Below are 55799 nucleotides of genomic sequence, written 5' to 3' on the forward strand. Positions count from 1 at the left end.
ACACTGCTACCAAATAGCCGGTCGCAACATTTGTTCGTGAAGGCGGCAATAGAGGTCGCAGCGACACTTTTTGTGGTGGACAGTTGGATGCAGAAATCGATGGTGTTCAGCCCGGTAGAGGAGAGGGGTAACCGTGTAGCAAGTGGCGCAAGCGTCATGCAGGTGTATGCACAGCTTTTCAGCCGCGCGCCGAAGATAGTGCGGCTCTAGTGCGGGCACAGGAATATCGGCGGGCTGCGCGACGGAGCGCGGCAGTTTCTATCGGACTAGATGCCCAACACCGACTTTGCGATGAAGAAGTAGATAATCAAGCCCGTCGCGTCACAAAACGTGGAAATGAACGGGTTAGAAAAGACAGCGGGATCCGCGCCAACCGTCTTTGCCACAATCGGCATGAGGCCGCCAACTGTCGCTGACATTGAGCAGATAAGAAACAGGGTGGAGCCGATCACGATACCGATATCGAGGCCGTAGATCACCGTCGCCAAGACGAGACCAGCCAGTCCCAGTACGGCGCCGAGCAGCATTCCGACGCGCAGCTCGCGCCACATTACAGAAAGGAGGTCGCGCGTTCGGACGTCGCCAAGCGCGAGCGCGCGGGTCACAGTAGTCGCTGCCTGGTTTCCAGTATTACCGCCCGTGCCGGTGAGGAGAGGGATGAACAGCGACAGTACAACCGCCTTGGCTAAGGTGTCCTCGAAGGAATCGAGAACCCGCACGGTCAGCAGAGCTGACACAGCGAGCACGAGCAGCCAGAGAATGCGGGAGCGAACGAGCTTGAGCAACGGCGTCGACAAGTAAGGCTGCTGGAGCGCTTCCGTACCACCGGAACGAGCAGAGTCCTCGCTGTCCGCTTCTTCCATGATGTCCGTGGCATCGTCCCACGTAAGAAGACCGACGAGGCGGTGTGAATCATCCACAATTGGCAGAGCTAGCATATCGAGGGGCAAGAACCACCGCACGGTCTCCTCGGCGTCGGCAGTCGCGTATGCATATACCGGCTCGTTCATGATGTCCTCAATGAGTACACCGCGCTCAGCCGTGAAGAGTTCGCGCAGGCTGACGACGCCGACCAGACGCCGGTCCTTGCGCGTCACCGGAACGGTATAGATGGTCTCCAGTTCATCGGCCGTATCCCGGAGCGTGTACAGGGCATCTTCCATGCTCATTTCCGGGTGAATGTCGGGCACCTCTGGCGACATACGACGCCCGACGGAGCCCTTCGTGTATCCAAGGATCACTCCGGTCACGTCGCGCTGAGTCTGGGTCAGTGAACGGAGGAGGCGATCCGCAATCTCCGCGGGCAGCTCATCCAAGAGCGCCACTCGGTCTTCGGGGTCCAACTCGTCGAAGAACTCGTAGACATCGGCGTTGCCCAGCTCATCAATGATGTCCGCTTGGTGCTTTGCATCGAGTGCGTCGAAGACTGCGATGGACTTTTCCCGCGGCAGCAGGCGGAGGGCTAGCGCAGCGCGGAGAGCATTTTGACGCTCCACAATCGCGATGAGGTCTTGACGGGGAACGCGGGCTAAGAGCTCCTGGAGACGAGGGGCCTTTTTAGGATCGATAGCGTCTTCTTGCTTCAGCCATGCCTCTACGGTCTCGCTGGCCTGCTCAGTAGTTTCTGCCATCGCTTCGCCTTTCCACTCGACGTCAACCTCCTCAGACTACGCTATGCAGCGCTGCACGGCCTTTTCGTGAATTCCATGCCGCGGAGTGGGGACTGAGAACCAAGTTCTGTCACGGGGGTCAGCACTGGGGGAATTCAGCGCGAATTGAGAGTGCACTCGGGCCCAACGTTTAGCGCTGTTCACGCATCCGCGTGAGGACGTTGTGCGCAGAAATAAGGCACATTGGCACTCCCACGCCCGGCACGGTCGTTCCGCCCGCGTAGAACAGGTTCTTCAGTTTTCGCGAGACGTTGCGCCCACGGAAGAACGCGGACTGCTGCAGCGTATGTGCAGGTCCCACCGCTCCACCTGCCCACGCGTTATAGCGCTGCGCAAAATCAGAGGGCCCCACCGTTCGGCGCATGACGATGCGCTCGGCAAAGTCCGGAATGCCAAGCCATGTGCCTAGCTGGTGGATAGCGGCGTCAGCAATCGCGGCGACGCGGGCAGATTCTGTGTCGTTGTAGGCACTTCCGTGGCCAAACGCTTCTTCCGCCGGCACAGGGACGAGCACAAAGAGGTTCTCGCAGCCCTCCGGCGCCACGTCAGGATCCGTCGCGGATGTCTTCGACACGTAGATCGACTCCGAAGCACCGAGCGGGCGCGAGGCCTCCGGGCCGTGGTAGACGGCGCGGAAATCGGGCTCCCAGTCCTTGCTAAACAACAGAGTGTGGTGCTCAAGCTGCGGCAGCTCGCCGCGGACGCCGAGGAACACCAGAACCGTACCCAAACCCGGATCGCGCCGTGCGAAGTAGCTTTCCGGGTAGGTCCGCGCTGACTCTGGCAGTAACGCGGTTTCGGTGTGGCGCAGGTCCGCCGCCGACACCACGGCCTCTGCAGAAATGAAGCGGCCGTCATCCAGCCGCACGCCAGTTGTGCGCCCGTCCGTGCACTCAATTGCCGTCACCGCGGTACCCATGAGGAAGGTTGCACCCTCCGCTTGGCGCGCAATCGCCGCGACCACCGCGGCGAAGCCACCCTGCGGGTAGCGCACACCTTCGACCAGGTCGGTGTGGCTCATCAAGGAATACAGGGCCGGCGCGGCCTGAGGCTCGGTCGACAAAAACACCGCCGGATAGGTCAGGACCTGACGCAGGCGATAGTCCTGAAACTGCGCCGCTACCAGCCTGTCCAGCGAACGCGTCAGCAGCATCGCGAGCGTGCCCAGCCGCGTGAGCACCTCCCGTGTCAGCAGCTCAGTAGGGCGCGAAAACGTGGTGTACAAAAAGCTGCTCAGCGCCACCGCGTAGACGTCGGAGGAGCGCGCCAAATACGCCCGTACGCGCTCACCCGCGCCCGGCTCAATAGACTCGAATAGGTGCGCGACCTCCTCCACGCCGCTCTCCACATCTAGGAACGCGCCGTCCTCGTTGTACACGCGATACGCAGGCGAGAGGGGGACGAGGTCCAGCTCACGCTCGGTGCTCGTCCCACAGGCCCGGAAAAATTCATCAAAAGCCTCCGGCATGAGATACCACGAAGGCCCCGTATCGAAACGGAAGCCGTCGACTTCTAGGACTCCCGCCCGCCCGCCGACGCTACGCTGCTTCTCGACGACGACCACGTCCCAGCCCTCCCGCAGCATCAACGCCGCGGTGGCAAGCCCCGCGATGCCAGCGCCGATGACGACAACCCGCTTGCCCATGTTTATTTCACCGCCGATGCAGCTGCCCGGCTCACGAGGAAGGCCTTACGCGCTGGTGATACCGACACCCTTGTCGTGAGGATCTCGACGGCGGGGGTTGCCTCGAGCTGGTCGGTGAGCTCAGTAAAGAGGGCGGTAGCCGCCGCCACGCCCATGCGGGAGCCGCGCGGCAGCAACTCGATGGCACCCTGCGCTACAGACAGGTCCTCGCGAATATCAGCGATGATGGCAGCCTTTTTCCCTTCGTCCAAGCCGGTGGGATCGGGCAGCGCTGGAAAATATGAGCGGCCGAGGTCTGCGGAGTCCTCGCGCAGATCGCGCAAGAAGTTGATCTTCTGAAACGCCGCGCCCAAGCGCCGCGCGCCTTCCTCGATGCCGGCCGGTCGCGCCTGACCGGCGTAGAAAGCATCCAAACACAAGAGCCCAATGACTTCCGCGGAGCCGGACACGTAGTTCTCGAAGGAGTCGTGTGTGTGCGTGCTCTGGGTCAGATCGCAGCGCATGGAAGCAAAGAACTCTGCGATGTGCTCGTCCTGGAACCCGCAGCGCCGCGCGGAGAGCGCATACGCGTGCACCACGGGGTCGGCGTGAAAACGCTGGGAGGGGGCGGCGCGGACGGTGGCCTCGTAGGCGTCGAGAAGCACGGCGGCGTCCTGGGGAGCAAGCCCCGCGTCGACGATCTCATCGGCCGTGCGCACCATGGCGTATAAGTTACGGATATCCACGCGCACCCTGGGTGAGAGAAGCCGCGTGGCCAGGGAAAAACTGGTGGAGTAGTGGCGCATGACCTGAGCCGCGGCTGCTTCGGCACAACGGTCGTAATGCTCTAGAGCGGAAAGGGATGCGCGCATGGAGCATATTTTAGACCACACGCGTCACATAACTTACCCAGGGCAAGATAGGGTAGTGACGTTACTTTCCCCATCTATAAGGAGAACACGTCCATGACCACCCCAACGACGACTGCCGCGGCACGCGCCGTTGACCTGTTCAAACAATACGGTCAGGGAGATACCGCAGTCACCGCGTTGGACCACGTCGACGTTGAGTTCGCGCGCAATACCTTTACCGCCATCATGGGCCCGTCGGGCTCCGGCAAATCCACCCTCATGCACACTATGGCGGGCCTCGATTCGGCGACGTCCGGCTCGGCTTTCATCGGTGACACCGATATGTCGCAGCTCAGCGATAAAGACATTACCGCCCTGCGCCGCGACCGCCTGGGTTTCATCTTCCAGTCCTTCAACCTGGTGCCCACGTTGACCGCGGCAGAGAACATCACGCTGCCTTCCGATATCGCTGGCAACAAGGTCGATAAGGCGTGGTTTGATGAGGTCACCACGCGCCTTGGCCTGTCCCACCGCTTGAACCACCGCCCGGCCGAGCTCTCCGGCGGCCAGCAGCAGCGCGTGGCGTGTGCGCGCGCCCTGGTTTCCCGTCCTGAGATCATCTTCGGTGATGAGCCCACCGGCAACCTGGATTCGAACTCCTCCGCCGAGGTGCTCGACATTTTGCGTACCGCCGTGGACAAGGATGGGCAGACCGTGGTTATCGTTACGCACGACGCCAAGGCCGCTTCGTACGCTGACCGCGTGGTCTTCCTCGCCGATGGCCGCCTGGTTAATGAGCTCATGAATCCGACCATGGAGTCCATCCACGCCGTGATGGCAGAAATCGAGGGCTAGAGCATGGCCACAAAGAACACCATGCGCACGGTCTCCGTGCGCAATATTCTCGCGCATAAGCTGCGCCTTGCCCTGACCCTGCTGGCGGTGGTGCTGGGTACCGCGTTCATCTCGGGCTCCTTCATGTTCACCAACTCGCTGTCGAATACGTTCGACTCCGCTGTCTCGACAGCATTTACCGGCGTGGATGCGGCCGTGAGCCAGAAGGAAAACGGCCCGAAGCTGGATCAGAAGATGCGCGATGACATCGCCGCCGACCCCGACGTTCGCGCGGTAAACATGCAAAGCAGCCAGACGGTCGTGGTGGCCAACGAAGACGCCGAGGCGTTCCAGACCGGCGGGGGCACGTCCAGCGTGCAGCCCTACTACCCGGAGGATCAATCCGTCGGTGAGCCCGCCACGCTTGTCGACGGCTCCGAGCCCCACGGGACCGGCGAAGTCCTCATCAACGATTCCGCAGCCGAGAAGTTCGGCATTCACGTCGGCGATACCCTCCTCGTCGTGCACCCGGACCAGCGCGATGAGGTGAAGGTCGTGGGCGTCGTCAAGCCTGTGGTGGACCAGGGCCCCAGTCTGACTTTGCTCATGGAGCACGAGGCCTTCGTTGAGCGCTATGGAGACTCTTCCCAGCTGAAGGTCGCTGCGGCCGACGGCGTCGATGCCGATGCGCTCGTGGAGCACCTCAACAACACCTTCGAGGTCGAGGCGGAATCCGGCCAGAAGCTGGCCGATGAGCTGTCGGATCAGATTTCCTCTGCTCTGAAATTCGTCAACTACTTCCTCATCGCCTTTGGCCTCATCGCGCTGCTGGTGGGCACGTTTATCATCGCGAATACCTTCTCCATGATCGTGGCCCAGCGCACCAAGGAGTTCGCGCTGCTGCGCGCGCTCGGCGCATCCCGCGGCCAGATTACGCGCTCGGTGGTGACGGAGGCCTTCATCGTGGGGCTCGTCGGCTCAGCCGTCGGCGTGGTGGCAGGTATGGGTCTCGTCGCGATCATCAAGGCAGTCTTTGAAGCTAAGGACATGCCCATGGGCGGCGGTCTGGGCCTGAGCGTCAGCGCAGTAGTCGTGCCGCTGCTCTTGGGCGCGGTGGTCACCATCGTGTCCGCGTGGGCGCCGGCGCGCCGCGCGGGTGCGGTAAAGCCGGTGGAAGCCATGCGCACAACCGAGTCTGCAGCTGGTTCTTCGCTCCTCGTGCGCAGCGTGCTGGGTGGACTGTTGCTCGTCGCGGGCATTATCTTCGCGGTCCTCGGCGTGCTTATCGACGCCTCCACGGGCATCCGTGCCTCCCTCGTGGGTCTTGGCGCGCTCAACCTGATCCTTGGCTTCTTCCTGGCTGGACCGGCCATCTCCCTGCCCATCGTTCCGGCGATTGGCCGCGTGATTGGTGCGCCCTTTGGTGCGGTGGGCAAGCTAGCCTCGACGAACTCGGCGCGCAACCCGCGCCGTACCGCGGCGACCGCATTCGCTCTCATGCTGGGCGTGGCGCTGGTGACCTCGATCGGAATGCTTGGCGCGACGATGAAAACCTCGGTCGCGGATGCCGTGGAGCAGGACGCCCGCGCGGACTTTCTGCTGTCGGGTCCGACATCGGGCAACTTCCCAACGCCGAATGAGACGGCGCAGCGCGCCCGCGATACCGAGGGCGCCGGGCAGGTCGTGGCGATGAGTACCGCGCCGTTGCAGGTCGATGGTCAGGCCTCCATGAACTACAGCCCGGAGATGGCGATCAGCCAGGTGGTTGACGGCAACGCCGATGACGTCCTTAACCTCACCCTGGTGGAAGGATCGCTGAAGACGGGCGAGGAGCCGGGCTTCATCGCCGAAGCCGATCTAGCTGCAGAGCAGGGCTGGGAGGTCGGCCAGAGTTATGAGCTGGCGGGCCCGGATCCGTCTCGTACCACGCAGGTGAAGCTCCTCGGCACGTATGAGCCCTTCCAGATGCTCCCGCGCTTAGCTGTCTCCGCCTCCGCGGCAACAGAGGTCGTCGACCCGGCTAGCCTCAACGTCATGTTGGTCTACGTGAACGCGGAGGAAGGCTATGACAAGGAAAAGCTGCGCGCCAACCTGGAGGAGTCCGTCAAGGACCTCGTCGTGGTGCAGGTGCGCACCGGCGAGGAATTCGCAGGCGAGGCCGCCGGCATGATTGACCAGATGCTCACAATCCTCTACGCGCTGCTGGCGTTGGCTGTGGTCATCGCGATCCTGGGCATTGTCAATACCCTCACCTTGGGCGTGATTGAACGACGCCAGGAGATTGGTATGCTGCGCGCGGTGGGCACCCAGCGCCGCCAGATTCGCACGATGATCACCGTGGAGTCGGTACAGATTGCGCTCTTCGGCGCTCTCATGGGCATCCTCATGGGGCTGGGGATGGGGTGGTCATTCATTTCCGTGCTTGCGGACGAAGGCCTCGACTCCACGACGGTGCCGTGGATGATGCTCGTCGTCATGCTCGTCGGCTCCGGCATCGTCGGTGTGCTGGCCGCCCTGTGGCCGGCCCACCGCGCGGCAAAGACCCCGCCGTTGGACGCCATCGCCGACTAACACTTCGCGCGCTTAGACGCGGAGTGCGGTGAGAAGGCTAGGCCAAAAGCGAGCCGACCCACGCCCCGCGCCACGCCAGGACGATGCCCAGGCCCACCGTCCAGAAGAGATACCGCGCCAAGCGCCACCAGCGCTTGGCCTTAATCATGTCACCGAGCTCTTTGGCCAACGTGGACCATGTCGATAGCCCGCCCGCCACGCCGGCCGCGAGCAAGGGGAGGAAGAACTCGGCGGTGTGCGCGTGCGTGGCGTAGCCATAGGCCACGCCGGCCACCGCAGAGCCGATGAGGTTCGCGGCGAAGGTACACGTGGGGGAGGGCAGGATGCGGGTTAACAGGTAGCGCCCGCAACCGCCCACAAAACCGCCGGCGAGCACAGCCAAGATGGAGAGCATCATGCGCGCCTCCGAGCCTGGAGACGGTCACCGACCAGGTACGCCACGGTGCAGCCCAGGACCGTTGCCAGGACATATGCCCCCGCCTGCGCCGGCCCGAAACCTGAAGTGAGATACGCAAACGCGGCAAAGCTGGTAAAGCCGCCTAAGAAACCCGTGCCCCAAAACGCGGGCGGTTTGGCATAGCCCATCACAGCGCTGCCAACAACGTTGATGAGCAACAGCGGCAGCGCGCCGCCCCCGAGAAGCGAAGAAAGGCCAAAGCGGGCCAGCGCCCCGAGCGCGGTCCCGCAGCCCACAAGAAGGATCTGTGGCATAGGCACCATCCTAGTTGGGATGCGAAAACGTCGTGAAGCAGGCAAGCTTAAGGTACATCCACATCCCCAAGGAGGAAACCACCATGGCACACGAGCGCGCCGGCCAACTAGCCCAGCCTTCGGATCTCATCGATATCGCGGAGTTGGTCACCGCGTATTACTCCCGCACCCCCGACGCCGATAACCCTGACCAGCAGGTTTCCTTCGGCACCTCTGGACACCGCGGCTCAGCCTTGGACACCGCCTTCAATGAGGCCCACATCCTGGCCATCACCCAGGCCATCGTGGACTACCGCGCCGAGCAGGGCACCACGGGCGCCATCTTCATCGGCCGTGATACCCACGCCCTGTCCGAACCCGCCATGGTCTCCGCCCTCGAGGTCCTCCTTGCCAATGAACTGGAGGTTCGGGTGGATGACCGCGGCCGCTACACCCCGACCCCGGCCGTCTCCCACGCCATCCTGACCAACCCGGGCACCGACGGCATCGTGATTACCCCCTCCCACAACCCGCCGCGCGATGGTGGATTCAAGTACAACCCGCCAACGGGCGGTCCGGCGGATACCGATGCCACCGACTGGATTGCAGCAAAAGCCAACGACTACCTGCGCGCCGGGCTCGACGGGGTGAAGCGCGTACCGGTTGACGGCGTGCTCGATGCGCGCTGCGTCAAGCACAATTACCTCGACTCTTATGTGTCCGATTTGGCCAACGTCGTGGACATGGCGGCTATCAAGGACGCCGGCGTGCGCATCGGCGCGGACCCGATGGGCGGCGCCTCGGTGGACTACTGGGCGGCCATCGCTGAGCACTACGAGCTGAACATGACCGTGGTGAACCCCGACGTCGACGGCACCTTCCGCTTCATGACGCTGGATACCGACGGCAAGATCCGCATGGACTGCTCCTCCCCGGACGCCATGGCTTCGTTGGTGGATAACCGTTCCAAGTACGACCTGGCCACGGGCAACGACGCCGACGCGGACCGCCACGGCATTGTTACGCCGGACGCTGGGCTGATGAACCCGAACCACTACCTGGCTGTGGCCATCGAGTACCTGTTTAGCCACCGCCCCCAGTGGGGAAATGCGGGCGTGGGTAAGACCTTGGTGTCCTCTTCCATGATCGACCGCGTCGTGGCCAGCCTGGGCCGGGAGCTCGTGGAGGTGCCGGTGGGCTTCAAGTGGTTTGTGCCGGGGCTTGTCGACGGCTCCCTCGGCTTCGGCGGCGAAGAATCCGCCGGTGCTTCCTTCCTGCGCTTCGACGGTACGGTGTGGTCCACCGACAAGGACGGCATCATCTTGGACTTGCTGGCCGCGGAGATCCTGGCGGTGACGGGCAAGACCCCGTCGCAGCGCTACGCGGAGCTGGCGGAGGAATATGGTGCGCCGGCCTATGCGCGCACCGACGCCCCAGCTACCCGTGAACAGAAGGCCATCCTGAAGAAGCTCTCCCCGGAGCAGGTGACGGCTACGGAGCTGGCGGGCGAGGAGATCGTCGCCAAGCTCACCGAGGCACCGGGCAACGGCGCGGCGATCGGCGGCCTCAAGGTGACGACGGAGAACGCGTGGTTTGCCGCGCGCCCGTCCGGCACGGAGGATAAGTACAAGATTTACGCTGAGAGCTTCCGTGGCGAAGAACACCTCAAGCAGGTGCAGGAAGAAGCACAGGCGCTGGTGTCACAGGTTCTCGGAGGTCTAGGCTAATGGTTTATGACAGCCTTACGATCCCTATCGGTGCCTGACCTCATCAGCGCGCTCGCACGCTATGGAATGGCTGCCGTGTGGATTATCGCCGGCATACAGAAACTGGATGCCCGGATGGAGATGACCCAGGCCATCGAGGCCTATGGCATCTTTACCCCGGAGTGGTCCGGATACTTGGCCTACCTCATCGGGCCCCTAGAACTCATGGGTGGGGTGCTGCTGTTGTTGGGGCTGTTCTTGCGGGAGGCGTCGTCAGTCGCTGCGATGGTTGTGGTGCTGTTCATGGTGGGCATCACGCAGGCGTGGGCGCGGGGGCTCGTCATTGATTGCGGGTGTTTTGGCTACGACCCCGCCGACATAAGCCAGGGCATGAACTACGCACTGACGCTGCTTCGCGACGCTTTCTTCCTCGCCCTCACTGTCTGGACCATCCGGCGCCCCTACCGCCGCTATGCCCTTCACCCGTAGATTGTTAGGCTAACTCCGTGACCAAAACCAAGATCAGTGCACCTCTCGTGCTCGACATCATTAGTGCATTCGCGCGATTCTATATGGCCTATGTGTGGATCAAGGCGGGGGCGTCGAAGCTGACGGATCAGCTCGCGGTGTCGCAAAGCATCAAGGCATATGAAATCTTTACCCCTGAGTGGTCGCACTACTTGTCCTACCTGATTGGCCCGCTGGAGATCTGTGGCGGCCTGCTGCTATTGCTGGGGCTGTTTTTGCGACCATCGGCGTGGGTTGGGCAAATAGTTCTGGTGCTGTTCATGATCGGCATCGCGCAGGCGTGGGCGCGGGGACTCGGAATTGATTGCGGTTGCTTCTCCGTGAGCCCTGATGAAGACGCGCAAGTGATGAATTACATGATGACACTTCTGCGAGATGTCTTCTATTCTGTCTTAATGGTGTGGACGATCAAGCGTCCTTTCACCAAGTTTGCATTGCACCCTTAACAGTGGTGTGTAGGCTTTCATCTGTTCGAACTTAAGTCATAAAGGCAAGGTTGTTTAATGAGTACAGTCAAAGACCCCAACTCCAAAGGCAATAGTGGATTCGTCTGGGGCCTCGCTGTTCTGCTGGTTATTATTGCCGTGGTCATCGGATACATCGTCTATCAAGGGCGAGGTGCACAGACCGATGCGCTGGGGGACTACGCCGCCGAGGACGTCTCCATGGAGATTTCCTACGCGGACAATGCGGTAACCCTCAAGTCCGCGGATGCAGCAAAGGACGCAACCGAAGTAGACCTGTACGAGGACTACTCCTGCCCGCACTGTGGTGACCTGGCGAAGGAAACCGACGAGCAGATGAAGGATGCGATTGATGCGGGCGAGCTCGTCGTGCACGTGCGCACCCTCAACTTCCTTGACGGCAGCCCGAACGGCTTGGAGAGCATCAAGTCCAACACGGGCCACTCCTCCAAGGCGGCAGCTGCGATGGAGCAGGTAGCAAAGACCGGTGATGCCAAGCTCTACTGGAACCTGCGTAAGTACCTCATGGAGAATCAGTCCAAGGTGTACAACAAGTGGGAGATGGAAGACTTCGCTGCTGCCGCGAAGGAACTGGGCGCAGATGATGCCACGGTAAAGGCCATTGAAGAAGCCCCGGTTGGTGAAGGAAACCCACTGGTGACCTCGAACTACGAAAAGCTGGAGAGCGAAACCGGAAGCGTGTCCTCGCCGCGCATCATCAAGGACGGCAAGGACATTCCAGAAGACGAGAACACGTCCATCATGGAGTGGGTTGGCCTCGTCCTAGACAAGTAGCCATTGAGAAAATAACGCGCCCCAACTCGCGATTTGGTGAGTGAATGGGGAGCGGATATATTGATACGAGTTGCAATCGTGAAGGTTGTACCTCGTATGAGGGGCTATGGCGCAGTTGGTAGCGCACCACACTGGCAGTGTGGGGGTCACGGGTTCGAATCCCGTTAGCTCCACTTCATAATTCAATACAGCTTTGGGGCTATGGCGCAGTTGGTAGCGCACCACACTGGCAGTGTGGGGGTCACGGGTTCGAATCCCGTTAGCTCCACTTTATACCCTCTTTCCACTGGTCAGAAGGTTTTATTTTTGTCTGGGGAATTCTTTGTTGACGTCTAGTTATGACTGTGTTTAAAGCCAGGTGAAATCCAAGGTTGAGTGCCGGGGACGTGGTCGACGAAATGGTAAAACCGGACTGATTCATTGGGGAGGGCAATCAGGTCCTCATGAGTGAACAAATGATCGGCACATCACGTGCGGATGAATCCATGCAAGGCCACTGGCTTTTGGCCAAATTGGGAAAGTGAGTCCTTTGCCTCGGTGGGCGCAGACTAACAGATGAATTGCTCGAACTATCCGGAATTCCGAACGTTGATGTAGTTGAACCAGCGCCTAGTCTTGGGCGCACGCCGGGTAGGATTCTTGAGCTCACGCCTTCGAGTTATACAGGTGCGGATAGTGATCCGGATGCTGTGGCTGCAGTGCGCCGCGTCTTTGGCCTGCGTGCAAAGCTAATTGAGGCCGACGCCGCTGAAACTGGACTGGCCGATGAGTCGGCTGACCTTGTGATTGGGAAGCGATGCTCACCATGCAGGGTGAGAAGGCTAAGAATGCAATCGTTGCAGAGGCTGCGCGCATCCTACGTCCGGGTGGGCGGTACGCCATTCACGAACTGGGGCTAGTTCCTGAAGAACTAGCAGATGGGGTGAAGGATGAAATCCGTCAAAGCCTTGCGCGCGCAATTAGGGTGAACGCGTGTCCGCTGACCTTGGGCGAATGGACGGCAGTGTTTGAGGCTAATGGCTTTTTAAAGCCGCCAAGGTTGAGACCGCGCCGATGGCTTTGCTGCAGCCGCGTCGAATTCTTTCCGATGAAGGATTCTTAGGCACGCTGTGCTTTGTGAAGAACCTTCGGAATAACTCCGATGCCCGCAAGCGGGTGCTGCAGATGCGAAAAACCTTCAACACGCACAGCGAGCACCTCAACGCCGTGGCAATCGTGGCAACGAAGCCAGAGCGTTAGGAAGCTGGAACGCTATCTAGGCGCGATTGCGCACTACGGTCGGCAGGATTGCTGAGTCTTCCAAGGAGAGCAGTCCATGACGCTACTGAGGCACCACAGCATGCTCATCGGCGCTCAACTCTAGTGAATCGTCGTCTGCGGTAAGCCGAACTTTTCCGCTCAATACGTGCAAGAGTGCCTCGCCAGGGTTCTCGTGCTTAGACAATTCCTTGCCGTCTTTCAGGACAAGCAAGACCTGTAAAAGGGAACCACCAGGCACTGCGCGGAACACGTGGGTTGCACGCCCGCTTTCTGTCCCAGCCGCCTTATTTAGCAGTTCTTCAGCCAGCGCTTTTAGATTAACGCTGACGCTTGGTGTCTCAGCCATTTTCGAAATCTCTTCCAAATGTTAAAGGGGATTGAACTGCGCTAAGCGATGCCAGGTGTAAATGGTTGACCGTCTAATGCCGAGTCTATATCTTTGGTATATCAATCCTTACAATGAATAGTCCTACCTATTGAAAGTTAGGCAACCCTACTCAAGTGGTGTATATTTGCCATGGTTAATTGATCCCTATTCCCAGCAAAGGAAATAACAAGTGAAAAAGACGGCATTGATGGCTTTAAGTGCTGCTGCAGCCCTCGTTCTTGCGGCGTGCTCCACCTCGGGGGAAGAAGCCTCGGGGGAAGATGCAGCGGCTGGCGACGGTGAGCAGCTGACTCTGTCCCACCCCAGTATTGAGGGGTTAAACATCGACTTCGAAAACCAGCCAGAAACCATCGTTATGGACTGCTACGCCTATAGCTCTCTGCACGAGTACGGCATTGAGCCGGATGCGTTGTTTGGTTTTGAGTGTGACAACCCAGCGTTGATGGGTGATGCTGACATCGAAGGTATTGAGACCATCGGCCAAGATGCTGAGATCGATCTGGAAAAGCTGGCTGAACTGCGCCCGGATGCCATCATCGGCAACGGTAACGCGAAGGGTTGGTCTTGGTTCGATGAAGACGTCAACGCTCAGTTGCAGCGCGTTGCGCCTTTCGTGCCGCTGCCATCGGAAGGCTCTATTGATCAAAGGATTGCGGATACCCGCGAGATTGCAGAGTTCTTCGGTGCAGACGTAGAAGCTGACAACATCGTGGCGGCAGATGGAGACTTCGCAGCGGCCAAGGAAGCGTTCACCGCAGCAGTAGACGGCAAGGATTACAACTTCCTGCTGACCAGCCCAACCAAGGAAATGCTCTATACCGGCGTGGGCTTCGCGCAGGCGGACATGCTGGAAGAACTTGGCGCAAACATCGCAGGCCCAGACGCACCAGCGGAAGGAAACCAGTGGGGTCGAGTGGCGTGGGAAGATGCTTCGACCTACCCTGCTGATGTCATCTTGGTAGAAAACTATGACCCAGAGGCGCCATTTACTGCGGAGCTGTGGGACAACCTTCCAGCTGTCCAGGCAGACCAGGTATCCACGTGGTCTTCCAAGGGTGCGTTGACCAGCCGTAACTATGCCGATTGGCTGCAGGATCTTGCAGACAAGGTAGAGACCTACGACAAGGTGAGCTAGTCTTTTATGCCAGCAAGTTCCACCACCTCCACAGCCCCGAAGGCTGTGGAAAGGCCAGTTGCTCCGGCCAACCGGCTCATTGGTTTCATTATCATTGCGGTCTTATGTGCCGGTGCGCTGGTGTTGAGCATGATGGTGGGCTCACGCAGCATTCCACCGTCGGATGTTTTTCATTATCTGATTAACCCGGATCCGGCGGATCCGGTATCGCAGGTGGTCTGGCAGTCTCGCGTTCCACGTACTTTCCTGGTGTTGGTTGCCGGTAGTGCGTTGGGGGTCGCGGGTGGTTTGATGCAGGCTGTGACCAGAAACCCAATGACGGACCCGGGGATTTTGGGCGTTAATGCGGGTGCTTCTCTCATGGTGGTTGTTGGCCTGGCATTTTTTGGGGTTACAGATATCTCCCAGTACATGTGGTGGTCTTTTGCTGGTGCGATTGTGACCTCGGCGGTGGTCTTCGCCATTGGCAACAGTGGTCCATTGCGTGGCAGTCCGGTGCGCATGACCTTGTCCGGTGTGGCATTGGGGGCGGTGCTGGGCGGTTTTGCATCCGCGGTGTTGCTGACCAATTCAGAAGTTTTGGAACGCATGCGTGGCTGGTCAGCGGGCACCACAGCATCGCAGCCTCTCGATGCCACCTTGTCCATCACCCCATTTATCTTGGTAGGCTTGCTTATTGCGCTGGCCAGCACTCGCGCATTGGATGTGCTTTCACTGGGTGAAGCGGCATCGGTTGCTATGGGCGCGCACCCGCAAAGAACCAGGCTGGTGGTATTGGTAGCAATTGCACTGCTAGCCGGTGGCGCTACTGCGGCGGCGGGGCCCATCGGATTTATTGGGCTGTTGGCACCACATCTATCCCGCATGATCGTGGGCCCACATCAAGGGTGGATTATGGCCTATTCAATCGTCTTGGCCCCAGCGGTTTTGGGCGTGAGTGATGTTATAGGTCGCGTGATTACTGCTGGGGAAGTGCCCGTGGGAGTAGTAACTGCATTCGTTGGCGCACCGCTGTTGATTTACATGGTGCGTAAGTACCGCATTCCGGAGGTTTAAGCGCGATGGTTCACACAACGAATCCGGATACGAAGCAAGAGCTTGAATTCGGGCGAAAGATTTTCCGCATCGGTCCCAAAGAACGCCCGGTGATGCTTATCGGGGTGCGCACAGCTGTCGTCACAGGTGGACTCTTATTGGCGACTGCGCTGATTGCGGTGTACTCCTTGGTTGATGGTTCTGCATCCATCACCGTTGGTGAAGCGTTCCAGGCGTTGACCGGCAACGGTGATTCCTACACCAACATGATTGTGGTGGAATGGCGCGCACCGCGCACGCTTCTGGCAATCCTGCTGGGCGCAACACTGGCCATGAGTGGAGCTATCTTTCAAAACCTCACCGCGAATCCATTGGGCTCACCGGATGTGATTGGTTTTCAGACCGGTTCCTACACTGGCGCGCTCATCGTCATGTTGATTCTCGGCGGTGGCACCACCGCTACGTTGTTGGGGGCTCTCACTGGAGGTATCGCTACCGCGATGGTGGTGTTCTTCCTTGCCTCCAAGCGCGGATTCGCTGGTGGCGTGCGTCTTATCATCGTTGGCATTGCTGTCAGCGCCATGCTGGCCTCGGTCAACGTGTGGATTTTGCTCACTGCCACGGTGGAAGATGCCATCATGGCGAGTTTGTGGGGCGCGGGAAATCTCTCCGGCACCTCCTGGAATTCGCTGCTGCTGGCATTTTGTGGTTCTGCCGTGTTCATCCTGATGGCAGCACTGCTGGCGCGCCCGATGCGTTTGATGCAGATTGGTATTCCTTTCGCGGTTGCGCTGGGGCAAAACGTCCGCAGGGTGCAACTATTGGCAGTTGTTGCCGGCATCGGATTAACGGCGCTGGCAACTGCCACCGCCGGGCCGATTTCCTTCATCGCGCTGGCCTCGCCCCAGATTGCCCGTCGCCTGGTACACGTTGATGGCCTGGCGCTGGCCCCCACCGCAGCCGTGGGGTCTTTCCTGTTAATACTCGCCGATACGGTTGCCCAAAGAATTGACCCTGAATCCCCGCTCCCAGTAGGTATTGTCACCGTATCCATCGGTGGCGTGTACTTCCTGTGGTTGCTCATGAGAGAAGGCCGACGCAAATGACACGACTTCTAGTAGAAAACGCCCAGCTTGGATACGGCGACAAAGTTATCTGCCCAGGCGTGGATCTTCAGATTCCAGATGGCCAGTTCACGGTCATCGTTGGCCCCAATGCCTGCGGCAAGTCCACTTTGCTCAAGAGCTTGACCCGTTTGATTGCGCCGCAAGAGGGGAAGATTCTTTTAGACGGGCAGTCTTTGCACAAAAAGCCCACCAAAGAAGTAGCGCGTGAAGTGGGTCTTCTGCCGCAAGGCCCGGTTGCCCCGGACGGCATTCGCGTCATCGATCTGGTCTCACGAGGACGCTACCCGCACCAGAGTTTGTTCAAGCCTTGGTCGCCCGAGGATGAGCAGGCGGTGAAAGAGGCCATGGAGGCAACCGGAATTAGGGAGCTTTCAGGCAGGCTTGTCGATGAACTCTCGGGCGGTCAACGCCAACGCGTCTGGATGGCGGTGGCGTTGGCGCAGCAGACGCCAATCTTGCTTCTCGATGAACCTACCACATTCTTAGACGTCAGCTACCAGATTGAGTTGCTGGAACTTTGCCGCATGCTCAACCGGAAACGGGACTACACACTGGTCGCCGTATTGCATGACTTGAACCAGGCAGCGCGCTACGCCGATCACATCATCGCCATGAAAGACGGCGAAGTTGTAGCCACCGGCGATCCTGCAACCGTTATTACTGAAGAGCTCGTGCGCACCGTATTTGGTGTGGATTCTAAGATCATCGCTGACCCAGAGTCTGGAGCACCGTTGATGATCCCAACGTGGAGCCACCAAGTATCAAATTCAAACAGATAATTCTGACGTTAATTTTACCTGTTCCATGTGCACCTCAGTTTTCGCGTTGTGGACGCAATCGATGCGGGTGAGATGGTCGATCTGAAATTGACGATAAGCGGTGAGATCGGCCGCCACTATTCGCAGCATGACATCGCATTCACCAGCCATGAGGTGGCATTCCACGGCTTCTGGAAGTGGCTGACTCTCTTGAATGAATCGCTCAACAGTCTCAAGGTCCTGGCTGGTGAGCCAAACTCTGGCATAGGCGGTAAATCCTTTGCCGACCTTTGTGGGAATAAACAGGGCAACGTAACCCCGAATAATTCCAGCGTTCTCCAGTGCATGGACTCGTCGGATACAAGTGGAAGGGGACAGGTGCACGGCATCCGCGAGTTCATTGACGATTCAATCCAAGCGGAAGTCCACGCTTGAAGACCTGGTGAAACGCCTATTTGATCAAGGGCAGCTTAATCGAGTGTGTGAAGCGTCCTGGGTTTAGTTCCTCAGCTAAGGAAGGATTGAACTATGCCTAGAAGGTATTCCGTTGAGTTCAAGGAGAAGGCTGTCATCCGGCGGCGATGGAATTGCCTAGTGCTCTCTTTTGTAATGCTGTCGCTCTCGTTTAGCCAAAGGTCTATTAGCTGTTCCACGGTTGTGCTGTTTGTCAGCTCTAGCTTCTCTTTTTCAGCGGGGGAGATCCATTTAATCCCCGATGCCTCTGCCTTATCGATGTCTGCCTTATTGCGGTTCAACCAACTTTCGGCGTCCTTCTTTTCTTTTAAGGTGATCGGTGCTCTGTGCAAAATGCCTTGGTGTTTGAAACTGGCACGCCACCTATTTTTTCCGCGTTGCTCAATTCGCCCCCACGAACGATGGGGCTTATACTTCGGGCCTTTTTCTTTTCGTTTTCGTTCTGCATATTGGGGAACCTTCGGGGAACTCTAGCGCCGTTTTGTGTCATATAATGATGTTAGAAATTACCTAAAATAAATGCAGGTTAAATAGGCATAATGCCAGCTAGGCAAGGGGTAATATTTAGAAACCGATGGAATCCCGTTAGCTCCACCAGTGGCCGTCTCTGTTATGGAGCCGGCCTTTTCCTATGCTGGGAACATGGATGTTTTCACCAAGACCGTGTCCCGTCCTGATCAAGCTGGTGCCGAGGCTGCTGGGTTGAGATGGCTGGCGCAGGCGCATGGCGACGTCGTCGTGGACGTCGCCGAAGTAACCCCCACATCTATTAGCACTCGGCGGGTTGAGCAGTCGCGACCGAGTGCCCTCGCTGCCCGCGCTTTTGGTGCTGCGCTCCGTACGGTCCATGAAGCAGGAGCGCCCGCTTTCGGCGCGCCGCCGGCGGGCTGGGAGGGCGCGAATTTCATTGGACGCGTGGAACAACGCTGCGAACCATGCGAATCCTGGGGCGAGTTCTACGCCGAGCAGCGGGTGTCGCCTTTTATAGGAGGACTGCCTCAAGAGCTACAGGGGATAGTTCGACAAGCATGCGAGGCTATAAAAGCCGTTGAGTGGGACGTGAAACCGGCGCGAATTCATGGCGACCTGTGGGCAGGAAACGTATTGTTTACTGCCTCGTCGGCCGTGATGATCGACCCAGCCGCACACGGCGGACACCCGTGGACGGATTTGGCCATGCTGGAGCTATTTGGCACGCCGTACTATGGCGAGATACTGCGTGGTTATGGGGTGGGGGAGGAGTATCACCAGTGGGTGCCGGTGCATCAACTACACCCGCTGGCGGTTCATTCGATGACGCATGGTCCCGCGTATTATGTACCGCTCGAGCGGGCCGCACGTGCCACGCTCGAAGCGTTGGGCGGATAGTCTTCCTTGTGAGGCGTTAGGCACTAGTGGGTCCTGGCGGCATGGCGCGCTTATGGGCGCCGCGGCGCCAGAGGGTTTCGATGCGCTCGCGGGCGTCGTCAGGCACGTTCTTGCCCTCGAGGTAGTCATCGATGTGGGTGTAGGTGACGCCGAGCGCTTCTTCATCAGAGAGCAATGGGCGGTCATCCTCCAAGTCAGCGGTTGGTACCTTCTTCCACGTGGAATCCGGTGCGCCGAGATGTTTCAGGAGTTGAGCGCCCTGGCGCTTGTTGAGCCCGGCGAGAGGCAGGATGTCGGCAGCGCCATCGCCCCACTTGGTAAAGAAAGCTGTGACGTTTTCGGCGGCATGGTCGCTTCCGATAACGAGTGCGCCGACCTCACCAGCCACCGCATATTGGGCGGACATGCGCAGGCGCGCCTTGAGATTCCCACGGTTGAAATCGTTCAAGTGCTCCGTGTCGAGTGCGGAAGCCACGGCGCCGGCGAGAGCCGCTGTGGCGTCGGCGATGTTGATGGTGAGCCGGTAATCGGGCTGGATGAAATCGAGCGCTACTTGCGCATCGTCCTCGTCCGCTTGCGTGCCGTGGGGAAGACGTACGGCCCAAAAGTGTGCGCCATCGACACGCTCGACGGCCAGCTGGGCCAAGCGGCCGGCAAGGGTAGAATCCTGGCCACCGGAAATACCGAGAACAAAGCCCTGAGCGCCGGTGTTGCGCAGATACGTGGCGAGGAAGTCGACACGGCGTTCAATCTCCTCTGCCGGATCAATGAAAGGTTTCGTCCCTAGCGCAGCGATGATCTCTTGTTGAAGCTCCCTGGATGCTTGTGTCATAGCGACCATGGTAGCCATCACGCGCAGCGGTGGTCCGAGGGTCTGCCAGGTTGGCTCGGGGAAAAATTGGCGTGGCTAGTTCTCGGTGACGTGAGTGTTTTGGTAATGAGGCACTCGTGGGGTAATATTTTTCCTCGTGTCATTGCTGGGTGTCTGCCCAGCTGTGCTTTGAACTAATCAATCGCATCAAGATTGCGCATAACGAAAGGAGCGCCCGATGAAGGTTCGCAAGTCGCTTCGGTCGCTGAAGAAGAAGCCGGGCGCCCAGGTTATTCGCCGCCACGGTAAGGTCTTCGTGATCAACAAGAAGGATCCGCGCTTCAAGGCTCGCCAGGGCTAAGAAACAAGTGTCCTTGGTCCGCCGTCCCCGCGTTGTGGGGGCGGCGGATTTTTTTATGCCTCCCTTCGTCGGCTGGGGTCGGGGGAGGCGTCGCAGAGTGGCCTGCTCCCTTTTGTGGACTTTGTCACAAACTGAGTGAACGTTTGGTAAACGTGCAGGGAATATCACCCGTGTAGTTACCGCCGTGACGGCGGGGGTTGTGGCGGGGTGTCAACATGTGGGGTCGGGCCGAGTTACATCCTGGGAATACCAGCCATGTAACTACTACATATTGTGTTAGTTGCGGGGTGCGGGCACAAAGTATAGTGTCGTTGATGTTGCTCGGGCGGCGGCCCTACATCACCGCTCAGAGCTCGCATGCAGAGCCGCTAAACGCTCTGCTCGTATCGAATTCAACAGTCACTCCGCGTGTAGTGCCGAAGGAAGCTAAAGGAACGTCACATGAGCATCACCCTCTACACCAAGCCAGCTTGTGTCCAGTGCAACGCCACCAAGAAGGCCCTCGACCGTGCTGGCCTCAAATACGAGACGGTGGATATCTCCCTGGATGATGATGCCCGCGACTACGTGATGGCTCTGGGTTACGTCCAAGCACCGGTCGTTGAGGCGCACGGTGAGCACTGGTCCGGCTTCCGTCCTGACCGCATCAAGGCACTCTCTGCGATGGCGGCAAGCGCCTAGGGCAAACCATGTTGGTCGTGTATTTCTCTTCCGCTACGGAAAACACCCACCGCTTCGTCGAGAAGCTCGGCCTTCCCAGCGTCCGCATCCCGCTGCGTCTCAGCGATGAGCCCATCACTGTGAATGAACCCTACGTCTTGATTTGTCCGACGTATGGGGGAGGGGCATCGATGAGCGGGCGGAACACGCGGCCTGTCCCCAAGCAAGTCATTCGTTTCCTGAATGACGAACACAACCGCAGTTTCATTCGTGCCGTCGTGGCCGGAGGTAACAGCAACTTCGGCAGTGACTTTGGCAAGGCCGGCGACGTCATCGCCGCCAAGTGTAAGGTTCCTTATGTGTACCGCTTCGAACTTCTCGGAACCGAGGAAGATGTCACAATTTGCCGTGAAGGCCTCTTGGCCAACGCGGCCGCTTTAGGTTTAGCCGCCTAAGGCCTTAATTCCTACCAACCCATCTCTCCATTTCGCCATAGCAAAGAAAGGCCCGTGAAAGTCGTGACCACGCAACTGGGTAAGACCGTCGCTGAACCTGTGAAGCCGGAAGAGCAGCTGGACTACCATGCGCTCAACGCCCTGCTGAACCTGTATGACGAAAACGGCAAGATTCAGTTCGACAAGGACCGCGAGGCCGCGAACCAGTTCTTCCTCCAGCACGTCAACCAGAACACAGTCTACTTCCATGACTTGGAAGAAAAGATGCGCTACCTGGTAGAAAACAAGTACTACGAGCCGGGACTGATCGAGCAGTATGACTTTGAGTTCATCAAGTCCCTGTTTAAGCGCGCCTACGCCTTTAAGTTCCGCTTTAAGACCTTCCTGGGTGCCTACAAGTACTACACCTCCTACACGTTGAAGACCTTCGACGGTCGCCGCTACCTCGAGCGCTTCGAGGACCGTGTATCTATGACTGCCTTGTTCCTGGCTGACGGAGACACGAAGCTGGCAGAGCGCCTTGTCGATGAGATCATGACCGGTCGCTTCCAGCCGGCCACCCCGACGTTCCTCAACGCCGGCAAGGCACAGCGCGGCGAGCTGGTGTCTTGTTTCCTGTTGCGCATCGAGGACAATATGGAGTCGATCGGCCGCTCCATTAACTCTGCTCTGCAGTTGTCCAAGCGCGGTGGCGGCGTCGCTCTGCTGCTGTCCAATATCCGCGAGTCTGGTGCACCCATCAAGCACATCGAGAACCAGTCTTCCGGCGTCATCCCCGTAATGAAGCTGCTCGAGGATTCCTTTTCCTACGCCAACCAGCTGGGCGCTCGCCAGGGAGCTGGTGCGGTCTACCTCAACGCGCATCACCCAGACATCATGAACTTCCTCGACACCAAGCGTGAGAACGCGGATGAGAAGATCCGTATCAAGACTCTCTCGCTCGGCATCGTGATCCCGGATATTACATTCGAGTTGGCAAAGAACAACGACGACATGTACCTGTTCAGCCCGTACGATGTTGAGCGCGTCTACGGTAAGGCCTTCGGCGATATTTCCGTCACTGAGCACTACGAAGAGATGGTCGAGGATCCGCGTATTCGCAAGAAGAAGATCAACGCTCGCCACTTCTTCCAGACCGTCGCGGAGCTACAGTTCGAGTCCGGATACCCGTACATCATGTTCGAGGACACCGTGAACCGTGCCAACCCGGTCAAGACTGGGCGCATCAACATGTCGAACCTCTGCTCGGAGATTCTGCAGGTGAACTCCCCGTCGGAGCTCAACGAGGACCTCACCTACAAGACCTTGGGCAGCGACATTTCCTGCAACCTTGGATCCCTCAACATCGCCGCGACCATGGATTCTCCGGACTTCGCCCTCACGGTGGAAACGGCCATCCGCGGATTGACCGCTGTGGCAGACAAGACTTCCATCAACTCCGTGCCCTCCGTGCGCAAGGGCAACGATGATTCCCACGCCATTGGCCTGGGGCAGATGAACCTTCACGGCTACCTCGGTCGCGAGCACATCGAGTACGGATCGGAAGAGGGCCTCGATTTCACCAATTCCTACTTTGCGGCGATCATGTACGCTGCGCTGCGCGCATCTAACAAGCTGGCGCGTGAACGAGGCGAGTACTTCACGGAGTTCCCGGAGTCTGAATACGCGAGCGGCGAATTCTTCGACCGCTACGACCCGGCCGACTTTGCTCCCCGCACGGAGAAGGTCAAGGAGCTCTTCGCTAAGTCGTCGATCCACACCCCGTCGGTAGAGGAGTGGGCGGAGCTGAAGGCGGACGTCGCCAAGCATGGCATTTACAACCGCAACCTGCAGGCGGTGCCGCCGACGGGCTCGATTTCCTATATCAATAACTCGACCTCCTCGATCCACCCGATCGCGTCCAAGATTGAGATTCGTAAGGAAGGCAAGATCGGCCGCGTCTACTATCCGGCGCCGCACATGGACAACGACAACCTGGAGTACTTCAAGGACTCCTACGAGATCGGCTACGAGAAGATCATCGACACCTACGCCGAGGCCACGAAGTACGTTGATCAAGGTCTGTCGCTGACGCTGTTCTTCAAGGACACCGCCACTACCCGCGATATCAACCGCGCCCAGATTTACGCGTGGCGCAAGGGTATTAAGACCCTCTACTACATCCGCCTGCGCCAGATGGCTCTGGAGGGAACCGAGGTTGAGGGCTGCGTTTCCTGCATGCTCTAATCCTTATTCGCACGCGCCTCAAGCAAGATGGCGCGTGCGATTTTTTCTGCCCCAGGTGAGTCGCCTCGGACGATGGCTTCCGCCAAATCGAGGTGGAGCTGGGCGGTACCGGCCGTCGGGTTTCGCTTGCGGGAACCATAGAGTGAACGCCCGCGCACCATGGACAGCAGATAGGGGCTCAGCGCTGAGAACATCTCATTGCCTGAGGCGTGGAGGACCATGGCGTGGAATCGTAGATCTGTGGCGAGGTGCTCGCCGACGCGCCGCGTGGGTGTGACCTGGAGACGCTGGGCCAGCTCCAGAATCTCTTCCTTATCTTCAGGGGAGGCATGCTGTGCGGCTAAGCCCGCGGCGACAGGCTCGATGGCGAGGCGCAGATCATTAAGGGAGGTGCGCTGGCTATCGCGCGCTTTCTCTGAGCCCAGGCGCCACGAAATGATAGCGGGATCGTAGACCGCCCATTCGCTGATGGGGAGCACTGTAATGCCGACGCGGCGCGCGGAAGAGACCATTCCTAGTTGCTCCAGTGCGCGCATGGCTTCGCGCGCCACGGTTCGGGAAATACCGAAGCGCTCGCAGAGGTCGTTGAGCGTAAAACGTTCACCGGCGGGGAGGGCGCCACTGACGATGTCAGTGCCCAGCGCGTCCAAAACAGTGCTGAGTAGGGGAGCGGAGGGTTCAGTCATTCCATCGAAATCGGGGTCGTGGGAGTATGGCTTAAGTATAAAACATGCAGGAATTTTGGCCCCTAGTTTTACCGGGTACGATGGCACCAGACATATAAAAACTAGTAAGACGAGGTGACGTGCGTGTCTCACGAGTACGACGATTACATCGCCAGCCACGAGGCTCCGGTGAAGGCAATCAACTGGAACACCATTCCAGATGAGAAGGATCTTGAGGTGTGGGATCGTCTAACCGGCAACTTCTGGCTCCCAGAGAAGGTCCCGGTGTCCAACGACATCCAGAGCTGGAAGACGCTCACGGAGAAGGAGCAGGAGACCACCATGCGCGTCTTCGCTGGCCTGACGTTGCTTGACACTATCCAGGGCACCGTGGGTGCGGTATCGCTGCTTCCCGACGCCGTCACGCCCCACGAAGAGGCCGTCTACACCAACATCGCCTTCATGGAGTCGGTGCACGCGAAGTCCTACTCCAATATCTTCATGACACTGGCGTCGACCCCGATGATCAACGATGCTTTCCGCTGGTCTGAGGAAAATGAGAACCTGCAGCGCAAGGCCAAGATTGTTATGTCCTACTACCAGGGTGACAATCCGCTGAAGAAGAAGGTCGCCTCCACGCTGTTGGAGTCCTTCCTCTTCTACTCTGGTTTCTTCCTGCCAATGCACTTCTCTTCGCGCGCGAAGCTGACGAACACCGCTGATATCATTCGCCTGATCATCCGTGATGAGGCCGTCCACGGCTATTACATCGGCTACAAGTTCCAGCAGGGGTACAAGAAGCTGTCGGGGCCGGAGCAGGAAGAGATGAAGGGCTACGCCTTCGACCTGCTCTACGACCTCTATGAGAACGAGATCGACTACACAGAGGATCTGTATGACGAGCTGGGCTGGACCGAGGATGTGAAGCGCTTCCTGCGCTACAACGCCAACAAGGCACTGAATAACCTCGGCTTCGAGGGGCTGTTCCCGGCTGATGAGACCCGCGTGTCTCCGGCCATCCTGTCCTCGCTGTCCCCGAACGCGGACGAGAACCACGACTTCTTCTCCGGCTCCGGCTCCTCCTATGTCATTGGTAAGGCGGAGGAAACGACCGATGATGACTGGGACTTCTAGCTAGTTCCTCGCATTTACCTGTCGCCGTACCGCACCTTCTGGCAGGGATCATCCGAAAGGTTGATTCTTTCAGGGGGTGCGTTTTCGGGTTTTGGGGGACGACACCCCCGCGTTGCTGTGTTCTAGATCACCGTATGCTAGGGCGTAGTGTGGGCAGTTGGCCACGTACATGGCGTTATCTGCTCCAAACGGGGTTAGCAAGGTTGGCGGAAAATAACAGAGCGCTGGAAATTCGGCCCTGAGGTGGCCTAATATAATGCGAGTAAACCTAGGTGTTTGACCACTGAGCGTGTGGCGCGAGAAAACGCGTGATGCCGATGTGGTTAAGCACTTGTTCTTCAGGAGGATTTTATGACCGCTGTGGCGCCACGGCTCGACGATTACGTCGCGCCTACACGTCCAGAGCCGACTGGTAACGCAAAGACCGGTTCCAAGGCTTGGATGATGCTAACCACCACCGACCACAAGCAGCTGGGCATCATGTACATGATCATGTCCTTCAGCTTCTTCTTCCTCGGTGGATTCATGGCTCTGCTGCTTCGCGCTGAGCTTTTCACCCCAGGACTGCAGTTCCTGTCCAACGAGCAGTTCAACCAGCTGTTCACCATGCACGGCACTGTCATGCTGCTGCTGTTTGCTACACCAGTGGTGTGGGCATTCGGTAACTACGTTATGCCCCTGCAGATTGGCGCACCGGATGTGGCCTTCCCGCGTCTGAACGCCTTCGGCTTCTGGATTACCCTGACCGGCGGCATTGTTATGCTCGCGGGCTTCTTGACCCCGGGCGGCGCTGCTGACTTCGGCTGGACCATGTACATGCCGCTGGCTGATTCCGTCCACACCCCGGGCATCGGCGCGGACATGTGGATCGTTGGTGTGGGTGCTACCGGTGTCGGTACCATTGCTTCCGCCATCAACATGATCACCACGATTCTCACCCTGCGTGCGCCGGGCATGACCATGTTCCGTCTGCCGGTTTTCACCTGGGCTATCTTTACCGCTTCCATCATCGTGCTGATGATCTTCCCGCTGCTGACTGCTGCGGCTCTGGGTGTTCTGTATGACCGCAAGCTGGGCGGCCACATCTATGACTCTGCCAACGGCGGCGCCATCCTGTGGCAGCACCTCTTCTGGTTCTTCGGCCACCCAGAGGTCTACGTCCTCGCACTGCCGTTCTTCGGCATTATCTCTGAGATTGTCCCGGTCTTCTCCCGTAAGCCGGTCTTCGGCTACATCGGCCTCGTCTTCGCCCTGCTGGCCATTGGTGCTCTGTCCATGGCTGTGTGGGCACACCACATGTTCGTGACTGGCGCCATCCTGCTGCCGTTCTTCTCCTTTATGACCTTCCTGATTGCGGTTCCGACCGGCGTGAAGTTCTTCAACTGGGTCGGCACCATGTGGAAGGGCCACATCACCTGGGATACCCCGATGATCTTCGCCATGGGCTTCCTGACCACCTTCCTCTTCGGTGGTATGACCGGTATTATGCTGGCCTCCCCGGCGTTGGACTTCCACCTCGCAGAGTCCTACTTCCTTATCGCTCACTTCCACTACACCCTGTTCGGTACCGTGGTCTTCTCCGCCTTCGGTGGTCTGTACTTCTGGTTCCCGAAGATGACCGGCCGCATGTTGGATGAGCGTCTGGGCAAGATCCACTTCTGGCTGACCTTCATCGGCTTCCACGGCACCTTCCTGGTTCAGCACTGGGTGGGCAACATGGGTATGCCGCGTCGTTACGCCGACTACCTGGAGTCTGATGGCTTCACGGTCTTCAACCAGATTTCCACCATCTTCTCCTTCGTTCTCGGCGCCTCGGTTATTCCGCTGGTATGGAACGTCTTCAAGTCCTGGCGCTACGGCGAGATCGTCACTGTGGACGATCCGTGGGGCTACGGCAACTCCCTCGAGTGGGCTACCTCCTGCCCGCCGCCGCGCCACAACTTCGTGTCCCTGCCGCGCATCCGTTCTGAGCGCCCGGCCTTCGAGCTGCACTACCCGCACATGGTTAAGCGCATGCGCGAGGAAGCACACGTCGGGCACTAAGCACTCACTAGCTGAGTACTCCTGAAAACGCCGCCACCCCATCACAGCGATGGGGTGGCGGCGTTTGCCGTTGGTGGAGATTCCAGGATCGCGGTGTGCGATAATGAGGCCCGTGGATAATCAAAGTGAACAAGTTTTCGCCGTTGTCACCGCCTCAGGTCCCGACAAACCAGGCGTGTCTGCCGCCTTCTTCCGCGTTCTTAGCTCCCATAACGTCGAGCTTGTCGACGCCGAACAGGCCATCTTCTCCGGCCGCATCTCCCTCTCCGCGTACATCCGTGTCAGCGCCTCGCGTCTGGAGGCCATGGAGCAGGGGCTGCGCAACACGTTGAGCATCTATGCGCAGTCCATCACCGTGGAGCCCCGGGAGGAGGAAGCCACCTCCCGCCCGCGCTCGACACACGTCGTCGTGGTGCTGGGCCGTCAAGTCAACGCAAGCCACATGTCGGCCATCGCCAAAGAGCTGGCCAATCTCGATGTCAACATCGACCGCATCCGCGGCCTGTCCACCTATCCGCTCAACGGCCTGGAGCTCTACATCACGATCGATGGCTCTTCTGACCCTGTTCGCGCCATGTTGGCCCGCTTGGCCACGGAGCAGGGCGTGGACATCGCCATCGAACGCTCCGGCCTGCAACGCCGCTCGAAGCGCCTCATTTGCTTTGACTGCGACTCCACTCTCATTACCGGCGAGGTCATCGAGATGCTGGCCGCTCACGCTGGCAAGGAGGCAGAGGTTGCCGCCGTCACGGAGCGCGCAATGCGCGGTGAGCTGGACTTCGAAGAGTCTCTTCGCGAGCGCGTCGCCACCCTGGCCGGGTTGCCGGAATCGGTCATTAAGGAAACCGCCAACGATATTCGTCTGACCCCAGGCGTGCGCACCACCATCCGCACGCTCAAGCGCATGGGTTACCGGGTTGCGGTGGTGTCTGGCGGCTTCATTCAGGTCCTCGAGGATCTAGCTAAAGAGCTCGACCTCGACTACGTGCGTGCCAACACCCTGGAGATCGAGGACGGTAAGCTCACCGGCCGGGTCATCGGGGACGTGGTGGACCGCAAGGCCAAGGAGATGTTCTTGCGTGAGTTCGCTGCGGATTCGGGCCTGAGCATGCGGCAGACCGTTGCGGTCGGCGATGGTGCCAACGATATCGACATGATTTCCGCTGCCGGCCTGGGCATTGCCTTCAACGCCAAGCCCGCCCTGCGCGAGGTGGCAGATACCTCCGTTAACCACCCCTACATGGACGAAATCCTGCAGATTCTCGGCATCCCCATGGAGGAAGTCGCTAGTGAATAACCTCCGCGAGGCCCATCGGCGCCTCGTGGATGCGTGCAGTGAGCGCAACTGGCGCGATGATCCCGAGGATCCCGACAAGCCCGAGACCATCCAGGCGATGCAGATAGCGCTCAACCTGCCCAAGCAGGACCCGCCGGCGCGCACGGAGGTGCTGGAAGCGGCGGCGAGGGGCGTCGTCAAGCTGTGCCTCGACGATCGGGCCGGGCAGGATGGGGCCTTCGCCGAGGCCTTGGGGCAGTGGTACGGGCACCGCATCCGCAAGGTGGCGCGCCGCGCCCGCAACAAGGCCTGGCGCGATGTCCAGGCTCTGCCTGGGGTCACGGTTGCTGACCGCGCGCGAGTGTTCGTTCCTTCGGCGGTGCAGGACGTGCATCCGCTCGTCGCCAAGCTGCAGATCGGCCATACCGATCTCCCCCAGGATGCCCCGGGCCCCGCGCTTGCCGACGCCCCCGTGATCTACATCGACGCCTCCCTCACCATGAGCGCCGGAAAGGCCGCCGCGCAGGTGGGGCACGGCTCGATGTTGCTGGCCGCGGCGATGAGCGTTGAGGAAGTAGAAGGTTGGGCGGCGCAGGATTTCGCGCTGTCCGTGCGCGAGATTGCCCCAGCGGATTTTGCCGCGGCGTGCACGCGCCCCGATGCGGTGGTGGTGCATGACGCAGGTTTCACCGAGGTCGCCCCGGACTCAGCCACGGTCTGCGCGCTGCCTCGCCCCTAGCGGGCTTCGACTAGGCGCTTGAGTGCCCCGCGCACGACCTCTGGGTCGCTCGTCGGCCACATCTGCGGCATGGAGGCTCGCAGGTAGGAGCCGTAACGCTTGGTCTCTAGACGGTTATCGAGCACGGCGACGACTCCGCGGTCCGCAGTGGAGCGCAGCAGGCGGCCCGCGCCTTGGGCCATGAGTAGCGCCGCGTGAGTCGCAGAAACCTCCATGAACCCGTTGCGCCCTGCCGCCTTTGCGGCCTCGGTCCGCGCTTGCATGAGTGGGTTATCCGGGCGGGGGAAGGGGATGCGATCGATGAGGACCAGGGAACAGGAGGGCCCCGGCACGTCGACGCCCTGCCAGAGTGTGAGCGTGCCGAAGAGACAGGAGTTTTCGTTCTTCGTGAACTTGTCCACGAGCGCACCGATGGAGTCCTCGCCCTGGAGGTAGATGTCGAAGGGGATGGTGGGCTTGAGTTCTTCGGCTGCCTGTTGCGCGGCCCGCCGCGAGGAGAAGAGTCCGAGCGTGCGCCCGCCGGCGGCCATGATGAGCTCGCGGATCTCTTGGAGGGTCTGGGGGCTCAGCCCATCGCGGCCCGGCTGCGGCAGGTGCGCCGCGGTATACAAGATGCCGCTGCGCGCGGGGTCAAAGGGATAGCCCACATCGAGGCTGTCCCACGTGCCTTTCGGCAGGCCCCACTGCGCGGCCATGGCGTCGAAGCGCCCGCCTAGGGCCAGCGTGGCGGAGGTGAGCACCACGGTCTGCTCGCCGAAGAGCTTTTCGTGCAGCATGCCTGCGATGGACAGAGGGGCCACGGCAAGGGTGTCGTTCAACGTGCGCTCATCGCGCTCCAGCCACACCACGTCGGCATGCGCGGCGGGGTCACCGGTGGCGAAGACATCGAGGATGCGGGCGATGGCTTCGACGAGGCTAGCGAGGTGGTTGGCCAGGTTTTGGCGCTCCGCAGATTTTTCCGGGTCTTGGGCCTGTTCACCCTCGGGGGTGCGGGCGATGGTTTCGCGGCAATCGGCCAGGGTATCCGCGAGGCCCATGAGCTGCTGCTTGGCTTCCTCTGGCAAGTCGGTCCAGCGGCCCGGTGCGAACCCTGCGAGCAGTTGGCTCAGTTCGTTGGCCTGCTCAGTGAGGCGTTGGTCCTTGCCGTTGGCGCCGAGGGACTTGGCGCGGTTGGCCGCCATCTTCAGCGCGCGCCCGGTGATTTCGGCGGTAGAAACCGAGGTGATGCGGCCGTCCAGCTCGTGGGCCTCGTCGATGATAACGACGTCGTGTTCGGGCAGGATATTGATATCCGCCACCGCGTCGATGGCGAGCAGGGCGTGGTTGGTGACGACGATATCGACGTCGGCCGCGCGGCGCCGTGCGAGCTCCGCGAAGCAGTCTTCGCCGTGCGGGCAGCGCGTGGCACCGAGGCACTCGTTCGAGGTGACCGATACCTGCCGCCACGCTAAGTCTGGCACGCCCGGTTCCAAGTCCTCGCGGTCACCAGTCTCGGTGTCGTCCGCCCACTCGTAGACGCGCTGGACGTGGCGGCCGAGGTGGGAAACAGCGTCTTCGTCGAGCAAGGCGTCCTCGTCCTCAAGCTCAGCGGCGCGGGAGACTTTGTTGAGGCAGACGTAGTTGGAGCGGCCCTTCATGATGGCGAAGGTCGGCTTCTTTTCTAGGTGCGGCTCGAGGGCCTCGGCCAGACGTGGAAGGTCCCGCTCCACCAGTTGGCGTTGGAGCGCCAGCGTGGCGGTGGAGACGATGACGGTGTGACCGGTTTCCTGTGCGTGGCGGAAGGCAGGCACAAGGTAGGCCAAGGACTTACCTGTGCCTGTTCCTGCCTGCACGGCGAGGTGGCGCTCTTTCTCCAACGCAGTGGTCACGGCCGTCGCCATGCGCACCTGGCCGGGGCGCCGCGAGCCGCCGAGGGCGGAGACTGCGGCGTCAAGGAGGTCAACCGTTGTGTCCTGCATTGGTGCCAGTGTAGTCGGTCGCCTCCCACGTACTTCTTAAGCGTCGAAGCCGATGAACCGAGTCGGAACCGCGGGTTCATCGCGGGTGAGTGCGAGGCCCTCCCACGGCAGGGTGGTGATGGCCTGGGCCAGGTACTCGCGGGATTCCTCGAGGGTAGGCAGATTGTCGAGGATCTCGCCGTCGCGCATCAGCGGCACCGTCATCTCGCGGGTGCGCAGCGTCCCGGTCTCTGGGTTCTCGGAGGAGAAGGGGAGCACGAGCTCCTCGACGGCCACCCCGGAGGAGCGGTAGGTGCGCAGGGCGCGCTTTGACCCGCCCTGCGACTTCTTCGAGGAGGAACGCTTGGCCACTGGATGGCCATCGACCTCGACGACCTTGTAGACCATCCCAGCAGTCGGGGCACCCGAGCCGGTGACCACCGAGGTGCCCACGCCATAGACGTCGACGGGATCGCCGCGCAGACCGGCGATGGCGAACTCATCCAGGTCGGAGGAGACCACGATCTTGGTGTTGTGGTTGCCCAAATCATCGAGCTGCTTGCGCACACGGCGGGTGACCGCGGCCAAATCGCCGGAGTCGATGCGCACACCGCCCAGCTCGGGTCCGGCCACCTTGACGGCGGTTTCCACGCCCTTGGTGATGTCATAAGTATCCACCAACAGGGTTGTATCCACGCCGAGAGTTTCGATCTGCCCGCGGAAGGCGGCCTCCTCGTTCGGGGTGCCGTCCTCATTGACGTGTGCCAGCGTCCACGCATGCGCCGCAGTACCGGAGACCGGGATGTCATAGCGGTAGCCGGCCTCCAAGTTGGAGGTGGCCTGGAAGCCTGCCAGATAGGCGGCGCGGGCAGCAGTCACTGCAGCGTATTCGTGCGTGCGGCGCGAGCCCATCTCAATGATGGGGCGGCCGTCCGCGGCAACCACCATGCGGGAAGCCGCAGAAGCCACCGCGGAATCGGAATTCATGATGGAAAGGATCACGGTTTCCAGGATGAGGCACTCGCCGAAGGTGCCGCGCACGGTCAGCAGCGGCGAGTTCGGGAAGTACAGCTCGCCTTCCCGGTAGCCATCGATCTGCCCGGAGAAGCGGTAATTGGCCAGGTACTCCTTGGTCTGAGCATCAAGAAAGTCCATCTCCGCCAACTGCTGAGCAGTGAAACGGAAGTCCCGGACGGCGCGAAGAACGCGCTCGGTGCCGGCAACAACGCCGTAGCGCCGCTCGTTGGGGAGGCGGCGGGCAAAAACTTCGCAGGCTACCTGGCGGTGCGCGGAGCCATCGCGCAGCGCCGCTTGCAGCATGGTCAGCTCGTACTTATCGGTAAGAAGGGCCGTGGAGCGATCCGCAGGGACGTTTCCGGCATCCAGGACGTTATCTGAGGTAGTAGTCACATCGAAGATGCTACTCAGGGCGTCCTAAAAAATCAGCTGTTCTATTCCTCAAGCTGAATGACGACGTACACCTCGCCGTCGTTATAAGCCACGCCAACGGCCGCGGTGGTCATCCGGCGATCCCGCAGGGCGGCCACGTGGTCGGGGGAGGCCCGGAAGGCCTCGACGAATTCATATGCGCTGGCCTTGTCCACGGGCAGGTGGTGCTGAACCATCTGCACATTTTCTTCCGATGGCTCTTGCGTCTTGGTCACCGCGTTGCACTCTGCCTTTTCGCGGGCTGCGGTTTGGCGGTCGATCCACGGCACCAATGGGGCCTGGCCGTCTTCCTTACGCCAGGTGTTGAGCGCACCTATCAGCTCCTCTTGGATGGTGTTGAGCTGGCGTTGGACGGAAACGTCGGGAAGCTCGTAGTCGCACGCCTCCGACGTCGGGGGTTCCGCATCCGTCGAGCTGCCGTCGTCGGAGGGGTTGGTCAAGCTCAGCACAGCAGCCACGAGCGTGCCGCCGAGAACGAGCACGGTGAGCACGCGCTGCAGGAGGAGCACGACATCCTCCTTCGCCGGTTGGCGTCCCGCGAGAATGTCAACAACGGCTGGGGGGAGGGAGAAAGAATTCATTGATGCCACCTGGAAACGATAATCAGGTTAAGGGTCGCTGACAGTATAACTGCTCGCGACGCGGAGAATTTTAGCTAGTGTAGAGGGCATGAAAGCGCACAACGAAACGTCCGCGGGCGTGGTGATGAGTTCACCCATGGCCACCCCGGAGCTGGATGAGGCGATTGACGTCGACGTCGCCACGAGCGAAAACCTGCCGTGGATGTGCATTGTCTGGGATGATCCAGTCAACCTGATGAGCTACGTCTCCTACGTGTTCCAGACCGTTTTAGGCTATGACAAGAAGCGAGCCAACGAGCTGATGATGCAGGTCCATACCGAAGGTAAGGCAGCCGTGTCCTCGGGTGAACGCGACAAAGTCGAAGCCGACGTGAAGAAGCTGCAGGTCGCGGGCCTCTGGGCCACGATGCAGCAGGCAGGGTAGGTTATGCAGGCTTGGAAGAAGAAAAAGTCCTTCATGCGCGGCGCCAAGTACACGGCTGTTTTCGAGCCGATGGAGCGCGAAGTCTTGGGTGACCTCACCGCGACGGTCTCTGAGGCCATCATCGCTCGCGCGCAGTCGGCGCCGAAGGATGAGCTGGCGGACATGCTCGACATGCCCACCGGCCACACCGAAGCCCCCGAAGACCCGTCGCTGGCCCGCCTCTTTCCGGACTTCAAGAAGCCGGGGGATGAGGAATTCGACGGAGACAATTCCCTCATGCGCTCGCTCCACGAGAACGACATCGCGCGCGCCAAGCTGGAGAACCTGCAGGTTATTAACACCGCGCTGGGGCCGACTGGCGGGGTAGAGGTAGCCATTAGTGAGGAAGAGGCGCATGCCTTCCTCGCGGGGCTTAATGATCTGCGCCTCTATATCGCCGCCGGGGACGTGCCGGAGGATACCCCTGGGGCGGACCGCGATACGCTCGTGGAATGGCTGGCGTTCTGCCAGGATTCGCTGCTCGACGTTCTCATGGATTAGCGCCGTGCGCACACTTCCCGACATGGGCTTTTCCGTCGGCCACGTCACACGTGAGGATACCGGCGTCACCGTCATCTACTGCGGCGAGCAGGGGGCCGTGGCCGGCGTCGACGTGCGGGGCGGCGGTCCAGGCACGCGCGAGACGGATCTTTTAGAGCCACACAACACGGTTGAGCGCGTTCATGCGTTTCTTCTGGCAGGCGGCTCGGCCTTTGGGCTGGCCGCTGCGGATGGCGTCATGCGCGGGCTGGAGGAGGCAGGGATTGGCTTCCCCGTCTTTGGGGAGGAGATCCCCGGCCCGCGCGTTCCTATCGTCCCGGGCGCGGTCATCTTCGACCTGCTCGCCGGACCGCAGCGTCCCTCGGCGGCAGACGGCGAGGCGGCTCTACGCGCCGCGTTGGCAGGACACGACGCCACGAGTGGCAGCGTGGGTGCGGGCACCGGAGCCTGTGCCGGCAAGGTGCGGGGTGGGGTGGGCACCGCGCTTGTCGACGTCTCCCCCTTCTCCGTCGCCGCCGTCGTCGTGGCCAACCCGGTAGGCCAGGTGATTGATGCTGAGACCGGGCGCTTGTTTGGCGCACCGGGTGCACCAGCCGTCGACGTTGAGCGGTTTGCCGCGGCCCGCAGCTTGGCCGAGTCATTCGCGGAATCCTCGCGGCTTAATACCACCATTGGTGCGGTGTTGACCGATGCTCCTTTAAGCAAGGCCCAGACCAAGCGCCTGGCCCTCGCGGGCCACGATGGCATCGCTCGCGCTGTGCGCCCAGCGCATTCCCCGCTGGATGGGGATACGCTGTTTGCTGCCGCCTCGGGAGTCCGCTCAGCGGAGAAGGGCATCGGCCCGGCGGAGTTGGCGTCGTTAAGCGCAGCTGCTGCCGATGCCGTGGAGGCAGCCATCGTTGACGCCGTGGTGAGTGCAAGCCCAGGGCTGGGTTTGGAGGCGTATTCCTCGCTGCGGGCTTGCTAGAGTTGGAGGCATTATGACGACGAGTGGACCTTTTGGCCAGCAGCATTCGCATGAGCCTAACCCCTTCCAACCCCGCCCCGCTGCCGCGGGACAGGGACAGCAGCCCCTCCTTAATACAGGCGATTCGAAGAACTACACGCGGGCCGGCCGCCTCAAAACAGCCGCGTTTCTCACGGTGGGATTCCTCGCCGTCGAGTGGATCATCCACATCATCAACTTCCTGTTCTTTGGAAGCGAGCTGGGGCAGTACGGCATTCATCCGCTGGACTTCAACGGCATCTGGGGGATTTTCACCGCGCCGCTGCTCCATGCGAACTTCGAGCACCTCATCGGAAACTCGTTGCCTGGTGCGATCTTTTGTTTCCTGATTGGCTTGTCGGGCCGCAAGGCATGGTGGGAGGTCACCATCATCGTGGTGCTCATTGCCGGCGTGGGCACGTGGCTGCTGGGCGGGCCGGGGACCTCGCATATCGGTGCCTCGGGCATGGTGTACGGCTGGTTGGCTTACCTTATCGTCCGGGGAATCTTCAACCGTTCCCTGGGCCAATTTCTCGTCGGCGTGGGGCTGGGCTTTGCCTATTCCGGTCTTATCTGGGGCGTGTTGCCTATCTATGAAGGAGTCAGCTGGCAGGGCCACCTCTTCGGCGCCATCGGTGGCATCGTCGCGGGCATGGTGATCACCTCCGATGACCCGATTAAGAAGGTCAAGCCCGCGCCTCGGGGAGCGATGCGTTAATGCCTGACGCGACCTCTCCGATCGGGATTTTTGATTCGGGTGTGGGCGGCCTGACCGTCGCTCGCACGATCATCGAGCAACTTGCCGACGAATCCATCATCTACATCGGCGATACCGCCCATACCCCCTATGGCCCGCGGCCCATCGCCGAGGTGAGGGAGCTGTCCACCGCCATCGCCGACGAGTTGGTGGAGCGCGGCTGCAAGATGCTGGTGATCGCCTGCAACACCGCCACGGCCGCTTTCCTACACGATGCCCGCGAGCGCTATGCCATTCCGGTCGTGGAGGTTATCCGCCCGGCCGTGCGCCGCGCCATCGCCACCACCCGCAACGGCAAGATTGGCGTGATTGGTACGGAGGGAACCATTAACTCCGGGGCCTACCAGGATTTGTTCGCCGTCAACCCGAATGTTGAGTGCACGGCCGTGGCCTGCCCGGACTTCGTGAACTTTGTCGAGCGCGGCATTACCGCCGGGCGTCAGATTCTTGGTGTGGCCGAGGGCTACCTCGCGCCGCTGCAGTCGGCGGGCGTCGACACGCTCGTTCTTGGCTGCACACACTACCCGCTGCTCACGGGCGTCATCCAGCTTGCTATTGGGGATAACGTCACCTTGGTGTCCTCGGCGGAGGAGACTGCGAAGGATGTCCTGCGCATCCTCACCAACACGGACATGCTGGCCCCGGCGGGGCAGGTACCCACACGTAGTTTCGAGTGCACTGGCGACCACGCCGCCTTCGAGCGTTTAGCCGCGCGCTTCCTGGGGCCCAAGATTTAGAGCGGGTGAGGATGTACAATCGACCCAAATCCCGCATCCCCCATTGTTTCGTGGAACTATTGAACGCATGAAGCTGACCATCCTAGGCTGTTCCGGCTCGGTGCCCACTGTGGGTAATCCGGCCTCTGGCTATCTCCTGTCTTTCCCCTCGGCTCCGTCCATCATCATGGATTTGGGCCCGGGTACGCTTGCACGCCTGCAGGAACTCCAGGATCCGTGTGATGCACACGTGGCATTATCTCATCTCCATGCCGATCACTGCCTGGACTTTCCGTCTTTGATGGTGTGGCGCCGCTTCCACCCCACAGAGCCCGCAGCCTCCCGCAATTTCTGCCTCGGGCCGTCGACGACTGAGACCCACCTGGGCCGGCTGTCCTCGGATACTCCGGACGGGGTGGATGACATGAGCGATACGTTTGCGTTCAGCCCGTGGGTGGATCGGGAACGCCAGCTTGTCGACGATGTCTATATCACCCCCTTCCGCACAGTTCACCCGGTAGAGACGTATGCCTTGCGGGTTGAGCACACCAAGACCAGCGCCACCCTGTGCTATTCCGCGGATTCGGCCTATACGCCCGCGCTCGTTGAGGCTGCCCAGGGCGTGGATGTTTTCCTCTGTGAGGCCGCATGGGGCGAGACCTCGGAAGACAAGGCCCCGGACATGCACATGTCGGGGGCAGAAGCCGGGCGTCTGGCGCGCGAAGCAGGGGTAAAGAAGCTGGTGCTCATTCACCTACAGCCGTGGGGCGATGTCGCCGCAACATATGCCGCCGCTGCCCGCGAGTTCGACGGTGAGATCGTCGTTGGTGCCGCCGGGATGGAGCTTGACTTTTAGCACGCGCGGTAGGGTAGTGGGCATGACTGATTTCACTCGTGCTGATGGTCGCGCGCTCGACCAACTCCGTAGCGTTCGCATTACCCGCAATTTCACCACCAACCCGGCTGGGTCGGTGCTGGTGGAGTTCGGCAACACCCGAGTCATGTGCACGGCTTCCGTGGAATTCGGGGTGCCGCGCTTCAAGAAGGACTCCGGCGAGGGCTGGTTGACCGCCGAGTACGCCATGTTGCCTGCGGCCACCCACGACCGCATGCCGCGCGAGTCGATGAAGGGCAAGGTCAAGGGACGTACCCACGAGATCTCCCGCCTGGTGGGCCGCAGCCTGCGCGCCGCCGTGGACCTGTCCGAGCTGGGGGAGAATACCATCCAGCTGGATTGCGACGTGCTGCAGGCCGACGGCGGTACCCGCACGGCGTCGATTACCGGCGCGTATGTGGCGCTGGCTGATGCGATTGCCTATCTCAAGGAGGAGGGCGTCGTCCCGGGCGAGCCGCTGCTGGATCCGATCGCCGCTGTCTCCGTTGGCATCATCGATGGTCACGTGTGCCTCGACCTGCCCTATGAGGAGGACTCTCGCGCGGAGGTTGATCTCAACGTGGTGATGCAGGAGGGCGGAGACTTCGTCGAGATTCAGGGTACCGGTGAGCACGGCCTGTTCGGCCGCGCGGAGCTCAATGACATGTTGGACGTGGCCCAAGCCGGCTGCACCCAGCTTATCGACGCTCAAAAGGCGGCCCTCGGATGGTAAAGCTCCTCGTCGCTTCGAATAATGCCAAGAAGCTCAAGGAGCTGGAGAAGATTCTCGCTGATGCCGGCATTGAGGGCATCGAGCTGCTCCCGCTGTCTGCGGTGGAGACCTACCCGGAGCCTGTGGAGGATGGCCGCACCTTTGCCGATAACGCGCTGATCAAGGCGCGCGCCGGGGTGCAGCACACCGGTTTGGCAACGATTGCGGATGATTCCGGCCTCGCGGTGGAAGAACTCAACGGCATGCCGGGCGTGCTCTCTGCCCGGTGGTCGGGCGGCCACGGCGACGATGAAGCCAATAACCGCCTGCTGCTGGGGCAGATGTCACACGTGCCCGCCGAGCGCCGCGCGGCCGCCTTCGTGTCGGTCTGCGCGCTGGTGACCCCGGATGGGCAGGAACATGTGGTGGAAGGCCGTTGGCCAGGCTCCTTGCTTAGCACCCCACAGGGAGAAAATGGTTTTGGCTACGATCCTCTCTTCCAGCCCGAGGGCGAAACCCGTTCCGCCGCGCAGATGTCTCCAGAGGAGAAGAACGCAGTCTCGCACCGCGGGCGCGCGCTGGCGCAGCTGCGCGAACCCCTAGCAGCCCTCGCCGGCCAAGCCTAAGTATCCGCCAAACCATTACCGCAAGCCCGGCATCCGCAAGCCCGGCATCCGCGAGCTGGGCTGGCTTGCCGGGCGCTGTGACGACAAGACCCCGCACGGAAACCGTGCGGGGTCTGAATATGTGCGCCCGGTGAGACTTGAACTCACACGTCGTAAGACACTAGAACCTAAATCTAGCGCGTCTGCCAATTCCGCCACGGGCGCGGGTTTAGTCACTGCGGAGCACTCTTTGCTCTGCGCAACGGTCACTAGCCTACAGGGCGGCAGGCCATAGACGGAAATCCACTTTTCTGGGCGTGGTGGGTAGGCTGTTGAGAGTGAGCACCAACCCAGCACCGAAAAAGCGGATGAAGGTTCGATGGTGGCACATCGTCATCATCGTGCTCTTCGTCGTGCTCTTTTTGTTCCTTGCTTATTGGCAATGGACGCGGTTCCGCTCCGGTTCGGGAACCTTCCAGAACTTGGGATACGCCTTCCAATGGCCGCTGTTCGCGGTATTTGTTGTGTACGCTTACCGCACTGCCATGCGCTACGAGAATGAGCGAATCGATGCCGAGAACGAAGCCCTCGAACGGGGAGAAGAGCCTGCTCAGTATGAGGCAGAGAGCGTGCGCGCGGCCAAGGAGCACACCGCGACTAAAATCGACGAAGATTTCCTACCGCCTCGCCCGCAGATTGATGTGGACACCTTCAACGCTATGAACAAGCAGCGCCGCCGTCGCGGCACTGAAGAGGAGTATTAATGAGCAACTCAGTCAACAACGCTGTCCATCCTGACCGTCAGGCGCGTATCCGTGGCCCGCTGAAGTTCTTTTCCATTGCCGCCACTATCACCGGTATTTTCCTTCTCATTCTCGTCGCGCGCATGATCCTGCAATACGGCGTGGGGATGGAGATGCCATCCTGGGCTACGCTCATCGCCCAAGCGCATGGCGTGGCCTACATGGTCTACCTCGTGTCCATCCTGGTCCTTGGTCCGCGTGCCATGTGGCCGGTAAGCAAGCTTTTCACCACGGCGCTTGCCGGTGTTGTTCCATTCCTGTCCTTCTGGATGGAGCACAAGCGCCGCACTGAAGTTGTTGAGCAGTTCCAGCTGTAGGTAGGTATGACGAGCCGCAAACTGAGCACCACACTTATCGCGATTGTGGTGCTTCTTTCACTCGCTTGCGCTGGCTTGGGTGTGTATGCCGTACGCCAGCCGCACGAGGTTTATACCGCGCCGGTGCAGTCAACCAACACGCAGGTCGTTAAGGCTGTCCAGCGCGAAGAGCAGGTGGTCTTGCTCAGCCTGGGTATCCAGGGGCTGGCGGAGAAATCTTCCGTGGGTCAGGTCTTAGGCGTGAAGGTTCCGTGGACTAGCCGAACACAATTTGTGCAGTATTCCTATAAAGCCAAGCTCGGTATCGAAGGCAAGGACGTTCGCGTCACTGAGACCGGCGAGCATGCCTACACTGTCCACATCCCGGACTTCATCTTCATTGGGCATTCCGATGAAGAGTTTAAGACCGCCGTGGAAAACAACGGCGTGCTCAGCTGGACCACCCAGCCGATCGACGCCGCATCTACAGTGTCGGATGTCCTCAGCGCCGATAAGAAGCGCGAGGACATCGACGACAACCGCGAGCTCCTGCAGGACCAAGCTCGCAATTTCTATGAGGGCATCATCCGTGGCGTTGACCCCGAGGCCCAGGTCACCATGGAGTTCAGCTAGTCCTCACGTCGAGTGTCCCCCGTACGTGGAATGAACTATGTTCATTCCACCTCCGTGAACTTGCGGTCCCAGTAAGCTCGCACCGGGTTAGCGTCCGCAAGGAGGATATCGAAGCGGTCATTGGCAATCTCGATGATTTCGCTCAAGACCACGCGCTGCTCCAGCTCATCCGAGTTGGACAAGCGGCGCACGCCCGCATCGATCACGCGATCGGCCGAGTCATTGGTGTCCAGGTATGCCACGAACGGCATGTCGAAGCGCTCGCGGTAGGCCTGTGAGACGTCGATAAGCTGCTGCGTCTGCACGTCATCGAGGTCATCCAAGGCCAAGGAACCGCGGTCGGCGGAGATGGTGGCGACCGTGTCGGAATCGGCAAGCAGTAGCTCATCCATCGCCGGGTAGTCGTGGATCAGGGCACGACGCTGCTCGCCCGGGGCGGTGAGGACCGTGACCTGGATTGCTTCGCGCAGCTGGCTGACATCCTGGAAGGGGCGCAGCTCCCAGGCGGCTTCGAGCGGCCAGGTTTCGTTGTTGAAGAGCGGGCGCAGCGCACTGACGAAGCCATCGCGGTTCATCTCGTTGAGCTCCTTGAGCGAGACGCCGGCGCCGTCGAGGCGGCTGACATCATCGCCAGACTGCGAGCCGACGTGGAAGAAGAGCAAGTTGAGCAGGATCGCGGTGATAGCGCCGATCGACATTCCGGAGGAGACGAAAATCTGCGCCCACTCCGGGAAGGCGGTGGCCACGTCCGGTTTGAACGTGACGAGCATGGCCAGCCCCAGCGCGGTGGTGACGATGGCCGCGTTGCGGCCATCACTAATGTCTTCCTTCGCGATGGTCTGCAGGCCAGCCCACGCAACGTTGGCAAACAATGCGAGGGAGGCGCCGCCGAGCACCGGGGAGGGGATAGCCGCAACGATCGCTGCGGCCTTGGGCAGCAGGCCCAGGATGATCATGAAACCGGCTGCCGATACAGCCACCCAGCGGGACTTCACGCCGGTGAGGCGAACCAAGCCGACGTTTTGCGCGAAGCAGGTGTAGGGGAAGGAGTTCATCACGCCGCCCAGGGTGGTGGAGAGGCCATCGGCGCGAATGGCGCGCACCACGTCATCGCGCTTGATGCGCTTCTTCACAATCTCACCGGTAGCGAAGACATCGCCGGTGGTTTCCACCATGGTGATGATCATGACGATGATGAGGGAGAGAATCGCCATGATGTCGAACTTCGGCATACCGAAGTAGAAGGGGGTAGTCATACCGATGGCATCGGCCTCACGCACGCCGTCAAAGGACGTATCGCCCAGCACGAAGGCCACGCCAGTACCGATGACCAAACCAAGCAGCACAGACAGCGTGCCCAGGAAGCCGCGGAAGAAACGCTGCACGATGATAATGATGGTGAGCGTGCCGAAGCCATAGAGCAGATCGCGTGCGGCCGGGACCCCGTCCGCGTAATTAACGAAGTCATTGGCAGAAACCGCCAGCAGCGACGTACCCATGACCAAAAGCACGGTGCCGGTGACAATCGGCGGGAAGTACTTGAGCACGCGTCCGAAGACCGGCGCGGCGAAGAAGGTAAAGATACCGGCAGCAATAATTGCGCCATAAATCGTGGGCAGCGGCTGGTCACCAGCGCTCATGCCGATGGCAATGATGGGGCTGACCGCCGTGGTGGTCACACCCTGGATGATGGGAAGGCGGACGCCGATGTGCTTGCCGACGCCCACCGCTTGGATCAACGTCGCCAGACCACAGGTCAACAGGTCAGCGTTGATGAGGTGAATCGTGGTGGCCTCATCAAGGCCCAAAGAACCGGCGATGAGCAGCGGCACGATGACCGCGCCAGCGTAGAAAGCGAGGACATGCTGCAGACCTAGCGCCGCTAACTTGGGCGCAGGCGGAACAACATCAACGGGGTGTGTTGGGGGAGTGGCAGGGCTAGCTGTAGCGGCGGTGTCAGACACGCAAAGAGCTCCTTGCTGAAGGGCGAGACGAGGATACTGCGCATAACAATAGAGGGCGGCGGGGACACGGGCCAAGAAGTGACCTGGAAGGTGTGGGAAAGGCCACGTCAGGGGGTGATTTACCCCCGCATCCAACCGTACGGTCGTTACCTATGAGAGAGCTGACCTGTGTGGTGCTAAAACCAGCCCGTTCGGTGGCGCGGGGAACGCATTTGCCGATGTGAGGTTATGCGTTTGTCCCCCTACTATGGGCTACAGAGAGGGGTTCGGTGACGATACGTGTTGACCGAATTGCCCGTGAGCCGAAGTCACCCACAGCCCTTCTGCGACTAAGTGTTACGCGTCGTGTGAACTATGAAGGGAGTCAATATAGTGACCACCGCAACGGAACAGTCTGTGCAGTTCGAGGCATGGAAGGGGTTTGAACCCGGCCCGTGGACTGAAAACATTGACGTTCGTGATTTTATCCAGCGCAACTACACCCCTTATGACGGGGACTCCTCCTTCCTCGCTGGGCCCACCGAGAAGACGCAGCGCGTGTGGGATCATTTGGAGAAGAACTATCTCTCCGTCGAGCGCCAGAAGCGCATCTTCGATGTGGATACTCACACCCCGAGTGATATCGATGCTTTCCCGGCTGGGTATATCTCCGAGGATGATGATGTCATCGTCGGCCTGCAGACGGATACTCCGCTTAAGCGCGCCATGATGCCCAACGGCGGATGGCGCATGGTCAAGCAGGCCATTAAGGAAGCCGGCAAGGAGACCGATCCGGAGATCGAGAAGATCTTCACGCGCTACCGCAAGACCCACAACGATGCAGTCTTCGATATCTACACCCCGCGCATCCGCGCAGCGCGTTCCTCCCACATCATCACCGGCCTGCCGGATGCCTATGGCCGCGGCCGCATCATCGGCGACTACCGCCGCGTGGCCCTCTACGGCGTGGACTTCCTCATTGCTGAGAAGGAAGCATCCAAGCATGCGGTGGGGGACCTCGGCTTCTCCGAGCACTGGGCACGCTACCGCGAGGAGCACGCCGAGCAGATCAAGGCCCTGAAGAAGCTCAAGGTCATGGCTGAGTCTTATGGCTTCGATATCTCGAAGCCCGCGAAGACCGCCCACGAGGCAGTGCAGTGGACCTACTTTGGCTACCTGGCCTCCATTAAGTCCCAGGACGGCGCCGCCATGTCCATCGGCCGCCTCTCCGCATTCTTCGACTGCTACTTCGAGCGCGACCTGAACGCGGGCATCATCACCGAGGAAGACGCCCAAGAAATCATCGACCAGCTGGTGCTCAAGCTGCGCATCGTCCGTTTCCTGCGCACCGAGGACTATGACCAGATCTTCTCCGGTGACCCGTACTGGGCAACCTGGTCCGATGCCGGCTTTGGCGACGATGGCCGCCACATGGTGACCAAGACTTCCTTCCGTCTGCTGCAGACACTGATCAACCTGGGCCCGTCCCCGGAGCCAAACATCACCATCTTCTGGGATCCGCAGCTGCCGGCGGGCTACAAGGAGTTCTGCGCCCACATCTCGATTGAGACCTCCTCCATCCAGTACGAGTCCGATAAGCAGATTCGTGACCAGTGGGGCGATGACGCCGCGATTGCGTGCTGCGTGTCCCCGATGGCCGTCGGCAAGCAAATGCAGTTCTTCGGTGCCCGCGTGAACGCCGCCAAGGCCCTGCTCTACGCCATCAACGGCGGCCGCGACGAGGTCAGCGGCAAGCAGGTGGTTGACGGTTACGAGCCCATCAAGGGCGATGGACCGCTCGACTTCGATGAGGTCTGGCAGAAGTACGAGGAGATGCTGGATTGGGTTGTGGGCACCTACGTTGAGGCCCTGAACATCATCCACTACTGCCACGACAAGTACGCTTACGAGTCCATTGAGATGGCGCTGCACGATTCCGATATCGTGCGCTCCATGGGCTGCGGTATCGCCGGCCTGTCCATCGTGGCTGACTCGCTTTCCGCCATTAAGTACGCCAAGGTCTACCCGGTGCGCGATGAGACCGGCCTCATCGTGGACTACAAGACGGAAGGTGACTTCCCCTTCTACGGCAACGATGATGACCGCGCCGATGACATCGCCGCTACCATCGTCCACACCGTCATGGCGAAGATTAAGGCCATCCCGATGTACCGCAACGCCATTCCGACCCAGTCGGTGCTGACCATTACTTCCAACGTGGTCTACGGCAAGGCAACTGGTTCCTTCCCGTCCGGCCACGAGGCAGGTACCCCGTTCGCCCCGGGCGCTAATCCGGAGAACGGCGCGGATAACCACGGCATGGTCGCCTCCATGCTGTCGGTGGGCAAGTTGGATTACAAGGATGCCCTCGATGGCATCTCGCTGACCAACACCATCACCCCATCCGGATTGGGCCGCACCCCGGAGGAGCGCATCACCAACCTGGTGGGCGTCCTTGATGCCGGCTTCATCATGGATTCTGAATAGACCACGTCCACACCACTTCCTAAGGAGAACACATCATGGCAACCCCAACTTTTGACGAGCGCCTCGCCACCATGAAGGCCAACCGCACCGCCAACAACATGGACTCGGGCCTCTACCACGCCAACATCAACGTCCTGGACAAGTCCACCCTGGAGGACGCCGTTGAGCACCCGGAGAAGTACCCGAACCTCACGGTTCGCGTTTCTGGCTACGCGGTGAACTTTGTGAAGCTCACCCGCGAGCAGCAGCTCGACGTCATCTCCCGTACCTTCCACCAGGGCTCCTAAATGGCAGATGGCATTACCGGCGTCGTGCGTCTTTCTCCGGAAGAAGGGGAAAAGGTGCGCGGCGCCGCCGCCGGTTTAGGAACGGACAATGACCTCGACGGCTACACCCGCTCGGAGTTGATGCAGGCTCGCCGCTCCGGCGACGTCGCACTCGTGCACTCCTGGGAGCTGGTGACGGCTGTGGATGGGCCCGGAACACGCATGACCATGTTCATGTCCGGGTGCCCGTTGCGCTGCCAGTACTGCCACAATCCAGACACCATGGAGATGAAGGTCGGCACCTTGGAGCGCATCGAAGACGTGGTTAAGCGCGTCAAGCGTTATAAGCCCGTCTTCAAGGCTTCCGGGGGTGGGCTGACCATCTCTGGTGGTGAGCCACTCTTCCAGATCGCCTTCGCGCGGCGCCTGCTCAAGGAAGTCCACGATGCAGGCATCCACACCACGATCGATACCTCGGGCTACCTCGGCGCGCGCCTGCGTGATGAAGACCTGGACAATATCGATTTGGTGCTGCTGGACGTCAAGTCCGGTGACGAGGAGACCTATAAAAAGGTCACCCGGCGTGAATTGCAGCCGACGATCGACTTTGGGGATCGCCTCAATGCCATCGGCAAACCGGTGTGGATTCGCTTCGTGGTGGTGCCGGGGCTTACCGACTCCCCAGAGAACGTCGCCAACGTTGCGCGCATTGTCTCCCGCTGGAAGAGCAACATTGAGCGCATCGAGGTGCTGCCCTTCCACAACATGGGCGCGGATAAGTGGCACGAGCTGGGCTACCCCTACACCTTGGAGGATACGAAGCCGCCGAAGCCGGAAGACGTCGAAGCTATCCGCGAGGTGTTCCGCAAGGAAGGTTTCGTGGTCTACTAGAAGCATGAAACGCTTCGGCCACACCATCAAGGAACACACCATCACCGTCCCCTGGGACTATGACAATCCCGCCGCGGGGGAGTTCGAGCTCTACGCCCGGGAAATCATCCCGCCCGGCGGTGAGAATTATCCGGCGCTGCTCTATAACCAGGGCGGGCCGGGCTTCCCGGCGCCGCGGCCGACGGGTGCTTCCGGACTCATCGGGAAGGGCTTGGAGCGCTACCGCTGGATCCTCATGGACCAGCGCGGCACCGGGCGCAGCCACCGCATTGACGAGCTCAGCCCGGCTGAGGATCGCAGCGCTGCGCGTCTGGCGCAGCTGCGGCAAGAAAATATCGTGCGCGATGCCGAGCGCCTGCGCGAGCACCTCGGCGAGGAATCCTGGGATCTCTTCGGCCAATCCTTCGGCGGCTTCATCATCACCGCCTATGTCTCGATGTTCCCTGATTCCATTGGGCGTGCCTTCCTCACTGGTGGACTGCCCACCCTGACCAAGGGCGCTGATGATCTCTACCGTACGACTTTTGCCAAGCTCAAGGTGCGCCACGAACGCTTCTATGCCCAGTTCCCGTGGGCACAAGCGCGCATCGAGGAAATCCTCCACCACCTAGACAACTCGGAGGAGCTGCTGCCGACAGGGGAGCGCCTGTCGTCGCGCCGCTTCCGCACCATCGGAATTGAGCTGGGCCGCGGCACTGGCTTCGATTCTTTGGGCTACCTGCTGGAGGAGCCTTTCCGGACGGTGAACGGCGAAAAGCGCTTGCGTTCGGACTTCCTCAACGACGTGGGGCAGCGCGTGAGCTTCCAGGCTGGCCCGCTGTATGCGGCCATCCATGAATCTATCTACGGCGGCGTCGGCGGCCAGGCCGTCACCGGCTGGGCTGCTCACCGCGTGCGCGAGGAATTCCCCGAGTTTGCCGAGGACGGTACCTATCTCACTGGTGAGCACATCTTCCCCTGGCAATTCGATGAGGATCCGGCGCTGCGCCCCTTCAAGCAGGCCGCCGAGGAGCTCGCCGCCCACGAGTGGGCAAGCTCTCCGTATGACGCCGCTGCGCTTGCCGACGCCCCCGTGACCGCCTCCGCCGCCATCTACCTCGACGATATCTTCGTGCCCTTCGAGGATTCCCTGGCTACAGGGGAGACCTACCGCGACCTGCGCCCAGTGGTGACCAACCGCTTCCAGCACAACGGGATTAGTGAGGACGGCGCGGGGATTTTGGGTGAGCTCTTCCGAGCGGCTGACGAGCATTAAAGGCTCCGAGTGAGCTCGGGGAGTGATCTCCTTCGGGATGTGGTGGTGGTCACCGTGTGGCACACTGGTTAGGAAAATCTAAATCGAGCAGAAAGGATAAGCCTATGGCCGGTCTCATCGTCATTGGCGTGATTCTCCTACTTATTATTGCCACCGCCTTCGACGGTTTCTTCATCGTCCGGACGAAGGAAGCCGCCATCATTGAGCGGATGGGTAAGTTCGTGAACGTTGCTCACGCGGGCTTGCACTTCAAGCTGCCCTACGTCGACCGCGTGCGCGCCAAGATCAGCCTGCAAATCCGTCAGCTCGATGTCATGGTGGAAACCAAGACCAAGGACAACGTCTTCGTTCAGATCCCCGTTGCCGTGCAGTATGAGGTAGTCCAGGGCAGCGAGCGCCAGGCCTTCTACACCCTGTCCAACCACGAGCAGCAGATCGTGGCCTACGTGCAGGACAATGTCCGTTCCTCCGTGGCAAACATGAATCTGGATGATTCCTTCTCTTCCAAGGACACCATCGCCCGCAACGTGGCGATGTCCCTGCGCGATAACATGGCCGCCTACGGCTGGAACTTCGTCAATACCCTGGTCACCGATATTCGCCCGGATGCCCGCGTGCGCGAGTCCATGAACTCCATTAACGCGGCGCAGCGTGAGCGCGAGGCAGCCGTAGCCCAGGCGGAGGCCGAGAAGATCCGCGTGGTCAAGGAAGCCGAGGGTGCGGCCGAGGCTAAGAAGCTGCAGGGTCGCGGTGTGGCTGACCAACGTAAGGAGATCGTCGAAGGTATTGCCCAGCAGTATGAGCTGCTGCGTGCTGCCGGCGTGCAGGAGAACCCCGAGACCCTCATGCTGGTCTCCCAGTACCTCGACGCCATGGTGGATGTGGCCGACCGCGCCCACACCAACGTGCTGTACATGCCGTCTAACCCGGGCGGCATGCAGGATCTCTTCGGCGGTATGCGCGATACTTTGCTGTCCACCAACGCTATTAACGAAGCTCCGAAGCCGAAGGTGCCGGCCGGCGAAGCAAAGCACAGCCGCGAGAACGCCGCTGCTGAGCGTCGCCGCCGTGAGGAGCAGGAGCGCCGCGAGCGCGATGAGCGTGCCCGCCGCGATGCTGAGCTGATGGAGCAGGCGCAGCGCGCCCAGCAACAGGCACAAGAGCAGGTGCAGAACGCACAGCAGGGCCAGGGCTTTGGTCAGTTCTCCGGCTTCCCGGCCCCGCCGCAGGGCAACAACCAGCCGCAGAGCGCGCGCGACTACTTTGACCAGCTGCGCAACCAGCTCAACAAGGACAACTAAACACAGTTAAAACACACAAAGAGGGCCTTCCCCCAGTTTGGGAAGGCCCTCTTGTCGTTGCCCTACACGGCGTATGGAGTGGCTAGGCACTGCGAATAATAAGACGCGGTGCCTAGCGCGCTACTTACTTGGTGTAGCCGATGTTCTCCACCTCGATGACGGCGAAGGAGTTGGCACCGAAGTTCGCGATGTCCGGGCTGGTAGCCACCATGGCCGGGCCGTTGTAAATCGGCATGATGCCGAACTGACCCAGTGCTTCCTTCTCCAGCTTGTTGGCTTCCTTGATCTGCTCGTTTGGATCGGCGATCTGGGATAGCTCGTCGATCTTCTTGTCCATCTCCGGGGTACCCGTGCCGGAGCGGTTGAGCTGGGAGCCGGAGCGGTAAATCTGGCCGAAGTAGGCCACACCGAACGGATCGCCGGAGGAGAAGCCCATGGGGAAGACATCAAAGTCATAGGAGGAGGTGATCTTGGAGAAGTCCGCGGACGGGCGCTCCTCCACCTTCAGGTCCACGCCGATGTCCTTCATCATCTTCTGGGTGGCGGTGGCCAGGGCCTTGCTGATGGAAGAATCACCCAACAGCGTGTAGCGCATGGACAGCTTCTTGCCGTCCTTCTCGCGGATGCCGTCGCCGCCTTCCTTCCAGCCGGCCTCGTCGAGCAGGGACTTAGCCTTCTCGGCATCGAACTTCACCACAGACCCGAAGTTGTCCTCGTAGCCCTCCTGGGTCTGGTACAGGTTGAAGGATCCCGGCAACTCCTCGGTGTAGCCGTTGAGGCCGTTGAAGCGGATGCCGGACAGCGTGGAGCGGTCGATACCGGTCATGATGGCCTCGCGGACCTTGGCATCGGAAAGAATCTCGTTCTTGGAGTTGAGAACGATGAGCGAGTTGGACGGGGCCATGGCGGTGCGGATCTCAATGCCCTGCATGTCCTTGACTGCAGCCAGGCGCTCCTTGTTGCCCACGCCGGTGGCGTCAATCTCGCCGGCCTTGAACGCGTTGATGGAGGCCTGATCCTCCATCTGACGGTAGGTCACCTTGTCCAGGAAAGGCTTATCGCCCCACCACTTCTCGTTCGGGACGAAGGTAGCGCTGCCGCTCTGGAAGTCAACGTTTTCAACCTTGAACGGGCCCGCGCCCCACTCTGGGTGGACCTCACCGAGGTAGGCTTCGTTGAACTTCTTGGCGGAGTCAATTTGCGGCGGGAGCAGGATGTTGAACAGACCCTGCCACCAGGGGTATGCCTGCTTGAAGGTGATGACGGCCTGCTTGTCGTTCTCACCTGGCTCGACGGACTCGATGAGCTCGTAGCCATCGGTGGAGGAGACGTTAGCCTCCTCGTCCTCACCGTTGTTGAACTTCCAGGTGTTCTCGAAGGCCTTCCAGTCAATCGGGGTGCCGTCGTTGTACTGGGCCTTCTCGTGGATGGTGTAGGTGACGACGGTCTTGCCGTCCTTCTCCTCGTCCTTGACGTCCGTGATGTAGTCATTGTTGACGTGGAACTCGCCGGATCCGTCGAAAAGACCGATCTGCGGGTTGTAGAACTTCCAGACGTCGCTGGTGTAGCGGGTACCGTCGGCCTGGAAGGGGTTCTGCTGCTGGGAGATCTCGGTGATGGCCAGGCGCAGCTCGCCGCCCTGCTTGAGCTCGGAGCGGTCCTTGGCGTTGTAGGAACCGTCCAGCTTGACGTCCAGCTTCTCGCCGGCTGCGGAGTTGCTGGAGTCCTTGGAGCCATCGGAGCTGCCGGAGCCGCCGTCGGAGGCGCAGCCGGTGAGAATGAGGGCAGAGGCGGTGACCACTGCGAGGGCGGTCCTGCGGAGCTTCATGTTCATTTTTGTGTCCTTTCGAGAGGAAACATGGAGACGGGGAGTATTTAGTTATAAGTCTTGCTAAGCCGGGGTTTCGGCGGGCTGGTAAATCTCGCGCACCCGGTCACGTTCCACGGCTGGATCCGGCACCGGGATGGCGGAGAGCAGCGCGCGGGTATAGGCGTGTTTGGGGTTGTCGAAGACCTCGTCCGTGGGGCCGTATTCCACGAAGTCGCCCTTGTACATCACGGCGACCTTGTCAGAAAGGTGGCGCACCACGGAGAGGTCGTGGGCGACGAACACCAGGGAAATACCGAGGCGGTTCTTCAGGTCGTGCAGCAGGTTGATGATGCCGGCCTGGATGGAGACGTCGAGGGCGGAGACGGGCTCGTCGAGCACCACGATGGAGGGGTTGGTGGCGAGCGCGCGGGCCAGGCCGATGCGCTGGCGCTGTCCGCCAGAGAAGTGTCCGGGGAAGCGGTCCACCTGGTGGGATTCGAGGCCGACGAGTTTCATCAGCTCACCCACGCGCTGGCCGACGTCCCCCTCGTACCCCAGCGATTCCAGCGGCTCAGCGATGATCTCACGGATGGTCATGCGCGGGTTGAGCGAGCTCATTGGATCCTGGAAGACGATCTGGATGTCCTTGCGCAGCTTGCGGCGTGCCGACGCACTCAAGCCGGAGGTGTTGGTGCCGTTGACCACGATGGTGGAGCCCTCTGGAGGGTTGAGGTCCATGATCTCCAGCAGGGTGGTGGTCTTGCCGGAACCGGACTCACCCACGATGGCGAAGCACTCGCCCTGGTGCACGTCGAAGCTGACGTTCTTGACCGCATGGACGGTGCCGACGCGGCGCTTGAGAATCGCTCCCTTGATGAGCGGGAAGTCCTTGACCAGGTTCTTGACCTCCAAGGTGACGGGGCGCTGGTCGTAGGGCGTATCGCCCAAGGTATCGGCGGAAATCTTCGGTAGTGGGTACATGCGCTCGCCGCCAATCGTGCCGTCCTCAATTTCATCGGAGCGTAGGCAGGAGGCGTAGTGGCCGGGGCCGTCGCCAAGCTCACGCAGCTCCGGCTCCATGGTGCGGCACTCGTCCATCACCACTGGGCAACGGTCGGCGAAGGGGCACTCGGCGGCGACCTCAATCAGCCGCGGCGGGGTACCCGCTATGGGGGTCAGCGGCTCATCGGTGGCCTTGTCGACGCGCGGCGTCGACCCGAGAAGACCCACGGTGTAGGGCATCTTGGGGTTGTTGAAGATGGTGTCGACATCGCCCAGCTCCACCGGGCGACCGGCGTACATGACGAGGACGTCGTCGGCTGTGCCGGCCACGACACCCATGTCGTGGGTAATCATGATGACCGCGGCGCCGGTTTCGCGCTGCGCCACCTTGAGGACCTCCAGGATCTGAGCCTGGATGGTGACGTCGAGGGCCGTGGTGGGCTCGTCGGCGATGATGACGCGCGGGTTATTCGCCATGGCGATGGCGATGACCACGCGCTGACGCATACCACCGGAGAACTCGTGCGGGAAGGACTTCACGCGCTTGTCCGCCTCCGGAATGCCGACGAGTTCGAGCAGGCGAATGGCCTCCTTCTCCGCCTCCTTCGTGGAGACATCGCGGTGGGTCTGGATGGCTTCGATGAGCTGGTCGCCGATGGAGAACACCGGGGTCAGGGAGGAGAGCGGGTCCTGGAAGATCATGGCGATGTCCTTGCCGCGGATCTTCGACATCTCCTTGTCGGACTTGCCGATGAGCTCGGTGCCGGCATAGACCACGGAGCCTTCCACCTTGGCGTAATCCGGCAGCAGACCCATAACCGCCATTGAGGTGACGGACTTACCGGAGCCGGACTCGCCCACAATGGCCAGGGTGCGGCCCGGCATAAGGTCGAAGTCAACGCCACGTACGGCGTGGACGGAGCCGGCCTCCGAGGGGAAGGTGACGGACAGATTACGTACGGACAGAACCGGGTCGGCGGACGCGGCGGGATCGGTAGCGCGGCTGGCCGGGACGGCGTTGGCGTTATGCGCAGTATTCTGCGGGGTCATGCTCGGCCTCCAGAGTTCGAGTTGGGGTCAATGGCGTCGCGCAGACCGTCGGCGATGAACGCCATGGAGACGGTCAGCAGCGTGAGGATGCCTGCAGGGAAGTAGAAGAGCCAGGGTGAAGCCTCGACGGCGTTGGCGCCGCCGGCCAGGAGGGTGCCCAGGGAGACGTCGGGAAGCTTCACGCCCAAGCCCAAGAAGGACAGCGCGGTCTCCGACATGATGGTGGACACCACGCCCAGGGCCGCTTGGATGATGAGCAGCGAACCGATGTTGGGCACTACGTGGCGGAAGATGGTGCGCAGGCGCGAAACACCCATGTAGTCCGCGGCGCGGACGTAGTCGTTCTCGCGCACGCTGAGCGCCATGGCCCAGATGACACGCGCCGGGTACATCCAGCCGAAGACGATGAGCACCACGATGAGCAGCTTCCAGTCACCGCCGGAATCGGAGACCACCAGAGCGATGAGCAGGAAGGTCGGGATTGCCAGCAGGAAGTGGATGACGGCCAGGATGACCTTTTCCACCGCGCCTCCGTACATGGCCGCGGCCGCGCCGATGAAAGCGGACAACACCGTGGATGCTATCGACACGATAAGCGCAATGATGAGCGAGCGGCCCAGGCCGTGGACGGTTTGCGCGAAGAGGTCGTTACCGGAATCGGTCGTGCCGAACCAGTGCTCGGAGGAAGGTCCGGTGGACAGGTTGAAGAAGTCCGGCTCATCGAAACCCCAGGGGGTCAGCAGGCTGCCAAAGATGGCCAGCAGGGTGAGCAACACGAAGATGACGAGGCCGACGGCCGCGAACTTGTTGCGGAAGAAGCGGCGAACGTACAGCTTGAGCTTTGAGGTGCCGCGGAACTCGTTGCTGGAGAACTGCTTGCGCTGTGCGTCATCGACATCGACGCCGGAACCAAGTGCGGACTGTGCGCTGGGTTCGGTCTGCGGTGAAAAGTCAGCAGTGGCGGTATGCGGGCGCACGCCAAGGTTGTCCGCGGCGGTGTCGATAGCGAGATCGTTGCGGCGGTGGCGTTGCGGCTGACGTGCTGCCGAGCGCGGCGACGTGGATTTCTTTTCTGGAGACATTTAGCTCACCCTTACTCGCGGATCGAGGGCTACGACGACGAGGTCAGCCAAGATTGCGGAGAAGGCAATCATGACGGCGCCGAAGGCGGCGACGGCGGTGGTGCCGTTGACATCGTTGCGGCTGATGGTTTCGATGAAGTACTGGCCCATTCCCTTCCACGCGAAGATGGTTTCCGTCATGATGGCGCCGGTGAAGATACCGGGAACGGAGAAGGCCACGGAGGTCGCAACCGGGATGATGGAGGTGCGCAGGGCGTGCTTGCGAATAGCCTGCGCACGGGTCAGGCCCTTGGCGCGGGCGGTGCGCACATAATCGGCGTTCAGGTTATCCAGCAGCAAGGTGCGCTGCATCATGTGATACCCGGCGTAACTGATGATGATGAGGGAAATGGACGGCAGGATGAGGTGCTGCGCCATATCCAGAAGTTTGGGGAAGAAGCCCTCGACGCCGAGGCTGGACGCGCCCGTCACATAAACCACGCGGTGGCCGGTGACGCGGTTGATCCACAGGCCACCGGCAACAACCAGAATGGAGGCGACGACCACGTGGGTGTTCATCGTGATGATGGAAACACCCTGCCAGAAGCGGTCAGCCGCTTTGTATTGGCGGGAAGCGGTGTAGACACCGAGGCCAACGCCGATGATGACGGAGAGGATTGTGGCGACGAGCAGCAGCTGCGCCGAGACGAGCGCGCGGTGAGCGATTTGCGCGCTGACCGGGTCGCCGAGAGGGGAGGTACCCCAGTCCCAGTGGAAGAGAATGTTAGAGAGCCAGCCCCACCAGCGCTCAATAAGCGGGGTCTCAGGATTGAGTCCGAGCGGAGTGAGGATGCGGCCGATTTCTTCCGGCTCGAGTGGTGGGTTGCGGCCGACATAATTTGATCGGGGATCAAGGAAGGTTGCGGCCAGGAGATACGCGATATTAGTCGCGAGGAAGATGACTACCAGCCAGCTGGCGGTCTTCTTGATGATGTACTTGAACATCACTATTCCTTCGCAGGGTTTGTCTCGGCAGATTCGGTGAGTATGGCGGCCGATAAGAGTTAACGGCACTCATGTGACCTAGACCTCAGGCTAGGTGCTGTGTCACATATTAAAAGAAATGTGAGACAGGAGAGGAATAATGATTGTTTTTGTTTCATGGGGGTACTCCCCGCGTGTGAAAGCTTTGTATTAATTACATATTAATTGGCCTATAGAAATCTGCAAGCAGGGGAGTGTCGGTGCAGGGACTGAAAGCTTCTTTGGGCTCACAAATCGTGCCTGATTGCCTGGGTGGGAGTGAATAATATGCGCATAGTTTGGGGGTAGTGTGCAGGGGGATTGTGCTGAATAGATAAGGGGTAAGGAACGCTCAGCAAGCATGCAGGAGCCGGCTTAGCGCATCTTTTTCTGCCTCCGTGACCCAGATTTCATAGACTGCTTTTACCTCGACGATGCGACGCGCATACTCACAGCGAAAACCTTTGTTGGGCGGCAGCCACGTGGCGGCATCGCCAGCGCCTTTCTGCTGGTTGAGAGGACCATCGACGGCAAGGAGATTGCGGGGATCATTGGCAAAGTTGCGGCGCTTCTCGGGTGACCATTGCTGGGCGCCTTTCTGCCAGGCGTCGGCCAGCGCCACAACGTGATCGATCTGCACTGCACTCGAGGTCTGCACCCCGCGCTGAAACTCAATGTCCTGGCCCGAATAAGGATCATGCAAGGTGCCGGCGAGCGCCACACAGTCGTGGGTGCCTTCCTTGAGCACGA

54 protein-coding genes, 3 tRNA genes and 1 pseudogene (1 of these 58 running past the window's edge) are annotated in these 55799 nt (G+C 60.6%); 39 read left to right on the forward strand and 19 right to left on the reverse strand.

The genetic code is table 11. The annotated features are described in order from the left end of the window. Positions 1-210: hypothetical protein (locus HMPREF3056_RS13630; RefSeq protein ID WP_210401794.1), on the forward strand; the 210-nt coding region annotated here is incomplete at its 5' end. Between the two features lie 56 nt (positions 211-266). Here the strand turns inward: HMPREF3056_RS13630 and mgtE are convergent. The 3 genes from mgtE to HMPREF3056_RS09970 form a co-directional block, all read right to left on the reverse strand. Continuing rightward, complete coding sequence (gene mgtE, locus HMPREF3056_RS09960; protein ID WP_070681949.1) at positions 267-1631, reverse strand: magnesium transporter; 1365 nt, start codon at positions 1629-1631, stop codon at positions 267-269. A gap of 169 nt (positions 1632-1800) precedes the next feature. Next, on the reverse strand, positions 1801-3315 hold the full coding sequence (gene crtI / locus HMPREF3056_RS09965) for a phytoene desaturase family protein (protein WP_070510611.1): 1515 nt from the start codon (positions 3313-3315) through the stop codon (positions 1801-1803). A 2-nt stretch (positions 3316-3317) separates the two neighbouring features. Beyond that, on the reverse strand, positions 3318-4166 hold the full coding sequence (locus HMPREF3056_RS09970; protein ID WP_070510610.1) for a phytoene/squalene synthase family protein: 849 nt from the start codon (positions 4164-4166) through the stop codon (positions 3318-3320). A gap of 93 nt (positions 4167-4259) precedes the next feature. Between HMPREF3056_RS09970 and HMPREF3056_RS09975 the strand changes: the two genes are divergently transcribed. Then, positions 4260-5000, forward strand: a complete 741-nt coding sequence (locus HMPREF3056_RS09975; protein ID WP_070510608.1) for an ABC transporter ATP-binding protein — start codon at positions 4260-4262, stop codon at positions 4998-5000. Positions 5001-5003: 3 nt separating this feature from the next. Then, entirely contained in the window at positions 5004-7550 is a 2547-nt protein-coding gene (locus HMPREF3056_RS09980; protein WP_070516127.1) for an ABC transporter permease, read from the forward strand. A gap of 37 nt (positions 7551-7587) precedes the next feature. Here HMPREF3056_RS09980 and HMPREF3056_RS09985 read toward each other — a convergent pair whose 3' ends face one another. Both HMPREF3056_RS09985 and HMPREF3056_RS09990 read right to left on the reverse strand, forming a co-directional pair. Continuing rightward, entirely contained in the window at positions 7588-7947 is a 360-nt protein-coding gene (locus HMPREF3056_RS09985) for a fluoride efflux transporter FluC (protein ID WP_070510605.1), read from the reverse strand. Beyond that, entirely contained in the window at positions 7944-8261 is a 318-nt protein-coding gene (locus tag HMPREF3056_RS09990) for a fluoride efflux transporter family protein (RefSeq protein WP_070516125.1), read from the reverse strand. Before HMPREF3056_RS09990 ends, HMPREF3056_RS09985 begins: the two co-directional genes overlap by 4 nt. Positions 8262-8344: 83 nt before the next feature. Between HMPREF3056_RS09990 and pgm the strand changes: the two genes are divergently transcribed. The 7 genes and pseudogenes from pgm to HMPREF3056_RS10025 all read left to right on the forward strand — a co-directional run bounded on the left by pgm (position 8345) and on the right by HMPREF3056_RS10025 (position 12972). Further along, positions 8345-9967: a phosphoglucomutase (alpha-D-glucose-1,6-bisphosphate-dependent) gene (gene pgm, locus HMPREF3056_RS09995; protein WP_070754682.1), complete on the forward strand. Its 1623-nt coding sequence runs from the start codon at positions 8345-8347 to the stop codon at positions 9965-9967. 6 nt (positions 9968-9973) lie between these two features. Continuing rightward, positions 9974-10435 (forward strand): MauE/DoxX family redox-associated membrane protein, encoded by a 462-nt coding sequence (locus HMPREF3056_RS10000; RefSeq protein WP_070754683.1) that lies wholly within the window; start codon positions 9974-9976, stop codon positions 10433-10435. Between the two features lie 17 nt (positions 10436-10452). Beyond that, a complete protein-coding gene (locus tag HMPREF3056_RS10005; RefSeq protein ID WP_070516121.1) occupies positions 10453-10920 on the forward strand; it encodes a MauE/DoxX family redox-associated membrane protein in 468 nt (155 codons plus the stop codon). Between the two features lie 57 nt (positions 10921-10977). Next, positions 10978-11733 (forward strand): DsbA family protein, encoded by a 756-nt coding sequence (locus HMPREF3056_RS10010; RefSeq protein ID WP_070754684.1) that lies wholly within the window; start codon positions 10978-10980, stop codon positions 11731-11733. Positions 11734-11833: 100 nt separating this feature from the next. After that, positions 11834-11906 (forward strand) — tRNA-Ala (locus tag HMPREF3056_RS10015). Positions 11907-11928: 22 nt separating this feature from the next. Beyond that, positions 11929-12001: transfer RNA gene (locus tag HMPREF3056_RS10020), tRNA-Ala, on the forward strand. A 175-nt stretch (positions 12002-12176) separates the two neighbouring features. Beyond that, positions 12177-12972 (forward strand): annotated as a pseudogene (locus tag HMPREF3056_RS10025) (methyltransferase domain-containing protein). A gap of 82 nt (positions 12973-13054) precedes the next feature. Here HMPREF3056_RS10025 and HMPREF3056_RS10030 read toward each other — a convergent pair. Continuing rightward, the gene (locus HMPREF3056_RS10030; protein ID WP_046647394.1) at positions 13055-13339 is read right to left on the reverse strand and encodes a cupin domain-containing protein; all 285 of its coding nucleotides are present in this window, start codon (positions 13337-13339) and stop codon (positions 13055-13057) included. 211 nt (positions 13340-13550) lie between these two features. On the opposite strand from HMPREF3056_RS10030, the gene HMPREF3056_RS10035 reads away from it, so the two are divergent. The 4 genes from HMPREF3056_RS10035 to HMPREF3056_RS10050 are packed head-to-tail and all read left to right on the forward strand — an operon-like array spanning position 13551 to position 17457. Beyond that, positions 13551-14516: an ABC transporter substrate-binding protein gene (locus HMPREF3056_RS10035; protein WP_070754685.1), complete on the forward strand. Its 966-nt coding sequence runs from the start codon at positions 13551-13553 to the stop codon at positions 14514-14516. A gap of 6 nt (positions 14517-14522) precedes the next feature. Then, on the forward strand, positions 14523-15572 hold the full coding sequence (locus HMPREF3056_RS10040; protein ID WP_083306493.1) for a FecCD family ABC transporter permease: 1050 nt from the start codon (positions 14523-14525) through the stop codon (positions 15570-15572). 5 nt (positions 15573-15577) lie between these two features. After that, positions 15578-16657: a FecCD family ABC transporter permease gene (locus HMPREF3056_RS10045; RefSeq protein WP_046647392.1), complete on the forward strand. Its 1080-nt coding sequence runs from the start codon at positions 15578-15580 to the stop codon at positions 16655-16657. Next, positions 16654-17457 (forward strand): ABC transporter ATP-binding protein, encoded by an 804-nt coding sequence (locus tag HMPREF3056_RS10050; RefSeq protein ID WP_046647391.1) that lies wholly within the window; start codon positions 16654-16656, stop codon positions 17455-17457. Before HMPREF3056_RS10045 ends, HMPREF3056_RS10050 begins: the two co-directional genes overlap by 4 nt. Here HMPREF3056_RS10050 and HMPREF3056_RS13965 read toward each other — a convergent pair. Next, positions 17446-17820, reverse strand: a complete 375-nt coding sequence (locus HMPREF3056_RS13965; protein ID WP_210401795.1) for an Lrp/AsnC family transcriptional regulator — start codon at positions 17818-17820, stop codon at positions 17446-17448. The two genes, HMPREF3056_RS10050 and HMPREF3056_RS13965, sit on opposite strands and share 12 nt — an antisense overlap. A 732-nt stretch (positions 17821-18552) precedes the next feature. On the opposite strand from HMPREF3056_RS13965, the gene HMPREF3056_RS10065 reads away from it, so the two are divergent. Next, entirely contained in the window at positions 18553-19278 is a 726-nt protein-coding gene (locus HMPREF3056_RS10065) for a fructosamine kinase family protein (RefSeq protein WP_175973587.1), read from the forward strand. A 16-nt stretch (positions 19279-19294) separates the two neighbouring features. Here HMPREF3056_RS10065 and nadE read toward each other — a convergent pair whose 3' ends face one another. Next, positions 19295-20110 (reverse strand): ammonia-dependent NAD(+) synthetase, encoded by an 816-nt coding sequence (gene nadE / locus HMPREF3056_RS10070; protein WP_371326146.1) that lies wholly within the window; start codon positions 20108-20110, stop codon positions 19295-19297. A 217-nt stretch (positions 20111-20327) separates the two neighbouring features. On the opposite strand from nadE, the gene ykgO reads away from it, so the two are divergent. The 4 genes from ykgO to nrdE all read left to right on the forward strand — a co-directional run bounded on the left by ykgO (position 20328) and on the right by nrdE (position 23791). Further along, positions 20328-20450 (forward strand): type B 50S ribosomal protein L36, encoded by a 123-nt coding sequence (ykgO, locus tag HMPREF3056_RS10075; protein WP_003847162.1) that lies wholly within the window; start codon positions 20328-20330, stop codon positions 20448-20450. A 441-nt stretch (positions 20451-20891) separates the two neighbouring features. Continuing rightward, on the forward strand, positions 20892-21131 hold the full coding sequence (nrdH, locus tag HMPREF3056_RS10080) for a glutaredoxin-like protein NrdH (RefSeq protein ID WP_046647387.1): 240 nt from the start codon (positions 20892-20894) through the stop codon (positions 21129-21131). A gap of 8 nt (positions 21132-21139) precedes the next feature. Further along, positions 21140-21565, forward strand: a complete 426-nt coding sequence (nrdI, locus tag HMPREF3056_RS10085; RefSeq protein WP_070754687.1) for a class Ib ribonucleoside-diphosphate reductase assembly flavoprotein NrdI — start codon at positions 21140-21142, stop codon at positions 21563-21565. Positions 21566-21628: 63 nt separating this feature from the next. After that, the gene (gene nrdE / locus HMPREF3056_RS10090; protein ID WP_070754704.1) at positions 21629-23791 is read left to right on the forward strand and encodes a class 1b ribonucleoside-diphosphate reductase subunit alpha; all 2163 of its coding nucleotides are present in this window, start codon (positions 21629-21631) and stop codon (positions 23789-23791) included. Here nrdE and HMPREF3056_RS10095 read toward each other — a convergent pair. Further along, positions 23788-24477 carry a FadR/GntR family transcriptional regulator gene (locus tag HMPREF3056_RS10095; RefSeq protein ID WP_070754688.1) on the reverse strand — a complete coding sequence of 230 codons (690 nt, stop codon included), beginning with the start codon at positions 24475-24477 and terminating at the stop codon, positions 23788-23790. The two genes, nrdE and HMPREF3056_RS10095, sit on opposite strands and share 4 nt — an antisense overlap. Before the next feature lie 123 nt (positions 24478-24600). Between HMPREF3056_RS10095 and nrdF the strand changes: the two genes are divergently transcribed. The 4 genes from nrdF (at position 24601) to HMPREF3056_RS10115 (ending at position 29648) form a co-directional block, all read left to right on the forward strand. Further along, a complete protein-coding gene (gene nrdF / locus HMPREF3056_RS10100; RefSeq protein WP_046647383.1) occupies positions 24601-25590 on the forward strand; it encodes a class 1b ribonucleoside-diphosphate reductase subunit beta in 990 nt (329 codons plus the stop codon). Positions 25591-25941: 351 nt separating this feature from the next. Next, a complete protein-coding gene (gene ctaD / locus HMPREF3056_RS10105) occupies positions 25942-27633 on the forward strand; it encodes an aa3-type cytochrome oxidase subunit I (RefSeq protein ID WP_070509772.1) in 1692 nt (563 codons plus the stop codon). 103 nt (positions 27634-27736) lie between these two features. Further along, a complete protein-coding gene (gene serB, locus HMPREF3056_RS10110; RefSeq protein ID WP_070680976.1) occupies positions 27737-28930 on the forward strand; it encodes a phosphoserine phosphatase SerB in 1194 nt (397 codons plus the stop codon). Next, positions 28923-29648, forward strand: a complete 726-nt coding sequence (locus HMPREF3056_RS10115) for a peptidyl-tRNA hydrolase (protein ID WP_070754689.1) — start codon at positions 28923-28925, stop codon at positions 29646-29648. Before serB ends, HMPREF3056_RS10115 begins: the two co-directional genes overlap by 8 nt. On the opposite strand, the gene HMPREF3056_RS10120 is transcribed toward HMPREF3056_RS10115, so the two are convergent. The 3 genes from HMPREF3056_RS10120 to HMPREF3056_RS10130 are packed head-to-tail and all read right to left on the reverse strand — an operon-like array spanning position 29645 to position 33615. Further along, positions 29645-31606: an ATP-dependent DNA helicase gene (locus HMPREF3056_RS10120; protein ID WP_070754690.1), complete on the reverse strand. Its 1962-nt coding sequence runs from the start codon at positions 31604-31606 to the stop codon at positions 29645-29647. The two genes, HMPREF3056_RS10115 and HMPREF3056_RS10120, sit on opposite strands and share 4 nt — an antisense overlap. Before the next feature lie 36 nt (positions 31607-31642). Beyond that, a complete protein-coding gene (locus tag HMPREF3056_RS10125; RefSeq protein WP_070754691.1) occupies positions 31643-32995 on the reverse strand; it encodes a nicotinate phosphoribosyltransferase in 1353 nt (450 codons plus the stop codon). 41 nt (positions 32996-33036) lie between these two features. Then, complete coding sequence (locus HMPREF3056_RS10130; protein WP_052750511.1) at positions 33037-33615, reverse strand: spore germination YkwD domain-containing protein; 579 nt, start codon at positions 33613-33615, stop codon at positions 33037-33039. 88 nt (positions 33616-33703) lie between these two features. Between HMPREF3056_RS10130 and clpS the strand changes: the two genes are divergently transcribed. From clpS to rdgB, 8 genes are all read left to right on the forward strand, one after another. Then, the gene (gene clpS, locus HMPREF3056_RS10135) at positions 33704-34039 is read left to right on the forward strand and encodes an ATP-dependent Clp protease adapter ClpS (RefSeq protein ID WP_049155733.1); all 336 of its coding nucleotides are present in this window, start codon (positions 33704-33706) and stop codon (positions 34037-34039) included. Positions 34040-34042: 3 nt separating this feature from the next. Next, complete coding sequence (locus HMPREF3056_RS10140) at positions 34043-34579, forward strand: DUF2017 domain-containing protein (RefSeq protein ID WP_046647374.1); 537 nt, start codon at positions 34043-34045, stop codon at positions 34577-34579. A gap of 22 nt (positions 34580-34601) precedes the next feature. Beyond that, complete coding sequence (locus HMPREF3056_RS10145) at positions 34602-35546, forward strand: P1 family peptidase (RefSeq protein WP_046647373.1); 945 nt, start codon at positions 34602-34604, stop codon at positions 35544-35546. Positions 35547-35559: 13 nt separating this feature from the next. Further along, a complete protein-coding gene (locus tag HMPREF3056_RS10150) occupies positions 35560-36282 on the forward strand; it encodes a rhomboid family intramembrane serine protease (RefSeq protein ID WP_246822509.1) in 723 nt (240 codons plus the stop codon). Then, positions 36282-37058, forward strand: coding sequence for a glutamate racemase (murI, locus tag HMPREF3056_RS10155; RefSeq protein WP_070754692.1), 777 nt, complete (start codon positions 36282-36284; stop codon positions 37056-37058). Before HMPREF3056_RS10150 ends, murI begins: the two co-directional genes overlap by 1 nt. Before the next feature lie 67 nt (positions 37059-37125). Next, the gene (locus tag HMPREF3056_RS10160; RefSeq protein WP_070754693.1) at positions 37126-37893 is read left to right on the forward strand and encodes an MBL fold metallo-hydrolase; all 768 of its coding nucleotides are present in this window, start codon (positions 37126-37128) and stop codon (positions 37891-37893) included. A 22-nt stretch (positions 37894-37915) separates the two neighbouring features. Then, the gene (gene rph / locus HMPREF3056_RS10165) at positions 37916-38644 is read left to right on the forward strand and encodes a ribonuclease PH (protein ID WP_070516105.1); all 729 of its coding nucleotides are present in this window, start codon (positions 37916-37918) and stop codon (positions 38642-38644) included. Next, complete coding sequence (rdgB, locus tag HMPREF3056_RS10170; RefSeq protein WP_070754694.1) at positions 38638-39249, forward strand: RdgB/HAM1 family non-canonical purine NTP pyrophosphatase; 612 nt, start codon at positions 38638-38640, stop codon at positions 39247-39249. The genes rph and rdgB overlap by 7 nt, the downstream gene beginning before the upstream one ends. A gap of 122 nt (positions 39250-39371) precedes the next feature. On the opposite strand, the gene HMPREF3056_RS10175 is transcribed toward rdgB, so the two are convergent. Next, positions 39372-39453: transfer RNA gene (locus HMPREF3056_RS10175), tRNA-Leu, on the reverse strand. A 143-nt stretch (positions 39454-39596) separates the two neighbouring features. Here HMPREF3056_RS10175 and HMPREF3056_RS10180 point away from each other — a divergent pair. The 3 genes from HMPREF3056_RS10180 to HMPREF3056_RS10190 are packed head-to-tail and all read left to right on the forward strand — an operon-like array spanning position 39597 to position 40960. Further along, complete coding sequence (locus HMPREF3056_RS10180) at positions 39597-39992, forward strand: SURF1 family protein (protein ID WP_049155743.1); 396 nt, start codon at positions 39597-39599, stop codon at positions 39990-39992. Beyond that, entirely contained in the window at positions 39992-40348 is a 357-nt protein-coding gene (locus HMPREF3056_RS10185; protein WP_070443384.1) for a DUF3817 domain-containing protein, read from the forward strand. The genes HMPREF3056_RS10180 and HMPREF3056_RS10185 overlap by 1 nt, the downstream gene beginning before the upstream one ends. Before the next feature lie 6 nt (positions 40349-40354). Continuing rightward, positions 40355-40960 (forward strand): hypothetical protein, encoded by a 606-nt coding sequence (locus tag HMPREF3056_RS10190; protein ID WP_070546629.1) that lies wholly within the window; start codon positions 40355-40357, stop codon positions 40958-40960. A 41-nt stretch (positions 40961-41001) separates the two neighbouring features. On the opposite strand, the gene HMPREF3056_RS10195 is transcribed toward HMPREF3056_RS10190, so the two are convergent. Continuing rightward, positions 41002-42924, reverse strand: coding sequence for a solute carrier family 23 protein (locus HMPREF3056_RS10195; protein WP_070754695.1), 1923 nt, complete (start codon positions 42922-42924; stop codon positions 41002-41004). Between the two features lie 354 nt (positions 42925-43278). On the opposite strand from HMPREF3056_RS10195, the gene pflB reads away from it, so the two are divergent. The 5 genes from pflB to HMPREF3056_RS10220 all read left to right on the forward strand — a co-directional run bounded on the left by pflB (position 43279) and on the right by HMPREF3056_RS10220 (position 49103). Next, positions 43279-45390: a formate C-acetyltransferase gene (pflB, locus tag HMPREF3056_RS10200; protein ID WP_256381031.1), complete on the forward strand. Its 2112-nt coding sequence runs from the start codon at positions 43279-43281 to the stop codon at positions 45388-45390. A 35-nt stretch (positions 45391-45425) separates the two neighbouring features. Then, entirely contained in the window at positions 45426-45677 is a 252-nt protein-coding gene (gene grcA2 / locus HMPREF3056_RS13890) for an autonomous glycyl radical cofactor GrcA2 (RefSeq protein ID WP_039676708.1), read from the forward strand. Then, complete coding sequence (gene pflA / locus HMPREF3056_RS10210) at positions 45678-46547, forward strand: pyruvate formate-lyase-activating protein (RefSeq protein ID WP_046647360.1); 870 nt, start codon at positions 45678-45680, stop codon at positions 46545-46547. It begins immediately after the preceding gene. Between the two features lie 4 nt (positions 46548-46551). Beyond that, positions 46552-47802, forward strand: a complete 1251-nt coding sequence (locus HMPREF3056_RS10215; protein ID WP_046647359.1) for an alpha/beta fold hydrolase — start codon at positions 46552-46554, stop codon at positions 47800-47802. A 104-nt stretch (positions 47803-47906) separates the two neighbouring features. Beyond that, positions 47907-49103, forward strand: a complete 1197-nt coding sequence (locus HMPREF3056_RS10220) for an SPFH domain-containing protein (RefSeq protein WP_049155768.1) — start codon at positions 47907-47909, stop codon at positions 49101-49103. Positions 49104-49227: 124 nt separating this feature from the next. On the opposite strand, the gene HMPREF3056_RS10225 is transcribed toward HMPREF3056_RS10220, so the two are convergent. From HMPREF3056_RS10225 to HMPREF3056_RS10245, 5 genes are all read right to left on the reverse strand, one after another. Then, complete coding sequence (locus tag HMPREF3056_RS10225) at positions 49228-50937, reverse strand: ABC transporter family substrate-binding protein (protein WP_049155772.1); 1710 nt, start codon at positions 50935-50937, stop codon at positions 49228-49230. A 57-nt stretch (positions 50938-50994) separates the two neighbouring features. Further along, on the reverse strand, positions 50995-52965 hold the full coding sequence (locus tag HMPREF3056_RS10230; RefSeq protein WP_070754697.1) for an ABC transporter ATP-binding protein: 1971 nt from the start codon (positions 52963-52965) through the stop codon (positions 50995-50997). Further along, entirely contained in the window at positions 52962-54047 is a 1086-nt protein-coding gene (locus HMPREF3056_RS10235) for an ABC transporter permease (RefSeq protein ID WP_070509741.1), read from the reverse strand. The genes HMPREF3056_RS10230 and HMPREF3056_RS10235 overlap by 4 nt, the downstream gene beginning before the upstream one ends. Then, positions 54048-55031: an ABC transporter permease gene (locus HMPREF3056_RS10240; RefSeq protein WP_049155780.1), complete on the reverse strand. Its 984-nt coding sequence runs from the start codon at positions 55029-55031 to the stop codon at positions 54048-54050. A 370-nt stretch (positions 55032-55401) separates the two neighbouring features. Then, positions 55402-55799, reverse strand: partial view of an HNH endonuclease family protein gene (locus HMPREF3056_RS10245; protein ID WP_070546618.1) — the 3' portion only. 385 nt of this gene lie beyond the right edge of the window; only the last 398 of its 783 coding nucleotides appear in the window; its start codon lies off the right edge, out of view; the stop codon is at positions 55402-55404.

This window comes from Corynebacterium sp. HMSC056F09 (assembly GCF_001815785.1).
Taxonomy (GTDB): domain Bacteria; phylum Actinomycetota; class Actinomycetes; order Mycobacteriales; family Mycobacteriaceae; genus Corynebacterium; species Corynebacterium hiratae.

Excerpts from the sequence above, each read along its gene's own strand:
- mgtE (WP_070681949.1), bottom strand. The coding sequence starts at position 1,631 with ATGGCAGAAACTACTGAGCAGGCCAGCGAGACCGTAGAGGCATGGCTG.
- crtI (WP_070510611.1), bottom strand. The coding sequence starts at position 3,315 with ATGGGCAAGCGGGTTGTCGTCATCGGCGCTGGCATCGCGGGGCTTGCC.
- HMPREF3056_RS09970 (WP_070510610.1), bottom strand. The coding sequence starts at position 4,166 with ATGCGCGCATCCCTTTCCGCTCTAGAGCATTACGACCGTTGTGCCGAA.
- HMPREF3056_RS09975 (WP_070510608.1), top strand. The coding sequence starts at position 4,260 with ATGACCACCCCAACGACGACTGCCGCGGCACGCGCCGTTGACCTGTTC.
- HMPREF3056_RS09980 (WP_070516127.1), top strand. The coding sequence starts at position 5,004 with ATGGCCACAAAGAACACCATGCGCACGGTCTCCGTGCGCAATATTCTC.
- HMPREF3056_RS09985 (WP_070510605.1), bottom strand. The coding sequence starts at position 7,947 with ATGATGCTCTCCATCTTGGCTGTGCTCGCCGGCGGTTTTGTGGGCGGT.
- HMPREF3056_RS09990 (WP_070516125.1), bottom strand. The coding sequence starts at position 8,261 with ATGCCACAGATCCTTCTTGTGGGCTGCGGGACCGCGCTCGGGGCGCTG.
- pgm (WP_070754682.1), top strand. The coding sequence starts at position 8,345 with ATGGCACACGAGCGCGCCGGCCAACTAGCCCAGCCTTCGGATCTCATC.
- HMPREF3056_RS10000 (WP_070754683.1), top strand. The coding sequence starts at position 9,974 with ATGACAGCCTTACGATCCCTATCGGTGCCTGACCTCATCAGCGCGCTC.
- HMPREF3056_RS10010 (WP_070754684.1), top strand. The coding sequence starts at position 10,978 with ATGAGTACAGTCAAAGACCCCAACTCCAAAGGCAATAGTGGATTCGTC.
- HMPREF3056_RS10030 (WP_046647394.1), bottom strand. The coding sequence starts at position 13,339 with ATGGCTGAGACACCAAGCGTCAGCGTTAATCTAAAAGCGCTGGCTGAA.
- HMPREF3056_RS10040 (WP_083306493.1), top strand. The coding sequence starts at position 14,523 with ATGCCAGCAAGTTCCACCACCTCCACAGCCCCGAAGGCTGTGGAAAGG.
- HMPREF3056_RS10045 (WP_046647392.1), top strand. The coding sequence starts at position 15,578 with ATGGTTCACACAACGAATCCGGATACGAAGCAAGAGCTTGAATTCGGG.
- HMPREF3056_RS10050 (WP_046647391.1), top strand. The coding sequence starts at position 16,654 with ATGACACGACTTCTAGTAGAAAACGCCCAGCTTGGATACGGCGACAAA.
- HMPREF3056_RS10065 (WP_175973587.1), top strand. The coding sequence starts at position 18,553 with ATGGATGTTTTCACCAAGACCGTGTCCCGTCCTGATCAAGCTGGTGCC.
- nadE (WP_371326146.1), bottom strand. The coding sequence starts at position 20,110 with ATGACACAAGCATCCAGGGAGCTTCAACAAGAGATCATCGCTGCGCTA.
- ykgO (WP_003847162.1), top strand. The coding sequence starts at position 20,328 with ATGAAGGTTCGCAAGTCGCTTCGGTCGCTGAAGAAGAAGCCGGGCGCC.
- nrdH (WP_046647387.1), top strand. The coding sequence starts at position 20,892 with ATGAGCATCACCCTCTACACCAAGCCAGCTTGTGTCCAGTGCAACGCC.
- nrdI (WP_070754687.1), top strand. The coding sequence starts at position 21,140 with ATGTTGGTCGTGTATTTCTCTTCCGCTACGGAAAACACCCACCGCTTC.
- HMPREF3056_RS10095 (WP_070754688.1), bottom strand. The coding sequence starts at position 24,477 with ATGACTGAACCCTCCGCTCCCCTACTCAGCACTGTTTTGGACGCGCTG.
- ctaD (WP_070509772.1), top strand. The coding sequence starts at position 25,942 with ATGACCGCTGTGGCGCCACGGCTCGACGATTACGTCGCGCCTACACGT.
- serB (WP_070680976.1), top strand. The coding sequence starts at position 27,737 with ATGAGGCCCGTGGATAATCAAAGTGAACAAGTTTTCGCCGTTGTCACC.
- HMPREF3056_RS10120 (WP_070754690.1), bottom strand. The coding sequence starts at position 31,606 with ATGCAGGACACAACGGTTGACCTCCTTGACGCCGCAGTCTCCGCCCTC.
- HMPREF3056_RS10130 (WP_052750511.1), bottom strand. The coding sequence starts at position 33,615 with ATGAATTCTTTCTCCCTCCCCCCAGCCGTTGTTGACATTCTCGCGGGA.
- clpS (WP_049155733.1), top strand. The coding sequence starts at position 33,704 with ATGAAAGCGCACAACGAAACGTCCGCGGGCGTGGTGATGAGTTCACCC.
- HMPREF3056_RS10140 (WP_046647374.1), top strand. The coding sequence starts at position 34,043 with ATGCAGGCTTGGAAGAAGAAAAAGTCCTTCATGCGCGGCGCCAAGTAC.
- HMPREF3056_RS10145 (WP_046647373.1), top strand. The coding sequence starts at position 34,602 with ATGGGCTTTTCCGTCGGCCACGTCACACGTGAGGATACCGGCGTCACC.
- HMPREF3056_RS10150 (WP_246822509.1), top strand. The coding sequence starts at position 35,560 with ATGACGACGAGTGGACCTTTTGGCCAGCAGCATTCGCATGAGCCTAAC.
- murI (WP_070754692.1), top strand. The coding sequence starts at position 36,282 with ATGCCTGACGCGACCTCTCCGATCGGGATTTTTGATTCGGGTGTGGGC.
- HMPREF3056_RS10160 (WP_070754693.1), top strand. The coding sequence starts at position 37,126 with ATGAAGCTGACCATCCTAGGCTGTTCCGGCTCGGTGCCCACTGTGGGT.
- rph (WP_070516105.1), top strand. The coding sequence starts at position 37,916 with ATGACTGATTTCACTCGTGCTGATGGTCGCGCGCTCGACCAACTCCGT.
- rdgB (WP_070754694.1), top strand. The coding sequence starts at position 38,638 with ATGGTAAAGCTCCTCGTCGCTTCGAATAATGCCAAGAAGCTCAAGGAG.
- HMPREF3056_RS10180 (WP_049155743.1), top strand. The coding sequence starts at position 39,597 with ATGAAGGTTCGATGGTGGCACATCGTCATCATCGTGCTCTTCGTCGTG.
- HMPREF3056_RS10185 (WP_070443384.1), top strand. The coding sequence starts at position 39,992 with ATGAGCAACTCAGTCAACAACGCTGTCCATCCTGACCGTCAGGCGCGT.
- HMPREF3056_RS10190 (WP_070546629.1), top strand. The coding sequence starts at position 40,355 with ATGACGAGCCGCAAACTGAGCACCACACTTATCGCGATTGTGGTGCTT.
- pflB (WP_256381031.1), top strand. The coding sequence starts at position 43,279 with ATGAAGGGAGTCAATATAGTGACCACCGCAACGGAACAGTCTGTGCAG.
- grcA2 (WP_039676708.1), top strand. The coding sequence starts at position 45,426 with ATGGCAACCCCAACTTTTGACGAGCGCCTCGCCACCATGAAGGCCAAC.
- pflA (WP_046647360.1), top strand. The coding sequence starts at position 45,678 with ATGGCAGATGGCATTACCGGCGTCGTGCGTCTTTCTCCGGAAGAAGGG.
- HMPREF3056_RS10215 (WP_046647359.1), top strand. The coding sequence starts at position 46,552 with ATGAAACGCTTCGGCCACACCATCAAGGAACACACCATCACCGTCCCC.
- HMPREF3056_RS10220 (WP_049155768.1), top strand. The coding sequence starts at position 47,907 with ATGGCCGGTCTCATCGTCATTGGCGTGATTCTCCTACTTATTATTGCC.
- HMPREF3056_RS10225 (WP_049155772.1), bottom strand. The coding sequence starts at position 50,937 with ATGAACATGAAGCTCCGCAGGACCGCCCTCGCAGTGGTCACCGCCTCT.
- HMPREF3056_RS10230 (WP_070754697.1), bottom strand. The coding sequence starts at position 52,965 with ATGACCCCGCAGAATACTGCGCATAACGCCAACGCCGTCCCGGCCAGC.
- HMPREF3056_RS10235 (WP_070509741.1), bottom strand. The coding sequence starts at position 54,047 with ATGTCTCCAGAAAAGAAATCCACGTCGCCGCGCTCGGCAGCACGTCAG.
- HMPREF3056_RS10240 (WP_049155780.1), bottom strand. The coding sequence starts at position 55,031 with ATGTTCAAGTACATCATCAAGAAGACCGCCAGCTGGCTGGTAGTCATC.